This window comes from Gordonia sp. DT219, from assembly GCF_049847065.1.
Taxonomy (GTDB): domain Bacteria; phylum Actinomycetota; class Actinomycetes; order Mycobacteriales; family Mycobacteriaceae; genus Gordonia.
In genome coordinates this window covers 1-57671 of sequence record NZ_JBNCNR010000020.1, presented here as the reverse complement: position 1 = coordinate 57671, position 57671 = coordinate 1, and the positions used below count along the sequence as shown (strand labels likewise).

Genomic DNA, 57671 nt, shown 5'->3' with positions numbered 1-57671 from the left:
GCCGGGCGCGTCGCCGTGCTTCGTGGGCTTCGGATTGTTCCAGGGACGCTTCCAGTCGCCGATCACGATGTCGTCGGCAAGCGGCTCGCCCGTCTCGGGCGTGCTCCACTTCCAGCAGTAGCCGGCCACGATGCGCGCCGAGTATCCGGACTCGAGCATCTGCTCGAGCTTCTGCTCGATCGCCGAGGGAGCCTCGTCGAGCGTGACGTCGAATGCGTCGTCACCTTCCCACACGACGGGGCCGCCGGGCTCGAGGCCGAGGAGCCGCCTGACCCAATGGTCGTAGGCACTGCTTCCGCCACACCGGAACTGCCCGTCGAGGCGCACACATTCGAACTCACAGCCCATCCGGCGTGCGGCGCGTTCGATTTCCTCGACGCTGCCCCGTTCGCTCGGCTTGACCACCTGGTCCTCGTCGAGCAGGAACACCGGGACGCGGGCGGCGTCGATGAGCTCCTCGACCTGTGGGCGACCGGTCCGGTCGAGGGCACGAGTGAACCGGTTGGTGGAAGTTTCGCGAATGCGATGTGCCTCATCGCAGATCAGGACTTCGAGATCGTTGGGTTCGGAATTGATGAAGTTGTTGTAGTACGTGAACATCTTCTGCACACGAGGCGCCCGGGCCCCGGCGATCTTGCGGAGCGTCTTGGTGAACGCCGACGACCCGGTCGCGTGCACCGCGGTCCGGCCCTGCCTCGACAGCTCACCGAGAAGGCTGAGCGCGATGACCGACTTGCCCGATCCCGGACCGCCGACCACCGCCACCACCCGCTTGGTGTTCGATCGGGTCGCGTCCTGCACGGCGCGCATCACCTTCGAGTAGGCGATCTGCTGCTCGTCGAGGAGAACGAACTGCTCGCGACGCTGCACCTCGTCGGCGGCCAAAGCCATCAGTTGCTTACTGGGGCGGACCGCCGAATTGAGGAGTTGATCGGCAGCTTCGGTGCCACTGGCGGCCGAGATCCGCGACTTGAGGAAGGTCAGGAACTCGCTTCGCCGCTGGCCGGTGAACAACCGGCCGGTCTGCGTCTCGGGCATCTCCCAGAGCGTGCGGATCGCCGTGTCGGTGGCGTTGTGCAAGTAGGCAACCCCGGCAAGCTGATCGGTGCTGCCACCGAGGGTGGCGAGGAAGTCGGCGAGGTGCGTGCAGTAGCGGCTGACCTGCTCGACCGGATGCAATCGTTCGGCGACCCCGTCGAGCAGAACCACGTCGTCGGTCCCCGACAACACGTTGGCCTTTGTCCACTGCTTCAGTTCGACGACGACGTACGACGACTCCCCCGTTGCCGGGTGCCGACCACACAAGATGACGTCGGCGCGCTTGCTGGTGAGCGGAAGCCGGTACTCGATGAGCATCTCGACGCGGCCGAGCCCGGCATCCTCGAGATCGCCGACCAGCACCTCGAGGCTCCGCTCCCACGACCGCACCTCACCCGGCGACGGGTGATAGCCGAACTCGTAGTAGTGCTGCTCGGTCAACGTAGGAACGAGAGTCTTGGCGGTGAGCTGCGCGCGCACGCCAGCGACCGAGGCCCGATACAACAAAGCGGCTCCAGGAAGACACGAAGGACTTCCCGCTCGGGTTGGAGCCTTGTCATCGAGACGCGTCTGTCGGGCCGAAGCGGATTACGGAGTAGAGCTTAGCTGCTGCCAACGACAACTGGGTGAGGCCACAAACGAATCGCCGGAAGTCCCTCACGGTTCGAAACACGCGAGGTCGACCACATACCGACGCGGTGAGCGCTAAAGTCTCGCTCCTACGCTGGGATTCGGATAGGTAGGACCACCAAATGCACTTCGCGGACGAGGCGACAACTACCACTGAGCTCACGCCGTTACTGGCGGACATGATCGCCGACGCTACGTGGGCGTTTGTGCTCGCCGGAGTGGACCACACCGCCTGGATCGAGCAGGCAGGTGATGGGCTTGAGGTATGCGTCGAGAGCCGCGACGGCCTCGAGCGTCTGTGTCGGTTCGACGGTCACCAGTGGAGCGAGCTGGCTGACGAAGGACCTGCCACGCGCGCGGCGGCTGAATCCTCTGAAGACAGCGCCTTGTCCCCGGCGTTTCTCTCGCCGCGGCCGTACCGCGTCGACTCGCTGAAGCCGACTGACCACGTGATTCTCTCTGCGGCCGACGAGGAGGGTTACTACGCGGAGCTGTTCCAGATGCATCAGCCCGTCCTTGTGTTCGTTCAAACTCTCCTTGCCACTGGTTGGCGTGTGCGCGTGACGTATTCAATTCCGCCAGCGCACGACGGCCGCGCAGAGATTCTCTTGCGTGCTGATCCGCCCAGAAGCGACCACCTCTACGACAAGCCGATTCAGCGTGCGCTCGGTACGGTTCCCGGTCCGCCCGTCGCGGTCGCGTTGTGGACAGAAGCGGAGCCGGACAGTTGGGACTTTGATCCGAACAGCACCGGGTTCCTCACCAAAGCGAGCACGATCATGGAGCGCTCGCCCGAGACACTCACCGACTATGCATTGGCGGTCGCACCGACGTGGACTTTGGCGGCGGGAGTCGACGAGGTGGTCGGCGTCGGCTCGCAGCCCGTTCGTCCCAGCATCGTCTTTACCCCTCCCCCACCGCCTACCGAAGCCGAGCTCGCCGCTCGGCAGAAGGCGATTCGCAAGTGGGCCGCCGACCATGATTTCTCCCACGAGGTACGGCCGGCGACACCCAAGTCCGTCAAAGCATTTCTCGATTTGGAGGGCCAAGGCTCTGCCGGCTACTACCTCCTCGAATTTCACGATGGCCAGTGTTACGTCGGCCAGTCGATCAGAATCGATCAGCGACTGGCACAGCACCTGCTGAATCATCCTGACACCGCTAGCATCCGGATCAAGGCAGACCCTGCGGCCACCAACGCGCCTGACGTGTTACGCCATCTACTCCACGAAGAAAGCCGTCTCATCCATTCCGCTCAGTGGGCCGGACTGCACGCGCGCACCAAGTCCCAAATGACCGTAATCGTCGGTACAGCGGCGTTGGATGAGATGCTTTCGACGAACGAGCAGGCCGACTGGCTAGCGAAACCATTAGCCGGCAATGCCGACGATCTGCGCTACGGACGAAAACTTGAGCTAACATCAACGGCTTTCGCTGGTTCCGAGAAGAATTTCAACAACGTCGCTCGCCTACTCGGCGACGAGCGTCACCATGCGTTCCGACTGCTCGAGCGGTACCTAAGTCACTGCGTTCCTCTCCCCAATGCAACCGAAGTGCATTACTGGAACATCAGCCCGCCAATGAACGCCTACCGCGGTGATCCTTCCGCTCGTTGGCGCACACTGTGGTGTCTATCGGTCGGCTTTGTCGAGACATTCGTCATACTCAAGGAATTGCAGACTGGCGATATCAGTGGATTCGTTCAGGTCAACGGCACTGAGCTCTACGGAGACACCGACCCAGAAACCGCGTATATCCGCATGAAGCGACAACACCCTGGATGTGAGATCCGTGCTGCAGAATACCGCGACTCCGGTCCAGACAACTTTCTTATCGACTTCCCCAATCTGAAGGTGCTGAACCGTCTTCTTTCAGACTCGCACGTAACCCGAGCCGCAGCCACCGCCGCGCTGCTCTTGATGCGGGTACGACACGCGCCCAAGACGCGGCAACAGACCCACTGCCCCGAGCTGGTGAGCGCAGCGTGGGCGTGTAGGTAGGAAGCCCGGTGTCGGACTGCCAAAGGTGGCAGGTCGACCTGGCCGCTCTGACCGCGATCACACGGAACCGTGTGATCGTCAGACCTGACAGATACAGTCACGAGACCCGATCTGTCACGCCACAGTCGTGGCGCTAGATTAAGTCGGACACATGGTGCGGTCACGGAGGTTGCAGTGCAGGACGAGCGGTGGGTCGAGATCTCGCCATCGCAGTTCGACCATGAGGCGAAGGGCCTCGAGTACGTCAAGCAGCTCCTACCCGATGGCCCACCATTTCGGGCCTGGTCGAACTTCGAGTTCCGCGACAACCGTGGCCGCTGGCATGAGGTCGACCTCCTAGTTCTCGCCAGCGACACCCTGTACCTGATCGAGCTCAAGTACTACAAGGGCGTCCTTCGGGGCAACGACCACGTGTGGCAGCGCGCCGGCAACCGCTCGGAAGATTCGCCGCTTCTGCTTGCCAGACGCAAAGCCCAATACTTCAAGTCGCTACTCAAGGACCGGATCGTCGAGAAGACCGGCGACCGCAACGCAGCGAGCGCCGTGCCCTACGTTCAAGAACTGGTCTTCTTGCACCACCCTGACCTGGTCTGCGAACTGCCTAGCAGCTCACGCATCAACCTCTACGGATTCGACGGCAACGAACGTCGTAGCGGTCTGCCCGGCATCGGCGAACGCTTATTGCAACCAGCCAGGCACGGCGCCGTCAGCGAAGAGAAGTCTCGTGTAATCGCCGCCCTGATGAAAGCGATCGGACTGGTCCCGCGTCGGCAGCGCGAAGTCGGATCGTGGGTCATCGACGAAGAGCCACTCGGAGACGGCGAGGGCTGGCAGGACTGGCCTGCATTCCATCATGTGGACGCCGAGCGGCACGCCCGCATCCGCTTCTACCTGCCGAGGCCAGGCGCCACCACGACAGATCAGCACGCACAGGCCCGCGCAGTCGAGCATGAGTACCGACTACTGGCACGCCTGCGCCGAGATGGTCTGCAAGTGCCCGTCGACGTGGTCAAAGACCCGGAACTCGGAATCGGTCTGGTATTCGCGCAGTCGAAAGACGACGAGCGGCTCGACCTGTGGCTGGCAGACAACCGCAACAGCCTGGCCATCGACCGGCAGCTAGAGCTGATCTCCGAGATCGCCGAGATCATCCAGTACGCGCACCGACATCGCGTCGTCCATCGCACCCTCAACCCCCGCGCCATCACCATCCGTACCCGAGGCAAGAATCTGCTGCCCCAAGTGACCGACTGGGACACCGCCGGGGTGCTACCGGCGAATGCCGAGGCCGGGGTCACTCGCCTCACCGCCGGGGCATTGAGCCTGATGGCCGGCGCGCTGAGCGATCAGGCACGACTCTTCGCTGCGCCGGAAGACCTGAAGTCCACCGATCCGGCTCGTCTCGATGTCTTCGGAGTCGGAGCGCTCGCGTTCTACGTGCTGGCCGGAGCAAAGCAACCAGCCACAGATCGCGGTGAACTGATCGACCGGCTTCGTCGCGACCGCGGACTCGATCTTGCGGCGGAGATGCCGCAGGTGCCCTCCGCTCTGCGTGACTGGGTACTCACCGCCACCAACCCTGTTCCGGCTGACCGCTTCGGCACTATCGCCGAGCTCCTTGAGCAACTCGAGCATGTACGTCGCCAGCTGACGCAACCCGAGGGCGAGTTCGACCCTCTCGAAGCGGGCCCCGGCGATGATCTCGCCGACGGTCGCTTCGAGTACAGGCGACGGCTCGGAGCAGGCTCCACCGCAGTCGGGATCTTGGTGGTCGACCGGCGCGCCGGCAACGCCGAGCGCGTCCTCAAAGTGGCCCGCGACGATGAGGCTGCGACACGGCTGCACGCCGAGGCTCAACTGCTCGGAAAGCTCAACGACCCCCGCATCGTCCAGCTGTCGTCCGAAGAAGTCGTCGGCGGACGCGCAGCTCTGGTCATCCAATACGCCGGGCGCACCACCCTGGCAGAGGAGCTTTCCGCCAAGGGCGGTCGGCTCTCCATCGACCTGCTGGAACGTTGGGGTGCCGACCTCCTGCAAGCCCTCGTTGCGTTGGAACGGGCCGGCGTCATGCACCGCGACCTCAAGCCATCCAATTTGGGGGTTTTCGCGTCCAGCAACCGCGCCGATACGCATCTGATGATGTTCGACTTTTCCATGGCCGGCGTCGACCCGCGCAACATCGAGGCGGGCACTCCGCCCTACTTGGATCCCTTCCTCGGACTCGCCGGACGCCGCCAATACGACACAGCTGCCGAACGATACGGGGCCGCCGTCGTTCTGTTCGAAATGGCCACCGGCCAGGCACCCCGATATGGAACAGATCCGCAAGCAAACCCCGCGGCCATCGATGACGACGTCACAATTAGCGCCGAGATGTTTGATCCGGCGGTCGCGGGCGGACTCACCGCCTTCTTCACCACTGCCCTCTCCCGGGATGCCACCACTCGGCCGGATACCGCCGAAGACATGCTTCGCGCGTGGCGACGCGTGTTCACCGACTTGGACTCGGCGCCCAAACCCGAACCCATTGCCCCAACCAAGATCAGCGCGGCCACCACGCTCCGCGATGCCGGCCTCAGCGCTCGCGCACTGTCCGTTCTTGCGGCAGCACAGGTCACCACGGTGGGCGAGTTGCTCGCGCTCGACTCGACTCGCTTGAACCGGTTGGTGGCCAAGGAAGCCAAGCCAACACGCCGCGAGATCCTCGATCACTACCAACAGTGGGTGAAACGTCTCGACGCGAAAAACACTCGCAGAGCATCGGATTCCGGGCAGGCTCTCCTTGGGTTGGACGAGGCCGTTGCCCAGCTCCTCGCCGCGGTGCGGACGGGACGTTCCAGCACGCGTCGCCATGCCGCGGAACTCCTGCTTGGGACGCGAGACGGACTTGACGCCTTCGCCAGTGGACATGAACTTGCGCAGGCGCTCAACAAGACGCTGCCCCGCGGGCACCAGCTCCTCAAGGAATTGCAGGCCGACTGGGCAGACAACGATGAGACGCGCGTATTGCTCGATGCCATCATCGACCTCGCTGATACGGCGTTGCGTGACTCCGGTGGCGTCGTGGCGGTATCAACCCTTACGGCAGAGATCCGCGGTCGGTTGCCTCAGCCGCCAACGGCACCATCGGATGTCGCCGCGCGGGCCCGCAATGAACGTGCCGCAGCCGGATTACTTCGTGTCGCCTACGACCGTCTGACCGAGCATGAAACTGCCGAAGGCGCAAGGCATATGGTCCGCCGACGACACGGCGGGCGCCTCGCCCTCGTCGCCGAGAACGAGCTACTGCTCGCCGGCGCTGAAGCGGCAGCCAAACGTGCCGATGAACTGGTGGCCATTACCAGCCGCTCACAGGGTGGTGAGGACGGGGTGGTGCCGTCAGCCACCGCAACGCGAGAGCTGACGTCGGCGTTCACTCGCGCGTACCGCACGGCAGCCGGCCCCGAGACGCAAGTTCCAGTACCGAGCGACTCCCGATTGGTGCGGCTGGCGGCTGCCACTTCCAAGCTCACCGCGATGTCGGGCCGTGGCGAACTTCATTCGCGCACCATGGAACCCGCACTCGCGGTCCGCTTGGCACTGGGTGGCCTAGCGCAAACTGAGCAACTCAGCGCGTCAGAGGTCCGAGCGCGCGTCGCCGCCCGCTTTCCCGAGCTCGACAGACTTCCGGGCCGCCCCCATCTCGATCCAATCGTCGAACGCGCCGGGCTCGGTCTGTCCTGGGACGGATCGCACTTCCGATATGAGACGCAGAGCCCACCAAGCCAGACATCGCTCAACACGCGACAGTCCACCCAGCGTGAAAGCGAACCTGACGAAGACACACACGTCTGGTCCGCCCGCGATCTCCGGGTGCAATACGGCGCCGTGGCGACATCACTGCGGGAGAACGGCTTTCTGGTCATCGGCGTTCCGGTATACCGCCCCGGCGATCACACGGAGGTGGCACGTTTCCTTGCCGACGAGCATGGCGGGCAGATCGTCGACGTGACAGACGAAATTGTCGACTCCATGCGGGAATTCGCTGAGACCAAGGGATTGCCCTGGAGCCTGGTCCAGAGCGCCGACGCAGCCGAGCCCGGCACCCGCGACGCGCGTGGCCTACGTGCAGTGCTCGATCAGGTGATGCCGCAGATCCGATCGCGCCTCGACGGACTGGTCTTTGGCGACGCCGCTCGTAACTCCGTGCCATTGGTGCTTACCGAACTATCTCCACTGGCCCGATACGGGTATCTGGACGCGCTGGCAAAGTTGAGCGACCTGTCAGCTCCACGCAAGCGTCCGCTATGGGCGATCGTGCCGCAATTGCGTGGCCAACGGAGCCCAGTGGTCGACGGAAGGCCAATCCAGCTGGGTTCGCCCGGCCAATTCGTTGTGTGGACGCCCCTGGCCGATCGTGCCGAGTCGTCTGATGAATCGAGTGAAAGCAAGGTATGACGGTGGCATTCGAGGCAGCTGAGCTGGTCAAGGCGCTACGCAAGCAGCTGGCCCTGTTGGAAGACGATCTACGTGCCCGTGTCGACGGCGCCGACATCAGCGCTCGACAAGAAGGCGTGGCTGAACTTTGGCGCGCCGAACACGCTGAAGCTCTCGCCGCCGAGCGAACCGCCGCCTCCTGGCAGGCATGGCGCGACGAGCGCGTCACCCAAGCAGGTGTCGCCTGGGTTCTGCTCACTGTCTTTGCGCGCTACTGCGAAGACAACGCTCTTGTCTCAACGGCGTGGATCGGCGGACCCGACACCGACACTCGTCAAGAAGCACTCGACGCCCGCCGCGCCTACTTCGCCAAGCATCCTGAACGCACCGACCGCGAATGGCTCGAAACCATCATCGAGCACTTCGGCAAATGCGACGCCACGAGCGGTCTGGTCGAACACCACTCACCGCTACACCAGGTGGCGCCCTCAGGTGACGCGGCCCGCGCGCTCCTCGAATTCTGGTGGGACAAAGACGATTCCGGGGAACCACACTGGAGCTTCGTCGGCGTCGACACCCGATTCCTCGGCGATGTCTACCAGGACATTTCGGAGTTCGCGAAGAAGACCTACGCACTCCTACAGACCCCGGTGTTCGTCGAAGAGTTCATTCTCGATCAAACCCTCGAACCCGCACTGAACGAACGCCCCCTCGATGGCTTCACCGTCATCGACCCCACCTGCGGCTCCGGACACTTTCTCATTGGAGCCTTTCACCGCCTGCTGGAACGCTGGCAGCGTGAAGCCCCAGCACTCGGCGACCGAGTACTGGTGCAGAAAGCACTCGAATCGGTGTACGGCGTCGACGTCAATCCGTTTGCCGTCGCGATCGCCCGGTTCCGGCTACTCGTCGAAGCGCTCGCAGCCAGCGGCGACAAATCGATCGAGAAGATGATCGACATCGACCTCAACCTCGCGGCCGGCGACTCGCTGCTATGGGGTGCGCGTCAGCAGGCACTTGGTGACGACCTCTGGTCGGCGGGACAACAGCAGATGGCTCTCGTGACCGAAGATGCGGAAGCATTGAAGTCGATCCTGCAGCGCGAACACGACGTGGTGGTGGGTAACCCGCCGTACATCACGGTAAAGGACAAAGCACTCAATAAGACGTACCGCGAACTTTACTCAACATGCCACCGCAAGTATGCATTGACTGTTCCCTTCATGGAAATATTCTTCGATCTCGCGAGGAGCGGAACCGATGGAAAATTCGGATGGGTCGGACAAATAACCTCAAACTCCTTCATGAAGCGCGAGTTCGGTTCCAAACTCATCGAGGAATTCCTCACCACTCGCGACCTTCGGCAGGTCGTCGACACGTCGGGGGCATACATCCCGGGCCACGGAACCCCAACCGTAATCCTAGTGGGACGCAACCGAACACCCGTCGGCGAACGTGTTCGCGCCGTACTTGGTATTCGGGGAGAACCAGGAAGACCCGATGATCCAGCCAAAGGCATCGTCTGGTCCTCGATTGTCGAGCACATTGACGATCCAACCTTCAACGACGCCTGGATCAGCGTTACCGACCTAGATCGCGCCACATTGCGTAAACACCCATGGAGCCTGTCCGGTGGCGGTGCGGTGGAATTGCTCAACGGGATCGACCAAATAGGCGCTCGCGCTGTCGGCGTTGAGGTAGTCCGTATCGGATTCTTCGGAGTTATGGGGGCGGATGATGCGTTTACAATCCCTCTCAACCTTGCACGATCGGAGAGATATATAGGTTCTGGCTTCGTTTCCCTGGTACAGGGAGACGAAGTTCGTGACTATGCTGCCATGCCGGCTTATTCGGCATTCTTCCCGTATTCCGCGGGCCATCAAATACAGAAGCTCGATCATTATGTCCACATGGAAAAACGGTTATGGTCAGTGCGTGCCGAGTTGGGCAATCGAGCAACGTTTGGCAGAGGGACATACTTTAGCGACGGACGTCCCTGGTATGAATGGCACCAAGTTCCCGAGGACAAGGGGACTTCCCCCCTCTCCATCACCTTCGCCGAAGTCGCAACGCACAACCATTTCGTCCTGGACCGCGGCGGGAAGGTGTTCAAGCAGACGGCGCCGGTGATCAAGTTGCCAGCGGGGGCAAGCGAGGACGACCATCTGCGGCTGCTTGGGGTGTTGAACAGCTCGGTGGCGTGCTTCTGGCTCAAACAGAAATGCCATAACAAAGGCAGCGCAGTTGACCAAAGCGGTGCGCGAACGACGTTAGATCCATGGGAAAACTTCTATCAATTCAGCGGCACCACGGTGAAGGACTTTCCGCTACCGTCAGTCTATCCACTGGCACGTGCCCGTACCATGGATGCTCTCGCCTGGGAGCTGTCAGAGTATGCGCCGTCTGCCGTGGCGGAACGAGAAACACCGACAGCTGACGTTCTCGCCGCGGCGCATGATGAGTCGGAACGATTGCGTGCGTTGATGGTCGCCCATCAGGAAGAGTTGGACTGGGAGTGCTACCGGCTGTACGGGCTCATCGATGACGATCTCGCCTATCGGGGTGAGCTTCCCGGGATCGCGCTGGGCGAGCGAGCGTTCGAGATCGCCTTGGCGAGCGCCGTGGCAGGGGGCGAACACACCGCATGGTTCGAGCGACACCGCTCAACACCAGTAACCGAAATCCCTGGACATCTGCCCTCCGACTACCGCGATCTGGTACAGCGGCGTCTCGACGTCATCGAATCGAATCCTGGCATTCGGTTGCTGGAGAAGCCGGAACACAAGCGGCGCTGGGCGATCGAACCGTGGGATAAGCGTGTGACCGAGGCTTTGCGCGATTGGCTGCTGGACCGGGTCGAGGATCGCGAGTTGTGGTTCGAGGATGGGCATCCGACACCACGCAGCGTCGCGCAACTCGCTGACCGGCTCGATCGCGATCAAGACTTTAGGCGCGTGCTGCGGCTGTGGGCGGGTAACCCCGATGTCTCGACCGGCGCCGCTCTGGGCAAGCTGCTCGACGACGAAGGTGTGCCCTATCTGGCGGCATTGCGCTACAAGTCAGCAGGGCTCATCAAACGCGAGGCGTGGGAATACACATGGGAGCTTCAGCGGCGGGAGGACGCCGGCGAGAAGCTCAGCGCCCCGATCCCTGTCCCGCCGAAGTATAAGCCTGCGGACTTCGTGAAGACTTCCTATTGGGCACGACGCGGCAAGCTCGACGTACCCAAGGAACGATTCATCGCCTATCCCGGTGCCGGCCGGGATTCCGACCCCACGATACTGCTGGGTTGGGCCGGCTGGGATCACGCCGAGCAGGCTCTCGCGCTGGCTGGCCTGATCGACGAGCGGATCACCACCGACGGGTGGGATCAATCCAGCGCCGACAAATTGGTTCCCATGCTCGCCGGCCTGGCCGAGCTACTTCCGTGGGTACGGCAATGGCACGGCGAGATCGACCCAGAGTTCGGGGAATCGGTAGCCGACACCGTCGACGAAGTCCTACGTGCGCACAGCACCGAACTGGGTGTCGGCCCAGACGACCTCACCGCGTGGCGGCCACCAGCCCCCACCCGCGGTCGGCGAACACGAACGAAGACGGAGGCAACCTCGTGAGCACCTTGCTGCGCGACGTCATCGACATCCCCGAACGCACCGGCGCCGACGACTACGTCTTACGCCTATCCGACAGCACCGACGACGACACCCACATCCGCCAAACGTTGTCGGACTATGTTCTCACCGAATCACTGCAACAGAACTTCGTCGCGGCCATGGATCTGGTAGCCAACGCAATCGATAACAAGACCTCTCGCGCAGCCTTTCTGACCGGTTCCTTCGGTTCTGGTAAGTCCCACTTCATGGCCGTGCTCTACGCGTTGTTGGGCAATCATCCGGCGGCCCGCACGGCGCAGTACACCAAGCTGACTGGCCACTACGATGAAACGTTGGGTGGTAAGCAAGTCCTGCGGCTCACGTACCACCTGCTGGGCGCAAAAAGTCTCGAGGAGGCCATCTTCCGCGGCTACCTCCGGCAGATCGCACGTTTGCATCCCGACGCACCGCTGCCCGCGGTACACGTCACCGACACCCTCATCGCCGACGCCGAGAAGCTCCGCGAGCGGATGGGAGATCAGGCCTTTCTGGCGGGCCTGACTGGCGGTGCTGAGGGCGCATCCGGCTCGTCGGATGCGTGGGGTGCCGTCCTGGGCGGAGACAGCTGGAGCCTCGACACCTACCGCGCTGCCGTTGCTGCGTCGCCCGAGGGTCCCCAACGCACAGCCCTCGTCTCTGCACTGGTGCGCAGCTACTTCGGCTCGTTCGTAGAACAGGCCGACTATGTCGATCTTGACCGCGGATTGGTTGCCATCACCGATCACGCCAAAAGTCTCGGCTACGACGCAGTGGTTCTTTTCCTCGATGAGCTGGTGCTGTGGCTCGCGTTCTCGGTTCTCGACAGCGAGTTCTTTTCGCGCGAGTCACAGAAGCTGACCAAACTCGTCGAGTCCTCGGGCACCCGTCGCTCGATTCCGGTCGTGTCATTTGTGTCGCGCCAGATGGACCTTCGCAAATGGTTCGCCGATGCCGGGGCGTCCGGCGCCGAGCAGGATGCGCTGGATCGCGCCTTCCACTACCAGAAGGAGCGTTTCCGCGAGATAGCTCTCGGCGACGACAACCTCGCCGAGGTTGCTCATGCCCGCCTCCTCAAGCCCAAAGATGCGGCGGGAGAGGCTCTGCTGGATGAAGCCTTTCGTGCAGTTACCCGCACGCCCGATGTGTGGGACGTGTTGCGCGACTCGATGAACACTTCGGACGACCACAGCGGTGCATCGGAGCGGGAGTTCCGGCTCACCTATCCGTTTTCGCCGGCGTTGGTGGCTACACTGCGAAACCTCTCGTCAGTGATGCAACGTGAGCGCACCGCTCTCAAAGTGATGCAACGAATGCTCGTCGACCGCCGAGACACCCTCACGATCGCCGATCTGATCCCGGTAGGTGATGCATTCGACTACATCGTTGAGGGCAACGTCCCCATCGACTCGCATGCGGCAACGATGTTCACCGCGGCGTCGGATCTCTATCGCACCAAACTGTTGCCGATTCTGATGCGTGCGCACCAGGTGACTGAGGAACAGCTCACCGACGATCCGGTCTCGGTTCCAGCCGGCTTTCGCGCGCACGAACGGATTGCCAAGACCCTGCTACTGTCGGCGGTCGCACCCAAAGTACCAGCTCTACGAGATATCACTGCCTCACGCTTGGCGGCTCTCAACCATGGATCCATCAAATCCAAACTGCGCGGCGGGGAAGTGCGCGTGGTACTCGGAGTGGTGCGAGACTGGGCCAAGGACGTACCCGAGATCACGGTATCCGAGGGTTCCAACCCGATCATTCGGGTGCAGCTCTCCGACGTCGACTACCAGTCGGTGTTGGAACGGATACGCGCCGAGGACAATTCGGGGCGACGCCGTGTCTTGATCCGTAAACTCGTCCACGCGGCGCTGGGGGTGGGAACCCAACAGGACGACCTTGCCGGGGCGGCAACACGCACCGTCATCTGGCGCGGCTCGCGACGTGAGGTCGACGTCGTGTTCGGAAATGTTCGCGATGCGGGGTCGATCCCGGAACAGAATTTTGACAATCGGCCCGGGACATGGAAGCTGATCGTCGACTATCCCTTCGACGAGCAGAACTTTTCTGCAGCCGACGACATTGCCCGCATTGACCGACTGCTGTCCAACGGTGACCGTCACACAATCGCCTGGCTACCAAAGTTCTTCTCCGCCAAAGCTCTCGACGATCTCGCTATGCTGGTCAAATTGGATTGGCTGTTCACCGGCAGTGGCGATCGGTGGCAAGAGAATTCTGACCACCTTTCGGCGTCGGACCGGGCGCAGGCCCGCGGTATCTTGGAGAACCTGCACCGCGGGATCCTCACCTCCTTCGACCTCCTCCTGCGGCAGGCCTACGGCATCGAGGCGGCCGATCCAAAACTGTTCGTCGACGATCCCGCTCACACCGAGGTGTTGATCTCACTGAGCAAGGACTTCAGCCCCAAGTTGCCCGCAGCCGTGTCGCTGCAAGATGCCTTCGACAAAGTAATCGACCAGGCGTTCGGCGCAATCTACCCGGCGCATCCGCAGTTCCCGAACCCCGACGACGAGGTCACCCTCCGTCAATACGAGATTCTCCGGAACTACGTCGAGAAGGCAGCTACCGACAGCTCTGGTCGCGTACCGACACTTCCTGGAGTCGACCGTAAAGCGGTTCAGCGCATCGCCGGACCGCTGAAGGTCGGCAAAGCTACCGAAGATCACTACCTCTTCGGGGAGGACACCTTCGCATTTTGGGCCGGCGAGCTCGATCGTGCAGCAGCCGAATCGGATCGGGTGACCGTCGGACTTCTGCAAAGTAGGATCACCGCTGTCATTCCAGCATGGGGACTGCGTCCAGAGGCACGGGACCTCATCGTTTCAGCGTGGGCGTTGCTGCGTAAACGTGCGTGGTTTGAAGCGGGCTCGCCAGTTGGCAACCTCAAACTTGGGTCGCTGCGTGAGAGCATCGAGATGCGGGCTGAGGAGCTTCCGGACGCAACCGCATGGGAGAAGGCCCGTCTGCACGCAAGCCAGCTCTTTGGTTACACCATGCCCAAGACCTTCCTCACCGGGGCCAACGTCGCCGAGTTCGCCCAGGCGGTGCGGACCAAGGCCGCCGACAATCGCTCCGACCTTCAGAATGTCGCCGACCGGCTCGCCGCGGCGCACAGTGCACTCCAGCTAGAAATCACCAAGACCGATCGAATTTCTGTCGTCCGAGACATCGCTGAGTTCGTCGATCGATTGGGTACGACCAGCGGAAACGTCGCTCTGATCGCGTCTCTGGCAGAGCTGGAACTCCCGGTAGCACCGCAGACCGCAGGCCAGTTGCGTGCCGATGCCGGCCGCGACGCGATGGCGCTGCGGCAGTTCCAATGGCGACTCCTCGAGACAGTGCTGGCGGGCAAGTCAGCATCTGGTGAACGAGGAGACTCCGCGCGCGGCATAGTGCGCCGACTCGACGAACTGATCGCCACTCCGGGACGATCGCTCGCCGACGAAATCGGCAAGGTCGAAAGCAGCGTCGTCGATTGGGTCGTGACCGGCCAGCAGGCCCACCAGAGTGGCGGCGACACTGATAGTGCCGGCATCGGGGACAAGAAGGCGGAACCCGCAACCGCGGAACATGCCGGAGCCGCTGACTCCGCAAGCACCCGCACGGTTGAGATACGCAATGCCGCCGACGTCGACAAACTGGTCGAGTCGCTGCGCGAAGCGTTGTCTCAGTCAGATTCTCCGATCACCGTGCGGTGGTGGTCGCCGTGACTGCTCTCACCGCGACCAAGCCGATCATCACCGCTCGTCTTCAGCAGGCCGTCGACAAGCGCTATCGCAGCGGCGTTCTCGGGCTGCGCGCGTCGGCGACATGGAGCGATAGCGCGTTCAGTCACGACGGCGTGCCAGTGACAGTTGTGGCTTGCCCGTCGACCCTCTCGGTCTGGGAGGCCATTGAATCCCGTCTCGACGATCAGTGGCTGGTGATCCTCACACCCGTCGACGAGAAGGAACTCGGCGACGGAGTACTTGCGCATCTCATCGATAACCGGCTGCTGACGCCCGATCCGTGGGCGGCGCTGCGATCGATGTTCTCAGCCACCACCATCGAACCAGCCCTGTATCGCGTGCCCGATGATCGCGCCCTAGCCCTCGGACTACTCGCCGCCGTCCCGACCACTGCCGTCACTCCCGCGCCGGGCGGTGTCCTCACCCGCGCACATGCCATGTCCGCTTTGGCAAGCGGCGCGCTCCGCATCACCGATGATCCTCACGTCGAGATCGATGGGCTGGCGATCCTCGAATGGAGCCTGCGACACGATGTCGCCGACGACCTCGAACACCTACAGGTAGTAGGCGGTCCACAAGTCACGCTCGCGATCACCGCCTGGCTGGCCGAATCGGCCGGACGCCTCCACCGTGTTGTAGCGGCGCTCCTCGTCGGAGGGCGAATCGGCGATCTGGTACCACTCGGGCTCATCGCCGGACTGGTCGCCACCGACGGCACCGACACGCAACTTGGCCGTGGGCTCTTCCTCGGCCGGTACGGGCTTGGCACGCTATCCACCGCGGACCTAACCGCGTGGGCACGCGACACTTCGAGCCTCGTGGTAGGGCAGCTGGATGGGCCGAGCCGACGAACTGTTTTGGACGCAGCGGCAGCACACGCTGACGCTCTCGGAATTGCCGAGCTCGCACGGTCTTCCGAGCTCCTACCCCAAGGATTGGAAGCCAGGTTCGATGCACTGGCCGACGCCATCGAACGCGCACTGCCCGACCGCGCGCTGAGCCCAACTACAGCAGCCGTCATCGAGGCCGAGGCAGCATGGCAAGGCATCACGCGCCACCTACTCGCTCGCGGCGACGCCTCCATGACAGGCGCCGAGGCAGCAATACGACTGCTGCGCTGGCTCACCAATTACACCCAGCTCGATGGGGATCTCGACGCCCTCACCGACCACCACGTCCGATGTGGCGCCTGGGTCGATTCCGCACTCATCACGGCACGGCGTGGTGTCGATCATCGTGGCGTCGCGACAGCAGTGTCCAAAGTCATCGGTCAGGCAACATCATTGCGGCGCAATGATGATCGACGATTCGCCGCTGCACTTGCGCGCACCGAGCACCCAACCGGGATTTTGGTGGAGAACCTTCTGCGCGACATCGTCGTCCCCCTTGCACGTGACACGCCCACGCTGCTAGTCGTCGTCGACGCGCTATCAATAGCTGCCGCAATCAGTGTCGTCGCGGGAGCACAGCAGGCAGGGTGGAGTGAAGCCGCGGTGGGCAGTTCACCCCAGCGATCGGGCGCGTTGGCGGTCCTACCGACCTTGACCGGGCGCAGCCGATGCTCACTGCTGTGCGGAGAGCTGCGCGCCGGCACCGACGTTGCCGAACGCGCCGGCTTCCTCGACCTGCTGCGCGACACCGGCCTCGAGGCAGCGGCTGGCCGTCGTGATCCCATCTTCCACAAGAAGGCTCTCGATTCTGTGCCCGCCGGGGCGGACCTGGCCACCGACGTCGCCGACGCGATCGCCGATCCGACCGGACGACCATTGGTCGCGGCAGTCCTGAACTACGTCGACGACACCCTGCACCACACCGATCCTGGCGGCACCGACTGGTCGCTGGCAACTATCACCCACCTCGGCGCGCTCCTACGGGCTGCACAACGCGCCGGGCGTGCGGTAGTCATCACGTCCGACCACGGCCATATCATCGAACGCCGCGACTCGGTCAAGCTCAATCGCACCAACCTCTACGGACAGCGCGCCCACGGACAACTCGACGCAGTCGACGACGGGGAGGTGCTCGTCCGCGGGCCACGGGTCCTCACCGACGACTCAGCTGTGGTGCTGGCCGTCGACGAGACCATACGTTATGGCCCGGTCAACGCCGGATATCACGGAGGCGGCACCCCGGCCGAAGCCCTCGTTCCGGTGATCGCCTTGTACACCGGCGACCGTCCACGGGCGCTGGGACCGATCGGCATCGTCGAACCCGCCTGGTGGCATACGCCGGTAGCCATCGAACCCGCCGACTCCGCTGTCGCCAAGGCACCACCGACGACATCGAAGACCGCGACACCCACACTCTTTGATGAGGAAGAACCTTCGGCGCCCGTCACGGAAGTACCTCTTGCACAACGGGTTCTCGCGAGTGGCGTCTTCGCATCGCAGTGGCGGCTCGCCGGACGCATCGTTGTCACGACCGACCAGGTGGAAATGCTTGTGGCCGCGCTGTTGCGAGCTCCTGCCCAGGAACTGACCCTCGCTCAGGCTTCAGGGATTCTCGGCCTCGCCGAAAATCGAGTGACTGGCGCGTTGCTGCAAGTCAAGCGTGTCCTCGACGTCGAAGGCTACGAAGTTCTGGCCCTCGACGGTCCCGTCGTTCGCCTCGACGAGCACATGCTGCGCGAGCAGTTCGGGATCGACCCATGACGTCGGCAGTGTCCCCGCGCCGGCGGCGAGAGATCCTCGACGCTCTGCGCCGCGGAACAGTTCCGGCCAACGGTCTGGACCAACTGGCGGTCGGCCTGGGGCGGTTCGAGTCTGAGCTGGATGCAGAACTGGACGTGGTCGCCGCAGGCGGCGCCATGTTCAAGGCGGTCCGCGGCGACTACGGCTCAGGTAAGACGTTCTTCGCCCGCTGGCTCGCCGACCGCGCGATGAAACGCGGATTCGCGGTCGCCGAGGTTCAGATCAATGAGATCGACACCCCGCTGCACAAACTGGAAACCGTCTACCGGCGCAGCATCGAGTCACTGCACACCGCGTCCATTCCACCCTCGGCATTGCGCCCAATCCTTGACGCCTGGTTATTTACCATCGAAGACGACGCCGCTACCCAAGGCGTGGGCGTCGACGATCTGTTGGAACGACGACTGGCCGCTGTCGCAACGAGCGCTCCGGTCTTTCCGATGGCGATCCGTGCCTACCGAAGGATGATCGCCGACGGCGACAACGATGCCGCGGACGGACTCGTCGCCTGGCTCGGCGGACAGCCCCATGTGGCAGCGGCGGTCAAACGCCGTGCGGGCATCAAAGGCGATCTCGATCACTATCTGGCGCTGGGGTTCCTGCGGGGGCTTCTCGCGATCCTCGCCGATGCCGGCAACGCCGGGTTGCTCCTCGTCCTCGATGAAGTCGAAACCCTCCAACGCGTTCGCTCAGACGCTCGCGCAAAGGCACTGAATGCGCTGCGGCAGTTGGTCGACGAAGTTCACGACGGCCACTTCCCCGGACTGTATCTACTCATCACTGGAACCCCCGCCTTCTTCGAAGGCCGGCAGGGCATCCAACTACTCCCCCCGCTGGCTGATCGGCTTCACACCGACTTCTCCCGCGACCCTCGATTCGACAACCCACGCGCACCGCAGCTTCGATTGACCGGATTCGACGTCGACCGCCTCGTCGAGCTGGGCGGCCGGGTCCGCGAACTGTACTGCAGTGGGATTGATTCGGCCGATCGCATTCGCTCCACCGCCGACGACGCGTTCCTTCGACGTTTCGCCACCGCGGTCGCCGGCGGACTCGGCGGCAAAGTGGGTATTGCGCCCAGACTGTTCCTGCGGAAACTTGTCGATGTCCTCGACGTGATCGACCTGCACCCGGACTTCAATCCGTACGCGGACTACGAAATCACGATCAGCGATAGCGAACTGTCCGACGTGGAGCGCGAAGCACTCTCTGCCGACGACATCGACCTGGATCTGCGATGAGCCTCGACTCTTTTGATCTGCTGCACCCCGGCGTCCAGTATCACCTTGCAAATACGTTGCGATGGGATGGCTTACGGCCAACCCAGGCTGCGGCCGTCCGCCCAATCCTCGCTGGAGAGGACGCCTTGGTGTTGGCGCCCACCGCCGGGGGAAAAACGGAGGCAGCCGCATTCCCGCTCCTCTCTGCGATGGCTGAGCAGGGGTGGCAAGGCGTGTCAGTGCTCTATGTCTGCCCTCTACGGGCACTGCTCAACAACTTGCAGCCGCGACTGGACGCCTATGCTCAGTGGATTGGGCGTGCCGCCGACGTCTGGCATGGTGACGTGGGACCTTCGGCCCGGCAAAGGATTCTGCGCGAACAGCCCGACATCCTACTGACCACCCCAGAATCGCTGGAAGCAATGCTGGTGTCTACCAAGGTCGATCCCCGGGTTCTGTTCGACGGCCTGCGCGCTGTCGTCGTCGACGAGGTGCATGCGTTTGCCGGGGACGATCGCGGATGGCACTTGCTGGCAGTCCTCGAACGTCTGTCACGACTCGCCGGCCGGCCTCTGCAACGCATCGGGCTGTCGGCCACCGTTGGAAACCCCGACGACCTTCTACGATGGCTCCAAGGCGGATTCACCGGACGCCCGAAAACGGTGGTCGCGCCAAAGGTTCTACAGGTTGCCGACGCGCCCGAGATCACCGTCGACCACGTCGGATCGCTACAGAACGCGGCCACTGTCATCGCGTCTCTCCACCACGGCGAGAAGCGACTGGTATTTGTCGATTCGCGTCGCCGCGCCGAAGAACTCGGCGCAGCGTTGCGCGAACGTGGAGTGGATACCTATCTGTCGCACTCGTCACTGTCGGCAGCGGAACGGCGGCGATCCGAAGCTGCGTTCGCCGACTCCCGTGACACGGTCATCGTTGCCACCTCCACCCTTGAACTCGGTGTCGACGTCGGCGACCTCGACCGCGTCATCCAAATCGGCTCGCCACACACAGTCGCGTCATTCTTGCAACGGCTCGGGCGCACCGGTCGACGGCCCGGCAGCATTCGCAACTGCCTGTTCCTCTGCATCGACCACGACCAGCAGCTCCTTGCGCTGGGCATGCTGGCATGTTGGGCACGTGGCTGGGTGGAGCCGGTGATGCCGCCACCATCTCCACGGCACATTGCCGCGCAACAGATGATGGCGCTCTGCCTCCAAGAACATCGCATCGGACGGTCATCGTGGCGCGACTGGTGGGGCACGCTACCGGTGTTCGACGAGACTGCCGACGACATCATGAACTATCTCGCCGCCGAGGGATACTTCGAACGCGATGGCGATTTCCTCCACATCGGGCCTGAAGCTGAACGCCGCTTTGGACGCCGCTACTTCTCTGATCTCACTGCAGTGTTCAGTGCGCCACCGGAGTTCACCGTCCTCGCCGGCCGTAACGAAGTCGGCAGCATCGGCATCGACCTCCTCGTGGAGGAGGTACAAGGGCCGCGAGTGCTGCTCCTCGGTGGACGATCGTGGACGGTGACGCACGTCGACTGGCAACGTCACCGCTGCTTCGTCGAACCCGCAGCCTCTGGTGGCCGGGCGAAGTGGTCAGGATTTGGTAGTCCAGTGTCGTTCGACGTCGCCAGGGGCATGCGTGAGGTCCTTATAGGGATAGACCCTCACGGAGTGACACTGACGCGGCGAGCGGAGACCGCAGTTGCCGAGCTTCGCGAGACTTACCGTGGTCTTGTGGACCCAAACCGTCTCGTGGCGGTGTTGCCCGACGAAGGGACCGGCCGATGGTGGACGTGGGCGGGCACTGCGGCAAACCGCACACTGCAGGCGTCGTTGCCACGCTTGGTCGATCCCCGCCAACGAGTGGACGAGCAATCGCTACGGCTTTTGCCCGGCATCAGCCGCAGTGATCTACTTCGCGAACTTGAAACGATCGAGTGGCGGCAACCCGACGTGTCCGCGATGGCACTTGCAGGTTTGAAGTTTTCCGCGGCGCTCCCGCCCGAACTGGCGGCTCGAACCCTTGGGGAGCGGTTGGGTGACCCTAGTAGTGCGCATACCGCCGCGACCGCCCAGTTGGTGGTGACCCGGCGATCGTGCGATTGACGCGTTCGCACGTCGTTGCGAGCGGGATGCTTCCTTGCCCGCGTCCGTCAACCGTATGAGGTCCGAACGGACCAAATTTTGTGCCATACGCCGCATCGACCGCATTCCCGACGAACCTGTCAGTCTCGCCCGATACAGTGCCTCATCTGATCGACGACAGATGTGAGGACAAGACATGACCAACGTGACCGCAGACGAAGTCGTAGAGGAGTTACGCCTCACTCCGCAGCAGACGCTCGCGCTCCGGACGATGCAGGCCCGAATGCTTCTTGCGGATGTCAACGCCGAGAGCAAGAACGATACTGTCGTCTCGAAGACGGAATACCTCCATAGTTTCGTGAGCGAGTCGTTCCGCACCGCGGTTCCCGATCCCACCGATCCAGCCGAGTGGTTACCTGATGACCTGGCGACGTTCGAAGGTCATACGACTGACGAGCAGGTTGAGATATTCGCAGGACTTGCACCGGTACTCGCCGGCCAAGTGCGTGACCGATCCGCCGCCCTGATCGTTCTCGTTGAACTCCTAACGTTCAGTCCTTGGGATGACGGGAGTAAGTGGGACAAGAAGTCCCGCGTATCAAGCCTCGAGCTTGCGGCGACCGAACTAGCCGGTTTGCGCGATGGCGACTTGAAGACGATGACCGAAGAATTCGAAAGCCTGATGAAGGCGCTTCGCCGCAAGTCGGTCAGGTGGGGCCGCGTTGCTGCCGCGACAGTCGTGGGCGCAGGGATAGGCGTGCTGACCGCTGGGTGGGCGGCCCCGGCGATCGGAGGAGCAATCGGTGGTGCCATGGGCTTAACGGGTGCGGCCGCCACGTCTGCCGGGTTGGCGGCGCTCGGCGGTGGCTCACTCGCAGCCGGAGGTTTCGGGATCGCCGGTGGAACACTACTGCTGTCCGGCGTGGGAGGATTCGCCTTCGCCGGGGCGGCGGCTGCCGGTACTCGATTCAGCCCGCTCGCGTCTCGGACGATCGCTGCAGAAGCGGTCAAACTCGACCTCGTTGCTCGTATGGTGCTCGCGGACGCACCTAATCGCGATGAGAAGATTCGGCGCGTCGTCGAGAGTTTGCAGGAAACAATCAACGATCTCAGTGACCGGACGAAGCTTCTCGTTGACAGGATCGAATCCCTGAAGGCCGAGAAGTCCTCGGCTGATGCCGAGAACACCACCCTCCGGGATCAGATTAAGGCACTGAAAGCTGAGCTGGATGGAATCCGTGCAGCAACAACAACTCTGACTGTTGTACGGGATCGCCTTCCGAAGTCAGTCACAGCATGAGCGACGACCTCGAACTCAATCTCGATACGCAGGCCCGCCGACTCGCCGAACTTGACGATATTGTCAGCGGGGCGCTCGACGACACGAGGTCCGCTACCGAGATGCCGGACAGTCCTCGCCAGCAGTCGTACGAAGAAGTGACGGCCTTCAATACGCAACTGCGACAGCAGCGCGATTGGGATGAAGTCGACCTCGACGCCGCGCTGACCGATGCTCAGCGCCAGGCATGGGACAACTGGCAGACCAAGAACCGTCTCCAGTGGCGGAATTCGGACTACCTGGCGGTGGGCGCCGCGGGCCTCGTCGGACTGTTGTGTTCCTGGTTCGACGCGTCGATCGACAGCGCAATCCGCGATCGACTCAAGAGCCTGACCGACTCATCGCTCGTGGGGCGTTGGGAAAAGGCCGGAAAGCGGTTGCCGATCGACCATATGGGTCCTGGATTCGGTGGACGCGCACACCGCGTGAAGTCAGCGGGCCATGACATGGCACGGCCGATCGAAGCGATCCGACAAGTGATGGACGGGGAGTTTCGCGGAATCCGGTGGGTCGATGGCGTAGCCGTCCCCATATCCGTCGGAGGCTTCAGCGGAAACCTATCACCAGCAGAGGCGGCTCTCCGGCTTGGCCAGCATCTACTCGCCGACGTGGTCACCCCGATGAGTTTGCCGATTCCCGGGATGTCGTTGCTCTATGAAAGTGGCGACAAGGCACTGAGCGAATTCGCCCTTCACGCATACAGCGGGATGAGTCAAGGAACCGGCTGGAATGTTCGCAGCGGCATCGTCACACCTTCTATGGTCGTCATAGTCACAGAGGTGCTCATACGTACGTATGTCCACGCTGACGCCTACACGAAGACCGGCTCAGCCACACTCGACTGGCCACAGCAACGCAGACGCACGGAACTACTACTCGCCGCGCACGGCCTTGTTTCTGCCATTTCCCTCGGCAAGGTAACCGCTCAGATCGCAGCACACGGCGTCGAGGGGAACTACCTACGAGCGCTCCATCCATCTCACATCCGACACGCAAACATCCCCGCACTTCTCAGAACAGGCACGCTTGCCGCCACCGTTGTCGGCGACGCCTATCGCGCGTCACGGATACCGAGTGCGCGTTCGTGGGATGAACTAGTTGTCGCTACCGCCCAACCCTGGCAGCTCGACATTGTCGATCGGTTCGAGGATCTCAGCGGCTCGTCGGAAGGTGGCGATGCAGCGCTCGATATGCTCTGAATTCAGAAACACGAGCGGCTTTGCGCATGATAGTCAGCCGGACTGCTCGATGAATGAGATCAAGTGCCATCGGCATGCATTCGCTACAATTGGACATCGTCGGGTGATACCGCCGCTCGCTCGGTATCAGAGAGTTCGCTACCTGATAATGTGAGCGCATAGTGCGTTCTCGGATCGAAGTCTGCGAATTGGTCGACGCGATCGAGGACATCGGCGACAAGCTTCTTCAAGAAGATCCGAGGCGCAATGCCTACTTGTCCGCCTAACTTGCCGGCGACCGCGCGGGCTAGATCTCGAATATATACGTCGTCGACGACATCTCTCACTCGCGATGGGGCATCTGCGCCGTTCGCGTAAATTTCCCGCACTCGAATCCCAACCTCGACCAGCCGATCAATGTCGAAATTCTGCAGACGAATTTGCGGCGCACGCGGATTATCGAACCGCGCGTCTGTGGTGAAGTCTGTTGCGAGACGCTGAGCGAGTGGTGGAAGATCCTGCACTCCCATCCTACCGTCGAAGAAGGCCGGGGTCCCGGTAATCAGAAGGTACAATCCAGGGTACCGCCCCGAGTCAAGCTCATCCACCCATTGTCTAAGAGCATTGAGCGCTTTGCCGCGACTGTCCGAGCGCATTCGCTGGATCGTCTCGACTTCATCGATAACGAGTAGTAGGCCCTGGTGTCGTGACCCCTTCAGTACTTCGAGCAGACCTTGCAAGAAGCCCATAGCGAGGAAGTGATCGACATCTTGACGCACACCAGCGGCACGCTTTACAGACGCAGCGACGTGCGGTTGACCTCCGAGCCACGCAATGAGTCCGTCCGCGGTGACGGCATCTCCGTTGTCTACCGCGGTCCGGTATGCACGCAGCACCATTGGGTATATCGGTGTAACACTTGCCACGTCGGACAGTCGCCGCTCCAGGAGTGCTTCAATTTCAGCAGCGGCTGGATCGGAATCTGACGACGACGACGTGGTAACGGTCTCCTCGATCTCAAACAACCAGGCGTCGATGACGGACCTGAACGCCGACGGTGGGAACGCAGGGGTACGCAGGGACTCGATAGTCCGCCGGTATACCGTCTCGAGTCTGTGTAGAGGTGTTTCGAGCTCACTGATTTGCACCTCTGCGACGGCAAGGCCCTTCCGCATTGCACGCTGCTGCACCCACCGTGCGAAGAACGTCTTACCCGAGCCGTATTCGCCACGCACCGCTTTGAACATAGAACCGCCAGCCGCCACCGCATCCAATTCTTCATCCACAGTATGGGCGAATCGATCGATTCCCACGGCAAGCAAGTCAAGACTTCCTGAAGGAACGCTGCCTTGACGGAGGGCAGTCAATATCTCCCGGCGCCGTACAGGCGATAGAATAGTCATTCCATTACTCCGAACTGTTCAGATAGTAACCTGACCGCCACGAAAACATCCTCGCCTTCCGAGGATATGACGACCACACCATCAATATTGAAGATCTGCGCCACCCAAGCTGCCAGAGCTCGAGCCTTCGTTGGTTTGACGTCAAAAATATCCGCCATCGTCGATGCAAGCACACGCCCGTTGTTGGCGATCGCACTGCGTAGCAGGGAGGCAATCGACGACCGCTTCAGGGTTCGTCCATATACAACAAACTGAGTTGCAAATAGTTCACTTTCAAGAATCTGATCTACAATGTCGGCGGTGGCGACTGCTGCACGTGCACTATCTGCCAGATCATCGATTGAATTCCGGGCTGCCGATTCTGGCCCGCCAAGGGATTGATCCGAGTTCGGCTGCTCTGGTGCAAGCACGGGTTCTTCGGCTTCGCCATCAACCTCGCCCGACTCCGCCAGGGCGTCCGGCTCTTCGCTCTTAACCTCACCGTTGTCGTGAGCTATCTCCTCCACATCCTCGCGGATGGGTACACGAGCAAGCTGACTGGTGTCCGGCATGGCGGATATTGGGACTATCGACTCGATGTCCCGACTATCAGCCCGGATAAGTTCGAGTTCTTGCCCCTCCTCGACAAACGAATGAGTGTCGTCAACGTCCAAGGTACAATTTACGGATGCTACGTGGTTAAGCCACTCGCAAAGCCTCTCGAACTCTACCCGCCGCCGATGGGTGAATATGACAGTATAGGGGTCACTGGCCTGGGCATTTGCCGGTGACACACCCGCTGCAAGAACTTGAACGCTCCCGTTTATCGTTCGAGTTGCCTCCTTAAACTTGCAGCCGACCACAGATCGTAGTGGGATCTCCGCACCCTGGCCGAAGAGGACTTTCTGCATCGCTCGATTCACTTTTTTGATCGACTGTTCATCGATGATGAAGTCAGCGCCGTATCCGCGAACTACACGCGATCCGGGTGAGGGACGCTCGTTCAATTCGGGGCTCCACACCGTCTTGTCGCAACCGGGCACAACACTTCCATGCCAGCCATTACCATGGCTGTAAACAAGTCAGGGCGCCGAGTTGACGCACCATGCGACACACTCATCCAGCCGCTCGCCCAGTGCCGAATCGAACGGTTGCTCGCATCCGCGAACCGGTCGCTCTGTTGCGGTGCCACCTTCACTCCATCACTGTTCAGAATCACGGCACTCTCCGAGTGATCCACCGCGATCCGTCCACTCCGTTGGGTGAGTCTAGTCCGTTCGTGTGACTCGTAGCCGTGTCGTCGCACAGATAGCGGTTCGACGTACCGAAGCACTTCGCCACCTGGATGTTGGCTGGTTCAACTCCGACCGACAGTTCTCGGACAACTACGTTGAGCACATGATCAACGACCCCGAGGACCACACCGAGGTTGCGCAGGCTCATCATCAGGTTGGTCGGCGCGCGGGCAGCGAGCCGTTCACGAACAACAACAGCGCAGTGGACTGGCGCACCCTTGGCGACTTCTGGTCGTGGGCAGCGTCCGATCTGTTGTCCAATACGCTGCGTGGACAGCTCGCCGAGTACATCGTCGGGATGTGTTGTGTCGACGAACGTGTCCGTCGCGAGTGGGATGCCTTCGATCTCAAGACCGGGGATGGCATCACGGTCGAGGTGAAGTCGGCGGCCTATCTGCAGAGTTGGAGGCCGACTTCTCCCTCGTCGAGGCGCTTCGGAATCGCGGAGACGATCGGATGGGACGCGGACACCAACACCTACGGAACGTCCGCAGTGCGCGCCGCAGACGTGTACGTGTTCTGCGTGCACACCGCAGTCAATCGCGCGACGGCCGATCCGCTTCGGCTCGACCAATGGCAGTTCTACGCCGTCGCCACAGCCACCATCAATCGCGTTCTGGGACAGCAGAAGAGCATTGCGCTCTCGACGCTGCCCTCCACACTCGGCGTTTCCCCGGTGGGCTTTGACGCGCTGGGCGCGGCCGTCAGGTCGGCAGCCGCTCAGCGCTGATCTGACGCAAACACACCTGTGGGAACAGCGGGCGACCCACGGGCGCAATCGTTTCCACTGTCGTCTGAACGAACTACATTCGCCCCGACCCACTGCGGCATCTGTCGTCTGTCCGCAGTTACCGCCCGTCGACGGCACCGATCTTTGTCGGTGCTCCCTGCCAGACTCTGCATTGTTCAGAAATTCCGGCGGCCGACGTCAGCGTCGAAAAGCCGGGCCATGGCTTCGAAAGTATTGGAAAGACCGATGAAACGCATCATCCCCGTACTGGTCGCACTGTTCCTCGTCTTCGCCGGCGCGGGTGTCGCCGCCTCCGCAAGCACCGACGATCCCACGACCGGTGACACGATCACCTACGCCTTCTACTCGGACACCTCGGTCAACGTCAGCGTCGTCTACTTCGACGCCGACGGCGAGCTGCAGACCATCGAGAACGCGAAGCTGTCGAAGTACGACAGCACCGAAGGCTGGTACTACGGCACCGTCACCTTCACCAGCCGTTCGACCTATCAACCGGTCGCCGCCTCGATCCAGACGAACGGCAAGTTCGCCGCGTGCTCGACACGCGTCAACGGCGAGTCGTCCGGGCTGGTAACTGCCACCGGGCGATACACCGTCGCGTCATGCCCGGAATAGCGACCACGATGATCCGGATCGAGACCCGCTCTCCCGAGGAGAGATGATGGCCGCCAAGAGCAAAGACTCCAATAACCTCGTCGTCTTCGCAGTGATCGCGATCGGCGCCGTCGTGTGGTTCGTCATCAAGTTCTGGTACATCATCGTCGGGCTGATCGTTGCGGCCGCGCTCGTATTCCTTGCGGTGCAACTGATGAAGCGCAACAACGCACGACACGAGCGCCTCGCCGCTGAGCGGGCGCAGCTACTCGCGCGCTGCGAGGAAGAGAACCAGCAATACGTCGACGATCCCGAGAAGTACCTCGCGAACCTCGAGCCCGACATCGAGATGCCGTCATCCCAGAAGCGCGCCGAGTCACCACAAGACGACATCCACGACGAAGAGGCCTCAACGGGTCGAGAGACCTTGGAGGAACAGTGACGATCATCCGGGTAAGACGCTGCGCGGCAATCGGAGTGGCGATGGCGGCAGTCGCCACGGCAGCCGTAGCGTGCAGTAGCACGCCAACAGGCACCTCGTCGAGCATCACCTCGACGACTGCCCTCGCCGTCGCGCCGGACACGGTCACCACGACTACCGACGTATCGACCACGGACACACCGACGTCGACCGAGCCGGCGGCACTGCCCGCCACGACGAGCACCGCGGCCGAACCTGCGATCATGCCCAACGTCATGTGCATGAATCTTCAAGCCGCACAGAAAGCCATCCAGCGCGCCGGCGTGTTCTACTCGCGCAGCGAAGACGCGACCGGCGCGGGCCGGTCCCAGATCCTCGACCGGAACTGGAGCGTCGTCGCCCAGACCCCGCCGGGGGGAAACCCGGTCACCGAGGGTCAGGCTCTCCTGTCGGCGGTCAAGATCGGCGAGCCGAATCCCTGCTGAGTGCTGAACATTCCGGCACACGTCGGCGGCGGTCCGGGTCGGCTCATCGAGTTCTCGCACTACACTCCACCCATGCCCACCGACCCGCTCACCCTCGGCCAGCAGCTGGTCGCGGTGCTGGAGGGCGGCCACCGCACCGCGACCTACAAACTCGCGGTGATGGTGGCGTTGCTGGATCTTGCGGTCGAGTCGGTGCCCGACGATCCGGGTGCCGCGGTGGGAATCGATCTCGACGAGCTGACCGAACGGGTGATGGCGCTCTACTGGACACAGTTGCGGCCGCTCGACGAGAAGCAGCACGTCGTCCTGCGCCAGTCCAACGACGGACGCGGCGTCGTCTTCGACCAGCTGACCGCGCTCCGCGATGCGTCGACGACCGCCCGCCTTCGGCAGGTGCCCATCGAGAGCGCCAAACTGGCTGTGCCGAAGGCATATCGGACCGCGCATGCCACCATCAAGAAGAATTTGGTGCGTTACCCGCTGAAACTGCTGCAGCGTATCGGCACCGGACCGTACGACAGCTTCCTCTACGACGACTCCTGGCTCGGCACCGACTCGACGCGCGTCATCGCCGCCCACGGCAATCGGATCGAACTGTTCCCCGGCGTCTGCCATACCCTCGCCCGGCTCGCGCCGCTGGTGAAGCCGGCCTTCCAACTCGCGTGGGTCGACGACGTCCGCCGGATGAACCGGGAGATACTCGGCGACGAACCCGACATCGCCGCACACCTTTTCGGCACCGAGCGTGTCTCCCTCGCGCGCCCGGCCGAGGTACTCGCCGACCACTTCGGCAACGACTGCTTCTACTGCAACGCGACACTGCGCACCGGCCGCCACGACGATCACGTGCTCCCCTGGTCACGGGTCGGGATCGACGGGCTGACCAATCTGGTTCTCGCGTGCCGGTCCTGCAACACCAGCAAGTCCGATCTCCTCCCCGCACCAGCGCACGTCACCCGGGCGCTCGACCGCGGACGTGATGTCCTCGACTCGCTGGCCGAAACCATCCGCTGGCCAAGCCAATTCGATCGGGTCGTCGCCGCATATCACGGCCTCTACGCCACGCAGCCGAGCACCACACCGACCTGGTTCGCCCCGAGACGGATCGAGCCGTTGCAGCGCGGCGACTTCCGCTGGACCGACGCCGAGTTCTGACCACGGCGATCCGGCATCGCCCGGTCAGGGCCTGTGGATGAACGCAGCAGCTCACCCCGTCGGGCGTGCTAGGTTCATTCCCAAGACCGGGCAAAAGGGACAGGTGGGGGCCTCATGGATGTCGATCCCGATGGGTTGCGTGCGTTCGGCGCGCAGGTGAGCGAGACGTCACGCGCGGTGTCCGACGCGCACCTCCCGGACGCGGTGAAGACGGCCGGGCAATGCATCGCAGGGTCGACGACGGAGTACACCGCGGCACTCGTCGGTCAGGGTTACGTCGATCTGGTGGACACGTTTGCCCGCCACCTCGAGGCGATGGGTGCGGCCGTGCGCGGCAGTGCCAACAACTATGTTGCACAAGACACCGAGGTCGCCGCCAGGTTGTCGTCGGTGTGGGAGGCCTGAACACCCGTGCTGCCCACACGTTCTCGCATACAGGGCTGGCATCCGGATCAGCTCACCGTCGCCGCAGACACGGTCAAGGCCGCCGGGGCGTCCATCGAGACCGCTACCGCTCAGAGCGCCGCCCAATGCGCGGCACTGCCCGAATACCGCGGCTGGACCGGCCCCGCGCAAAACGCGGCGGCGCACTCATTCGAGCAGGCCAAGCGCGCGGCGTGTGCGATTGCCGATGCCGCCGAGGCGGTCTCGTCGGCGTTGACCATCGGCGCGCACGACATCGGCTGGGCGCGTCAGGCACTACTCGATCACGTCACCGCCGTCGAGGCCGGCGATCTGTGGGTCAACAACGAGTGGGTCGTCCTGATCCGGCCCAAGGAGTACGCCACCGCCGCCCTTCCCCAACTTCGCAACAAGCGCGATTCGGCGCAGGCCACGACGAACGTGAAGCTACTCGCCGTCGACACGGCCGACGATTCGACGGCGAAAAGCATTCGCACAGCCGCGCAGTCGCACGCCGTCTCGCTTCCCGCCTCGCCCAACCCCTTTCGTCCGCTGCTGTCCGGCTCGGCGCCGCCGCCGGACGAGGTCCCCAACCCCGCCCTCACCGCGGGCATCATGAAGCAGGCACAGACCCGCGACGTCGACGCCGCCACCACCGTCGCCCGCGTCGACACCGACGCCATGCCGAACGGCTCCACCCAGACGGTCTTGATGCAGGACGGCAGCAGAACGGTACGCACCGACCGCACATCGTCGGCCCTCGGCAACGACGGCGTCGTCGAGTCCGGATTCGCCGCCGACGACACCCTCACCTCACACACGGAAACGCAATACGATCCGCAGGGCAATCTGGTGATCCAGGTCAACGAGACCCGCGGCGACCGGTCGGGCACCGTCGCCACCCGCGTCCAGACACCCGCCGGCGGCGCGTACAAGGTCGTAGCCGCCGACGGCGCCAAGAAGGGTTGGTCACTCAATCCGGACGGCACCCGCAAGGAGGAATTGCCCGTGGACGCACCATTTTTCACCCATCCCGACGAAACGCTGCTCGGCGGGACCTTCGATTCGATGGGCACCGCAGCCGAGCGTGGACTCCTCGCCACCGGTCCGGCGGCGACAGAGGCTATCCACTCTGGCATGAAGTTCGGCGGTCCGGCGTTGGTGGTCGCGGTGACCGCGTCCGACATGATCGAGGCGCCCAACGGTTACGAGGCGTGCCGGGCACTGATGAGCGGAGTCATGGGCGGCGTCGGCGGGTACGTGGGCGGAACGGTCGGCGCGGGGCTCGCAAGCCCCACCGGACCCGGCGCTGTCGTCGGCGTCGGCGCCGGAGCAGTCGCGGGCACATGGGTGTTCGGCAAGCTCGGCGACGAACTCGGACAACTGGTATGTCCGAAGTAGCGGCCGAGAGCCGATTGCCGGTCCCAAGCGCATGGCGGCGCGCACAGATAATCGCCGCGTTCGCCGGTGTGTGCGGCACGTCGGTCGCCATCTGGACTCTCGGCGTCGCAGTGGCAGACGCGCCCGACGGCACCCGAGCACACGAAACCTTCTTGTTTGCTTGGGGTTTCGCTATCACCCTGTGCGGCGCGAACTTGTTTGCCCTCATGAGCGCCGATCGCAGACCCATCAGCCGCGCAGCTGCGCGTGCTCAAATCTCCGGCCTGGCACTCGACATCCGCCGACGTTCCCGACTGCAGTTTCCGATAGTGCTCGCAGCGGGAATCGGCTGTCTGGCAATGGCTTATGGAATACACACCGACACGCTCGGAATCAGTGCCGAACCGGGATCCGAAACAGAATTCACCGTGATAGCGCTGGGGTTCGGGGCAGCATGCCTCTGGGGCGCTGCCGCCTCCATCACGCCACGTACAGGGACCGCCCTGATTCTGACGCCGACCACCGTCATCCTGAGACCCGGAACGCGACGCGAATTCAGCACGCCGTGGGAGGCGCTCCTCGAATTGCGACCCACCAGGTCCAGGGGTTCTAGGTTGATCGAAGTGCGATCACTTACCGGGCGCACGACCATCGACGCGATGGCGTCGTGCGTGGGTCCGGCGACCCTGCACGCGCTGCTCATCTACTACTGGACACACCCGGAGGCCCTGGACGAACTCGCCGACCGCCGCAGCCTCGAACGACTCGAGCAGCGCAGATTCGGGCCGTGACCCGCCGTCACTCGACGGCGGCGTCGTCGGACTCCGTACGCAACAGCCCCGGCACCCACTGGCGCGGCAACCGCGGACGTGTCTGTCCCGCAACGGAGATGATGGTGCGATCCTTCGCCGGCCTCCCGTCGAGCCGGTGCGACAGCCACGACACCGCAAGCGGTCCCGAGAGCGGCAGCAACGAGTAGTGCTCGCTGAGCTGATCGCGCACATAGGTCACCGGCACACCCTGGTCGCGGTAGCGCTCCACCTGCCGGTCGACGGCGTCGACACTGATCACCTCGTCGTGGACGGCCTGCACCACGAGCAGCGGGATCTCGGGTTTGTGCATACCGAGTTGCAGGTCGTCGATCATCGCGGCGATGTCGGGTTGGGCGAGCAACTCGGTGAGCGGGATGTCGAGGTAGTCGTTGATGTCGTGATGTCCGTACTGGCGCAACGCATCCACGGTGCCGAGTTCGGCGATCGCATCCAGATCGCGCCGCCCCAGCTCGGTGGCGTGGGCGTCGATGGCCCGTTCCAGCTGCGGGTACACGCGTCGCAGCCCGGCGATCGCCATCACCGGCAGCCCGGAGTGGAAGCCGCCGTTGAGGTTTTCCAGCGCGAGCGCCATGTCGCCGACCGGCGAACCGAGGACGGCGCCGATCAGATTGAGTTCGGGCGCATAGGTCGGCGCCATCTCCGCCGCCCACGAGGTGGCCATGCCGCCACCGGAATACCCCCACATTCCGACGGGGGTGTCGGGCGCGAGGCCGTGGTCGGTGAAGGCGAGCGTGGCCCGCACCCCGTCGAGCGTGCGGTAGCCGGGTTCACGCGGTGCGCCCCACGCACCGAGCATGCCCTCGTGATCGGGGATCGACACCGCCCAGCCCTTCGCCAGCGCGCGACGAACCACCAGGAACTCGAACGGGGCGATCGCCCGCACCGCGCCGGTGCCCTTGCGCAACGCGTACGAGGGGAAGCAGCTGGACGAGACGGCGTCGATGGCGCACTGGAACGACAGCAACTGGAACTGCCCCGGCGGGGCCGGCCGACGCGGCATCACCACGGTGGTGGCGGCCACACCGGCGACCCCGTTGAGATCGGTCGAACGGTACAGCAGCTGCCAGGCCTGGCTGAGATGGTGCGACGCCCAATAGTCCTTGAGCTCCACCTGCCGGGACCGGATGATCTCGCCGGGGCCCAGATCGTCCAGGCCATCGGGAGCGTCGAAGAACGGATCGTCGGTGGGTATCGGCAGCGGATGGTCGGTGCCGGCCGCCTTGACCGCGTTGACGTCATCCTCGTTCGCATGCACGGTGCTCAAGTCAGAGACCATCACACACCTCGCTTTCACAACACATCATTGAGGTCAACGGCCATTCATAGCGCGCAATTCCGATGCTCGCAGCTCTCAGCGTCCGCTCAGACAGCGCCGCGTCGCGCCGCGATCAGGCGCTGAGCTGGGCAAGGACGTCGGCCGTGGTGCCCGTTTCGCCGAGTGCGGGGAAGATCCGGGTGACCGAGTTCTCGTGAGCCTCCAGCCGTGTGTCGGTCATCGCATCGATCGCCAGAGTGACGTGAAACCCGTGTTCGTGGGCCTGCCGTGCGGTCGATTCGACGCCCATGGACGTCGCGACGCCGCAGATGACGACCTGCGTGACGCCGAGTTCCTCGAGGTGTTCGGCCAGGCCGGTGTTGTGGAACGCACCCCACGTGTACTTGGTGACGGTCTTGTCCGAGGGCTGCTGATTGAGCGCGGGCAGCAGATCCGACCATCCGTCGGGCAGGTCCATCTTGCCCGCGGGCTGCCCGCCGGTCTGGTCGGTGCGTCCGGTGGCACGTCCGCCGACGTTGACGAGCACGACGGGCAGGTTGCGGGCACGAAAGGCGTCGGCGAGTGTCACCGCGTTGCCCAGCACCTCGTCGAAGGGATGCACGGCGGGGAGCTGGGCGATCGTCGACTGCAGGTCGATGACGACGAGCGCGGTCTTGGGGTCGATGGTGGTGATGGGCATTGTTTCTCCTCTATCTGTTTTCGGTTGACTGTCAACCGAATCGGTAAGTTCAGTGGCTGTGGCTCCGCGCGCCGAGGGTGGCGACCGTGATGGCGACGAGGGCGATGCTGACGCCGGTCATGATCCAGCCGATGAGGTGCACGCCGCTGTCGGTGACGTCGTCGTGGAAGACGATTCCGGTGATGGCGCTTGCGGCGATCGAGCCGAGGTAACCGAAGGTGCGCAGCAGGCCCGACGCGGTGCCGAGTTGCTCGGCGGGGGCGGCGCGATACAGCGCGGTCTGGTTGCCGGCCGTGGCGAATCCGGTGGCCATGCCGAACAGGACGGTCAGGATGACGACGATCCCGATCCACGACGTGCCGGTGAGCAACAGTGCGCCGAGGGAACCGAGCAGGCAGGTCACCGCGGCGGCGATGACCGGGAGCCGGACCAGGTTGCGGCGCGAGATCGGCGCGATGACCAGGCCGGAGACCAGGGTCATCGGGAGCAGCAGCAGGCCGGCGGCCGATTCGCTGAACCCGCGCACCGATTCGATCCATTGGGTGATGCCGTACAGGACGACGTAGACGCAGAGATTCGCGAGGCCGAAGCGCACATAGGCGCTGCTCAGGCCGATGTTGGAGACGAGCATCCGCAGGTCGAGGAACGGTGCGGCCGCGCGCAGCTCCCAGACGCCCAGCGCCGGCCACAGCACCACCGAGACCGCGAGAACCCACCAACGCGTCGTGGGGAGCCCGAACAGGAACATCAGCAGCGCGAGCATGGCCAACACGAAGCCGGCGACGCCGATCACGTCGAGATCGGAGGCGATGGCGCGTGCGGAGGCGCGCTGCCGCCCGGGTTCCTCCGGCCGGCCGCGCCGATCCGGCTCAACCCAGAGGAGGGTGGCCACCAGGGCGATCGCCGCGACCGGGATGTTGACGAAAAACACTGCCCGCCAACCCAAGACGCCGACCAGGAGCCCGCCGATCGGCAGCCCCAGCGACGCGGTGGCGATGCCGGAGATCATCAGACCGCCCAGCACCCCGCCCGGCGGCTGGTCCATCCCGGCGTCGTTGGCCCGCCGTCGGATGAGCAGCATCGCGGTCGGATACGCGCACGAGGTGCCCAGGCCGAGCAGAATGCGGCTGACCAGCAGCATCACCAGGTCGTTCCCGAAGCCGCCGATGATGCCGCCGATGCCGACCAGCATGATGCCGCCGAGAAAGATCCGGCGCGGACCGAACACCTCGGCGGCCTTACCGGCGGTGGGCTGGCCGATCGCGCTCGCCAGGTAGAGGGCGGCGACCAGGGTCGCGGTCTGGCCGACGGGGACGCCGATGCCGTGGGCGATCGGCACCAGCGCCGTCGCGAGCAGCGAGCTGTTGATGGGGTTGAGGGCCGACCCGATGAACAGTGGTGTGGTGAACCGCCAGGAGAACGGGTGCCCGCGATATGCGGTCGCGCCGACGGTGGTCGTTTCCGTTGAGGGCATGGACACTCCTTTCGCACATCGTTGCGCGGGGGCACCGCTCGGATGTCATGGTGACCGAACGTGAAGCAGGTCAACAGAATTGGGGCTAGAACAGTTGCGCCAGGCGCTCCAGCAAGGGAGCGGCGGCGGCGAGGGTGGCGACCTCGTCGTCGGTGAAGGAATTCGCGAGGGCGGTCGCCATCTTCTCGGTCACCGAGTCGCGGCCCGAATGGACGACGTCGCGGCCGGCGTCGGTGACGGTCAACAGACTCCGACGCTTGTCGGCGGGGTCGGGATCACGCGAGACCAGGCGGAGCCGTTCGAGTGCGGCGACCGTCGCGCCCATCGACTGCGGGGTGATCCGCGTCGAGCGCGCCAGTTCGGCGATCGCCGTCGGCCCGGTGCGGTCGATCTGCGACAGCGCCGACAGCTCCGGTGCGCTCAGTTCGTTGTCGGCGAAGGTCTCTCGGGTCCGCCGCTTGATCATGCTCACGGCCACCCGCACGGCGGTCGCGGTCGATCGGTTCAGGCTTTCCCGTTCACTCACAATATGAAGGCTAGGCTTCCAATCGGCTGATTGCAAGCCTGGGCTTCTAATCTGCCGGTGCAGCTACTCCGGACACTGTGTCATCTGCTCAGTACGCCGCACCCGGCCCACTCGGCGCGATGCCGTGATGCCGCGCGGCGACGTCGGGGTGGGCGCGCAGCCGCGCCTTCCACGCATTCTCGCCGTAGGTGGTGAAGATCGGGTTGTTCGGGTCGGCTTCCACGCCGGGCCCGGAGTGGGCGACGTCGAGGACGGGGATCTGCGCGTCGAGCCTCGGATTCAGGAAGAACGGCACCGAGATTCGGTCGGTGCCCGCCGGTGGGCTGAGCACCCGGTGCAGGGTGGCGCGCAGGACGCCGCCGGTCGCCACCTCGAGCAGCTCGCCGATGTTGACGATGAAGGCGTACGGGATCGGGGTGGCGTCGATCCACTCGTCGGCACCGGCCTGCACCTGCAGGCCGGCCGAACCCGGCTCGGCCAGCAGCAGCGTGAGCACGCCCGAATCCTTGTGCGCACCAACACCTTGGGTCTGCGCGTCATCACCGGGATAGCGCACCAGTTTGGTCAGCGTCTCCGGCTGCTCGAAGGCGGCCTCGAAGACATCGGGGCGGGCGCCGAGCGCGATCGCCCAGTGCTGCAACAGCCGCATCCCGACGCCGGTCAGCGTGTCGCTCCAGTCGGTGAAGATCTCCCGGAAGCCTGCCGGCGACGACGGCCACAGGTTGGGGCCCTGCAGGTTCCAGAACCCTTCGGCGCCGGCGATCGGATCGCGGTCGGGGCCGAGGTCGATCTGTTCACGCCAGTCGGTGCGGCCGTTGGTCAGTTCCCCACCGACCCGGGTGTAGCCGCGGAACTGCGGGCTGCGCAGTTGGCTCACCTCGTCCTTGACCGCATCGGGCTGGGCGAAGAACTCCCGTGCGGTGGCCAGCGCGCGGTCGAAGAGCGCGTCGTCGACGCCGTGGCCGGTCAGGTAGAAGAAACCGACGTCGCGGCCGGCGGCGAGGAGTTCGGCGTGCAGCCGGTCGGGATCGGTCTCGGCCAGCGACAGATCGATCACGGGGAGCGAAGCATCAACCATCACCCCATTTTGGACCTGCACGATCGGCCGCCGGCGCGCGGGTCACCGGCTCACCGGGCCGCCGCGGATCGGTGCCGGATCAGCGTCGCAACGCCTTGGCGGACAACCAGTTCCCGAAGAACTGCGCGGCCTGCACGATGACGATGATCGCCGCCACCGCGATCCAGGTGACCCACCAGTTGAACCGCTGATAGCCGTACTGGATCGCGAAGTTGCCGAGCCCACCACCGCCGACCGAGCCGGCCACCGCCGTCATGTCGACGATGGTGATGAAGATGAACGTGTACCCGAGGATGAGCGGCCCCAGCGCCTCGGGCAGCAGCACGCGGAAGATGATGCGCAGCGGCCCGGCACCGAGCGCGGTCGCCGCCTCCACCACGCCGGGATCGATCGACACCAGGTTCTGTTCGACGATCCGCGAGATCCCGAAGGTGGCGGCGATGGCCAGCGCGAAGATCGCCGCGCCGGTCCCGATCGTCGTACCCACCACCTTCACCGTCAACGGGCCGACGGCGACGATGAAGATGATGAACGGGATCGGGCGGACGAAGTTCACCACGACGTTGAGGATCTGATAGACCCAGACGTTTTCCAGGATGCCGCCGCGGCGCGTCGTGTACAGCGCCACCCCGAGCAGCAGGCCGAGGATTCCGCCGATCACCAGCGTGGCGACGACCATCTGCAGCGTCTGCCACACCGACTCCCAGAAGATGGGTCCGAGTGTGTCCCAGTTGATGTTCACCGCAGTACCTCCGCATCGGGTGTCGACGCCTGCAATCGGCTGATCGCGGTGGCGATGGCCTCGTCGGAGCCCTTGAGCAGCAACGTGATGTTGCCGACCGATCTGCCCTGCAACGCCGAGATGCCGCCGTAGACGAACTCGAATCCGAGGTCGGTGGTACGGGCCACCTCGGCGAGGATGTCGCCGACCTCGGTGTGCTCACCGATCGGCACCGAGATGAATTGGCCGTTGTACCGCTCACGAAGCGTCGCAGCGTCTTCGGCGCTGGGCCGCCCGTGCAGCGAGTCCTCGACGATCCGGCGGGTCAGGTCGTCGCGCGGGTGCGCGAAGACGTCGTACACCTCGCCCTCCTCGACGAGGGTGCCCCGATCGAGCACGGCCACGCGGTGGGCGATCTTGCGCACCACATCCATCTCGTGGGTGATGACGACGACGGTGATGCCCAGTTCGTCATTGACGCGCTGCAGGAGCCGGAGCACCTCGTTGGTGGTCTGCGGGTCGAGCGCGGAGGTGGCCTCGTCGGCGAGGAGGACCAGCGGGTCGGCGGCCAGCGCACGGGCGATCCCGACCCGCTGCTTCTGCCCGCCGGAGAGCTGACTCGGATACGACCATGCCTTCTCGGCCAGCCCCACGAAGTGCAGGAGCTCGGCAATACGGTTGCGGCGCTTGTCCTTCGGATATCCGGCGATCTCGAGTGCGAAGTCGATGTTGGAGTAGACGGTGCGCGAGTTCATCAGGTTGAACTGCTGGAAGACCATCGACACCCGGGTGCGGAGCTTGCGGATGCGTTTGCCCTTGAGTGTCGCGAGGTCGACGCCCTCGACGAAGACCTGCCCGGACGTGGGCCGCTCGAGGGCGTTGATCAGCCGGACCGCGGTGCTCTTGCCTGCACCGGATCCGCCGATAATGGCATAGATCTCGCCGGCGTCGATGTGCAGGCTGATGCCGGCGAGCGCGTCGAGGGTGTCCTTGGAACCCTCGACCGGGTAGGTCTTGGTGACGTTCCGTAGCTCGATGATCGGTTCGCGGTGGGTCATCGCAATTGCCCTTCCAGCCGGTCCAGGATCTGCTCGAGGTCGGCGCGCGGCCGACTGACGATGACGGCGGTGTTCTTCGACTGCTTCACCAGCGCGGCGGTGACCTCCGGGTCATGGAAGGCCTCGACCACCTTGCCGAATGCCGCATTGTCCGCGTCGTCCGGGCGCGCCACGATGATGTTGATGTACGGCTCGGCCGCAGCGCTCTTCGGGTCGTCCTGGTAGATCGCCGACGCCGGGTCGAGGCCGGCGTCCTGCGCGAAGTTGTTGTTGATCACCGCCGCGTCGACCGACGGCAGCGAGGCCACCGTCTGCTGCGCGGCCACCGGCACCACGTTGACGCGCGACCCGGACAGCACGTCGGCGGGCGTCGACTTGATGTTGCCGCCGCCGCGCAGATCCACCAGCCCGGCCGCCTTCAAGACCAGCAGGGCGCGGGCCTGATTGGTGGCATCGTTGGGGATGGCGACGGTGCCGCCGTCGGGGATGTCCTGGATGGAATGATGCCGTTTGGAGTAGACGGCCAGCGGCACGATGTAGGTGGAGCCGACCGGCACGAGGTGGTTGCCGGTGGACACGTTGTAGTCGGCCAGGAACTGCAGATGCTGAAAGAGGTTGAGGTCCACCTGTTTCTGGGCGAGTGCGGGGTTGACCTGGTTGCCGTCGGAGAAGTTGACGGTCTTGATGGTGACGCCGCGGTCCTTGGCCTTGCGCACGAAGATCGGCCAGTAGTCCTGCGACGCCTCGGTGGTGCCGATCGTCACCGAGTCGCCGTCGTCGCTGCGCAGCAGACCCGAGTTCCCGAAGAGGGTGAAGCCCAGGCCGACGACGACAACGAGCACCACCACGATCCCGGCGACCAACAGGCTCTTGTCGCGTTTGGGCTTCGGCGGAAGCCAATGAAGATCTGCGTGATCGTCCACCGTGCCCGACCCATCTTCTGCAGTCACCAACTGATCATCCGCGATCGCACCGGTACCGGGAAACCCACCCTGCTTCCGGGCGTGGTTCGCCCAGGTCGACGGTTTTTCGCACGCTGAGTGAAACCTGCCTGCCGGCCGCGCGTCCGTGATCGGCAAATCCGCTCCGCGCCGCCCCCGACGGTGCCATCCTCGGAACCGTAGGCGCCCCCACCGTCGGCAGTACGCGGGGCCACCATGAGGAGGACCGATGCTCAGCACCATGCAGGATGTTCCGCTGTCGATCGCGCAGATCTTGCGCCACGGCAGCACCGTCTACGGCGACGCCGAGGTGGTGACGTGGACCGGTGACGGCTCCCGCCGCCGTACCTATGCCGAGGTGGGGCGGCGCTGCGCGGCGCTGGCCCATGCGTTGCGCGGGCTCGGCGTCACCGGCGATCAGCGGGTGGGCACGTTCATGTGGAACACCGCCGAACATCTCGAGGCGTATCTGGCGGTGCCGGCGATGGGCGCGGTGCTGCACACCCTCAACATCCGGCTGTTCCCCGAGCAACTGGTGTTCGTCGCCAATCATGGCGCAGACCACGTCATCATCGTCGACCCGACGGTGCTCCCCCTGCTCAATCCGCAGTTGCAGCAACTGAGTACCGTCCGGCACGTGATCGTCACCGGCGACTCCACCGACGGCGTCGACGCCCCGGACGGCGTGCAGGTGCACTCCTACGAGCAGCTCATCGCCGAGCAGCCCACCGAGTACGACTGGCCCGACGTCGACGAACGGTCGGCGGCCGCCATGTGTTACACCTCCGGCACCACCGGCGACCCGAAAGGTGTTGTCTATTCGCACCGTTCGATCTACCTGCACTCCATGCAGGTGTGCATGACCGACGGCCCGGCGATGAAGCAGGGTGACCGGGCGCTGGCCGTGGTCCCGCAGTTCCACGCCATGGCGTGGGGAATGCCGTACGCGGCGTTCATGATCGGGGCGTCGCTCATCATGCCCGACCGCTTCTTGCAGCCCGAACCGCTCGCCGCACTGATCGCCGCCGAACGCCCGACGATGGCGGCGGCCGTCCCCACGATCTGGCTGGGCCTGCACCAATATCTCGAACAGCATCCACAAGACATCTCGAGTATGCGCGAGGTGCTCATCGGCGGTTCCGCAGTGCCGCCGTCACTCATGCACATCTTCGAAGAGCAGCACGGCATCGACGTGCTGCACGCGTGGGGAATGACCGAGACCTCGCCGCTCGGATCGGTGGCCCGCCCGCCCGCCGGCACCGAAGGCGAGCAGCGCTGGCGCTACCGCTACACCCAGGGCCGGTTCCCGGCGTCGGTGCAGGCCCGGCTCGTCGACGACGACGGCGAGGTGGTGGCCAACGACGGCACCAGCATCGGCGAGCTGGAAGTGCGCGGACCGTGGATCACCGGCTCCTACTACGGAATCGACGCACCCGAGAAGTTCGATGACGGCTGGCTGCGCACCGGCGACGTCGGCTCCATCACCCCCGACGGCTACCTGACGCTCACCGACCGCACCAAGGACATCATCAAATCCGGCGGCGAGTGGATCTCATCGGTGGACCTGGAGAACGCCGTGATGGGGCACCCCGACGTCATCGAGGCCGCGGTCATCGGCGTGCCGGATGCGAAATGGGACGAACGGCCACTCGTCGCGGTGGTGCTGCGGGAGGGGTCCGACGCCACTCCGGAATCGTTGCGAGAGTTCTTGTCCGACAAGGTCGCCAAGTGGCAGCTACCCGAGAACTGGACGGTCATCAACGAGGTACCCAAGACCAGTGTCGGCAAGTTCGACAAGAAGCGCCTGCGTTCGCAATTCCACGACGGTGGGCTCGCGGTGACGCGGTTGTGAGCTGTGGTCGCCGTAAGATGACATTCGGAAGGGACTAAAACCGGGACGGCGGCGGCAGGGTCGAGTCGTGGCCTCATCGGCAGGGCCGGCGGTCGACCCGGCCTCGACACGGGTAGGGACAATGGCGGACTACGCGGCGATCATTGAGCGCGCCGCACCCGGCTGGTCGATTTTCATTCCGGAACTGAACCGGCACACATGGGCTGCAGACGTCCGCGAGGTCGAGGAGATGGCCCGAGATCTCGTACAGGTGATGACCGATGAGCCGGTGGACGACATTTCGGTGGCGATCAAACTCCCCCGATGATCTTGCCCGGCAATATCGACGGCGGGCATGTTCGTGGCGTCGAGACGAGCCCCGGCAGGGCGTCCTCTTCGTCTGACGCGTAGCGGGGCATCGGGCTGCTCCGAAAGCACGCGCCAGGTTCGGCTGCGCACCCACCGCGGACCGTCCCCCGGTTCCACCCCACGAGAAGCTCGTCAAGAACCGGCGTTCAGTGAACCATCTACCTGCACAAATGCTCGTGCCGCACCCCCGAAGACCCCCTGGATAGCGTTCTCCCGTCAGTTGAAAACCCAACCAAGGAGAGCAAGATGAACGGGTCGGAATACTACGAACTCCCGCGGGTTGTGCCCACGCCGCTGGGACGGAACATCGAACGGATTCGGGTCTCATGCGTCGGCGTGGCAGCCGTCTACCTCGTGGTGGTCTGGGTGACCGAGATCTGGAAGGCATGGTCCGCGCACGGCGTGTTTGCAGCGATCGCCTACTCCCTCGCGATCAGTGTGGTCCTCGCGATCGTCGCAGTTGTCATCGGCGTGGTCGGTTTCCTCGGGAAGTTCTCTGTTGCCGTTTGCATCCTGCTGCTCGCACTCATCCTGTGGGTGGCCAACGCCGAGGTGACGGTCGAGTTGGCTGTACCGCTGGTTCTGGTGACGGCCGCTGCCGTCGCATCCTCGTGGCGGAAGGACGAGCAGAACTACCGGCCGATCGAACCCGACCTGCTGGCACGCCGGGTCATCGGGGAACCGGCAAGCGGACTCGGCGACGCCGTCGAGAAGTTCGGCGTCGGGAATGTCACCAAGGGAATCCAGGGCGAACAGCTCACCTCCGACGGCTTCGACCGCCGCAGCGACCTGTTGCCCGACGCCCAGATGATCAACACCCTGGAATTTCCGGGCTCGGAGGTCGCCGACGTCGACCACGCCATCGTGCTCGGGGACAGAGTCGCGCTCGTCGATTCCAAGTACTGGCGCGGAGGCAACTACCAGTGGGCCGACGGAACCCTCATCACCTCGGGCCGCGGGCACGAATTGCAGAGCCACGAGATTCATTTCGGAGTCGCCGCGGCACGGCTCGCGGAAATGCTCGGGGCCGAAGGCAAGCAGGTGCGGGCATGGGTGGTCATCCATTCTCACGACGGCCGGCCGGTGACCGTCGACATCCCGCTGACCAGTGGCTGCCCCACCCTGGTTGGCGGCGAACACTGGGTCGAGGACATCGCCTCGTGGCTGTCGGAGGATCGTGCCGCAATCGACGACACGTTCCGCGCAATGCAGTGCGACACGATGAAGGCTGTTCTCCAGTTCAAGAAGTAGCGTTCACGGCCGGAAGCGCGGTGTCGCTGCGGTTGCCACGCGGCAGGCGTGCCGGACATATGGCGCGCCTGCCGCGCTGGGCCCCGGCGCCGAAACTCTGCCTTTGCCAAACCACAGCCAGGGGCGTATGTTCTGACTAAGACGATCAACAGTCAGCCTGGTGGTCGGAGTTCCGAGAGGACAAGTCATGAACACAGCCGTCATCGTCGACGCCGTCCGTACACCGATCGCCAAGGGCAAGCTCGGCGGCGCCTACGCCGATCTGCACCCCGTCGACCTCCACGCCCACGTCCTGACAGACCTGGTGGCGCGCAACGATATCGATCCAGCCGTCGTCGACGACGTGATCAGCGGGGCCGTCGGGCAGGTCGGCGAGCAGTCCGGCAACACCGCGCGGTGGGCGCTGCTCGGGGCGGGATTCCCCGAATCCGTGCCGGGCGTCACCGTCGACCGGCAGTGCGGCTCGAGCCAGCAGGCCATCCACTTCGCCGCGCAGGGCGTGATAGCCGGCGCCTACGACGTCGTGATCGCCTCCGGCGTCGAATCCATGAGCCACGTCCCGATCGGGTCCCAGTCGGAGAGCAAGGACTTCCTCGGCACCAAGGTGGCGGCGCGATACCCCGACGGCCTTGTGCCGCAAGGCATCAGTGCCGAGCTGATCGCGAATCGCTGGGACCTCTCCCGCATTCAGCTCGACGAGTTCGCGGCGACGTCGCACCAGCGTGCGGCCCGCGCGTGGAAGGACGGGCTGTTCGACTCCCAGATCACCCCGGTCACCGATCTGCACGTCGACGAGACCGTCCGCGGTGACTCCAGCGTCGACACTCTCGCCGGGTTGCGCCTCGCGTTCCGCAACGAGTTCTGGGAACAGCGCTACCCCGAGCTCGACTGGCGCGTCACCGCCGGCAACAGTTCGCCGGTCAACGACGGGTCGGCCGCGGTACTCATCACCAGCGACGCCGCCGCGCAGCGCCTCGGTCTTGCACCGCGGGCCCGCATCCACTCCTTCGCCGTCGCCGGCGACGACCCGATCTACATGCTCACCGGGATCATTCCCGCCACCCAAAAGGTCCTCGCGAGAGCAGGTCTGGGCATCGACGACATCGATGCGTTCGAGGTGAACGAGGCGTTCGCGTCGGTGGTGCTGGCCTGGCTGCACGAGACCGGCGCCGACCCCGCCAAGGTCAACATCAACGGCGGTGCCATCGCCATCGGTCATCCGCTCGGCGCGTCCGGCGCCCGCCTGGCGACCACCCTGCTCAACAATCTCGAGCAGTCCGGCGGTCGCTACGGCCTGCAGGTGATGTGCGAAGCCGGCGGACTGGCCAACGCCACCATCATCGAACGGCTCTGATCCGACTCGCCGTCGACGGAGGCGTGTGGCTCCTGTTCACTGGTGGGACGAAAGCGGTTGCGGTCCTTGTGGATTGATTCCACAAGACCTGACAATCGAACGAATCTTCTGCTACACTGGACCCATCGCAAGATCATCCAGGGGGGATTCCATGATCGACGACACCACAGCTACGCCATCACTGTCTGCAGATGCATTCGCGTGTCTCATCAAACAACTCGACGACCGCACGTTTCGCGCGGACATCGGTTCGCGGGAGGCGTTCGCGGCGATGCAGCAACTGATCATCTTGCGCAACAAGGTCGATCACCTCGCCGCGACGTTGACCGGCGAGTTCGACCGTCTCAAGGTGACCGCGCCCCAAGGCCGGTCGGTGCGACAACTGTTGATCACCATGGGAATCGCGCCCGCCGTCGCCGGGCGGCTAGTCCGCATCGGCACCACGAAGGAGCTCGACGGACTACGCATCCACACCGTCGACGGTGCGATATCCCTCGACCACGCCGACGCCATTGTTCTCGGACTCACCCATATCGACTCCCGCGCCGGTGAACCCGTCACCCCCGAAGAGCGCCGCGACCACACCCGCTCATTGGTGTCGCAGGCGTTGTCCGGGATGAGTCCCGCCGAAATCGGCAAGCATGCACGCCAACTCGGCAACCTTGTTGCCGACGACACCGGCGGCGCACCCGCCGCCGAAGACAAGACGATCAACGAACTCGGCTACCACAAGACCAGCGACGGACGCCTCGACGTGCGCGCCAATCTCGACGCCGTCGCCGGGGAGAAGCTGCACAGTCTCGTCGAAACACTGTCCGCGCCAAAGCCGCAGCCCGACGGGTCACACGACCCGCGTCCGGTCGAACGTAGACGCGCCGATGCTCTCGAAACGGTCCTCGAACTCGCTGAACGAGGTCTTGCTGATGAGACCGTGTCGTGCAAGCCGACCGGCGGCGTCCTGCTGACCATTCCTGCTGGTGCCCCACAGCTGTCCGCGCTCGAGTTCATGGGATCGGTCACGCCCGCCACGGCGAGAACGTTGGGTTGTGATGCCGCGATCACCGTCGCCATCATCGACGGCGAGGAAGTGCCGTTGAACGTGGGACGGGAGAAGCGGTTGTTCACGCCGTCACAGCGAAAAGCGTTGCTGCTGCGCGACAAATGTTGCATCAAATGCGGTGCGCCCGCCTCGCGCACGCAGGCGCACCACCTCGTCAGTTGGGTTGATGGTGGCCCCACCGACCTCGACAACGGGTGCCTGCTGTGCACCGCGTGCCACCACGATGTACACGACCTTGGCTGGGATGTGGTGATGGGATTCGACCGGCACCCATGGTTGGTCCCACCAGCCTCCGTCGACCCCCGGCGACGACCACTTCCGGCCTACAACCGACGCACCTTGCACCTCAACGACGCCGCCTGACACCAACAGCCCTGAAACAGGCTTCGCCACAATAACTTCCTGACCCTGCACCCCGGCTTGCCGGGACCGCAACCGTTCCTTGAGAACTTCATATCAGTGCTTGCGGTGAGAGCACTTTCAGCATCGAGTTGGTCCACCGGAGCTGGCGCAGCGTCTCGGGATGGCACTGCGACGCCAACTCGAGCAGGTCGGCGTTCTTGGTTGCCTGGGCGCCTTGGGCGAGCAGTTCCCAGTCGATCGACACCCCGGCGGCTCGCTGGTGCAGGCGGCGAAGATCGACGAGGAGCAGCAGCGACGGCTCCGGTCGTCTCGCGACGAGGTCACTGAATCGTTCGGCGAATTCACCGGCACGTGCTGCGGTGCGCGGCCGGGCGGACAGGTCGATGTTCATGTCGGCTGCCGCCTCGGCGATCCGGCGGACATGCTCGCGCGACCATCCGGCGACATCTCCTGCAACGTAGTAGATCTCGTGATCGGCCTTGTGTCGACGAGACACCGCGTCGAGGTCACGGGCGAGGTGCAATTCGCTCCGGTGCAGCTCGCGGAGGACCACACCGAGCTTGTTCATGACGCATCTCCACCGGTGTTGACGGTTTCCCCAGGGCGTTCAGCCTCCGGTGGACACCGTCTCAGTGCCGCAGCCGCGGTCTTGAACAGCGGCTGCTTGGATGCCGGATCCCAGTCGGTGATGGTGAGTTCGTTCGCGGCACGGTCGGTGGGGTGATCGTCGGGCTCATCCCAGTAGCCGTAATGGAACGGCACGAACAGCACGCCCCGCCGCATGTCGGTGATGCGAGCAACGGCATGCACCACCCCGCGCGGGGTGGTGATCTCCACGCGGTCGCCGTCGGTGACGTGGTGGTCGGCGGCATCCTCGGACGACATCTCCACCCACACATCTGGTGCGGCACCGTCCAATTGCGGTGTGCGGCCGGTTTTGGTGCGGGTATGGAACTGGTAGATGATGCGTCCGGTGATGAGTGCGAACGGATAGTCGTCCGACGGGCATTCGTGCGGCGGCAGGTACTCGGCGGCCTTGATGATCGCCCTCGCATCAGGGTTGAGCGCCCGGTATTCGGTGGGCTCGACCGGGGCGCCGGTCACCAGATCCTTGCCATATGCCTCGCAGTAATCGGGCGCACTCCAGAACCGGCCGTCGGTGTAGAGACGTTCGGTGCCTTCGGGAGTATCTGCGGTACATGGCCATTGGATGCCGCCGCGCTCGCGCAGCGCGTCGTAGCTCATGCCTGTGTAGTCGCACGGCCGACCGGCACTGCACGCCTGCCACGCGCGGAACGCCGACTCGGCGTCGGTCCACGGCGGCAGCGGTTGACCGTCCTTGTCGCGGAAGTCCATTCGGCGCGCGTAGTCGAGAAAGATGTCGAGATCCGAGCGCGCCTGCCCTGGCGGGTCCACGGCCTTCTCCGAGAGGTGCACGGTGCGATCGGCGTTGGTGAAGGTGCCGGTCTTCTCGCCCCACGCGGCGGCCGGCAGGACAACATCGGCGAACTCGGCCGTCTCCGTGCGAAAGATGTCCTGCACCACCAGGAACAACCGGTGCTGGGCGAGAACCGAACGGATGCGGGTCAATTCGGGTAGCGACACCGCCGGGTTGGTTGCCGAGACCCACAGCATCTTGAGCGAGCCCTGCTCGGCGTAGCGGAACATCTGCATCGCGTGCGTCGGTGGACCGTAGTGCGGGATCTGCGACGGATCGACGTTCCACAGCTCGGCGAGCTCCTTGATGTGGGAGTCGTTGGCCCAGTTGCGGAATCCGGCGAGATCGCCGTCGGCGCCGCATTCCCGGGTGTTCTGCGCGGTGGGTTGGCCGTTCATCTGCAGCACGCCGCAACCCGGCCGGCCCAGCATGCCCCGGACGAGATGCAGGTTGTTCACCTGCACCGACGCTGCTGTCGCCTGATGTGACTGGTAAAAGCCCTGCAGCACAGTCGACATCAATCGCTGCGCGCCGCCCAGCAGCTGTGCGGCCGCGCGGAGTTCGCCGGCATCGACACCACAGATCTCGGCGGCCCGCTCCACCGGATAGTCGGCGAGCTGCTTCTCCAGTTCGGCGAAACCGACGGTGTGCGCGTCGATGTAGTCGCGGTCGATCCAGCCGTGCGCCACGATCTCGTGCAGCAGACCGTTCATCAACGCCACATTCGTCCCCGGCAGCGGCGCCAGATGGATCGCGGCGTGCCGCGCCACCGGAGTCGGCCGCGGATCGACGCACAGCAGCGACGGCGGATCGCTGCCGGCGAGGCGGTCGAGGATGCGCATCCACGACACCGACTGCGTCTCGGCGATGTTGTGGCCGAACAGGGCGATCACGTCGGCATGGTCGATGTCGGCGAGCGTGCCGGGCTGCCCGTCGGAGGCGAACGACTCCTTGAGCGCCTCGGCGGCAGTGGCGGTACACAGCCGGGTGTTGCCGTCGATGTGGTTGGTGCCGATCCCCGCGCGGGCGATCACGCCCAGCGTGTAGTACTCCTCGAGGAACAGTTGCCCGGACGTGTAGAAGCCGATGGAACCGGGCCCGTAGCTCTGCAGAAGCCGGCGGCTGTGATCGACCACGCGACCCATCGCGGTCTCCCAGTCGGTCTCGACCAGTCGCCCGCCGGACCGGATCAGCGGCCGCGTCAGCCGGTCGTCCGAGGCGGTGGCCTGCCATCCGTACCGATCCTTGACGTCGAGGCGCCCGTGGTTGATCCGGTCGCCGGTCGATCCGCGCACACCGACGATCTGCTCACCGCGCACTGCGAGGTCGAGGCCGTCACCGTTGGAGTGCAGCACCGACGCTGTCGGCACCCACCGCTCGACGTCGGACTCGCCGATCCCGTCGGCCAGCTGTACGTCGGCGCGAGTGGGCCAGGGGTCGCCGGGTCCGTATGGTGTCCGCTCACCCCACAGACCGTCGGGCAGTGTCATCGGTGCCACCTTCCGAGATATGTGAATACCGCGTGTGCGTACCCCGGATTGCCGCGAGGCAATCTTCGACCCCCCAACCTTCGAACCCCCGGCGGCGCCGATCAGGCGCGGTTGTCGGCCTCGGGCGCGGATCCGGAGAGATCGAGCCGCAGCAGCGCTCCCTGAGGCGGCCCGGCCACATAGAGGAACCCGTCGTGCTCGACGACTCCGGTGGCCATCGCGAAATCGCCTCGGACCGAACGGATATCGTGCACCGTTTCACAGTGTTCGGTGATGGCCCGCACCCAGATGGCCTCGCGCGGGCCGGGGATGAGCGCGTCGGGCAGACGCCAGATGGCCCGGCGCACCCAGCCCGGTAGTCGGCCGGCGCGGTCGAGGGCAGCACTGCGCGGGTTGGTGAAGGCCACCCAGGCCAGTCCGTCCCGGAAGATCGACAGGTTGTCGGGGAACCCGGGCAGGTTGGCGGTCAGCGTCGTCGTCGCACCGTCGGCGAGGCGCACGCGGCTGATGCGATAGCCCCCGGTTTCGACCATGATCAGCGCGTCCTGCGACGGCGCCAGTGTCAGCCCATTCGGAAAATCCAGCTCGGTGTGGATCACCGTGACCGTCCCGTCCGGGTCACGCCGCAGGAGCCGCCCGGACGGCCGGTGTTCGAGGAACGCGCCCATGTAGTGCTCGAAGCCGAACCGCGTGGACGATTCGGTGAACCAGATCGCGCCGTCCGGGGCGAGCGCCGCATTCGAACAGAACCGCAGCGGCACACCGTCGACGCGTTCGACGAGGGCGTCCACGCTCCCGGTGGCCGGGTCGACGCGCAGCAGCCCCCGATGCGAGTCGCACACGATCAATCCGTCGTCATATGCGAGCAACCCGAGTGGCCGGCCGCCGGTGTCGGCGACCACCTCCGTCCGCAGCGTCGTCGGATCGACGCGCACGATGGCCCCGCCCTCGAGCCCGCAATAGAGTTGACCATCGGCGCCGACGACCACGTCCTCGGGTGCCCGTCCCGGCAGCGGAATCAGCCGAGCCGGCGGAAACGGCCGCGTCGGCGCGGGCAACGCGCCCGCCGCCGGAACGACACGCCGACGCGGTTCCAGGCGGGGTTTCGGCAGCTCCATCCATCGACGATATCCGAGCACCGCCCCCGCGCTGAACACTTCGCAGGACGGCACGGACCTTCACTATCTAGGCTGAGGAAATGCCTGATCCTGCACCCGACGGCCGCAGGCCGTCTCTCGTGCGCTGGGCGCACGAGCACGTCGTCGACCGTCATCTGCGGGCGCTGGGGCTGTTGATAGGCCGCAAACCACCGCTCACGCAAGAGTCGATCACCGTCGTCGATCAGCCGATGCTCAAGCGGGCGATCACTGCCTCCGCGCTCGGAAACACGATGGAGTGGTTCGATTTCGGGGTATACGGCTACCTCGCCGCTACCCTCGGCAAGGTCTTCTACCCCGACGCCTCGTCCAGCGTGCAGTTACTCGCCACCTTCGGGACCTTCGCCGCGGCATTTCTGGTGCGGCCGCTCGGCGGGTTCTTCTTCGGCCCGCTCGGCGATCGCATCGGCCGGCAGAAGGTGCTGGCGACGACCATGATCATGATGGCAACGGGCACGTTCGCGGTCGGCCTGATCCCCTCCTACGGGGTGATCGGTATCTGGGCGCCGATCCTGTTGCTGGTGGCCCGCATGGTGCAGGGTTTCTCCACCGGCGGCGAATACGGCGGGGCGACCACGTTCATCGCCGAGTATTCGCCGGACCGCCGCCGCGGATTCCTCGGCAGCTGGCTCGACTTCGGAACGTTCATCGGCTACTCGCTCGGATCATTGGTCGTCACGATCCTCAACGCCGCACTCGGCGACGACGTCATGCTCTCGTGGGGCTGGCGGATCCCGTTCTTCATCGCCGGCCCGATGGGACTGATCGGGCTCTATCTGCGGTTGCGCCTGGAAGACACCCCCGCCTATCGCAAACAGCTCGACGAGCACGACGCGAAGGTCAAGCAGACCGAGAGTGCCGGACGTGAGATCGGCGCGATCTTCGTCCGATTCTGGCGGCCGCTGCTGGTGTGTGTCGGGGTGGTGATTCTCTACAACGTCACCAACTACATGGTCACCGCATATCTGCCGACCTATTTCACCGACGTCATCGGACGCAGTCAGCTCAGCTCGGACCTCTTGGTGCTGCTGGCGATGCTCGTGGTGGTGACACTGATCCTGGCACTGGGCCGGGTCAGCGACTACATCGGCCGGCGTCCCGTCTTCGCCATCGGCGCGGTCATCCAGATCATCGTTGCCGTCCCGTGCTTCATCCTGCTCGGGATGGACGCGATCTGGGCGCCGATCGTGGCGTGTGTGGTCTTGGGCGCGATCCTCGCGTGCTTCGCCGCGCCCACCGCCTCGACTCTGCCTGCCCTGTTCCCGACGTCGGTGCGTTACGGTGCGCTCTCCATCGGGTTCAACATCGCGGTGTCGTTGTTCGGCGGCACCACCCCATTGATCACCTCGGCCCTGGTCAGTCTCACCGGCAATCGACTGGTACCCGGCTTCTATCTGATCGCCAGCGGCGTGGTGGGTCTGGTCGCGATCTGGTTTCTCCGTGAATCCGCACGTCAGCCGCTGCGTGGTTCGCCGCCACAGGTCGATTCGGACGCCGAGGCCGCGCGCACCTACACCGCCGCCCGAAAGTCGGCCGCCGCGTCGAATTCCTGATGTCCGACACGCTGCCGGCCGGGCACGGATATCGTGCATTCGCCACATACCGGATAGTTCCACCGAGGCGCTCGCACTCCACTGCTCGACGGAGAAGTATGTGGTTCGATCGTGGGGTACCTCATACCTGTCACTCAGCTGCTGTTTAGGGTGACTAAGGGTGTCCGGTTGCCAACACCGAATTCTGTTGGGCAATGCACAACGTCTGAACACCCGCCGGAAGGGGAAGGTTTGACCATCTCGCCCGAGAGTGACGCCACGAGCGCGGCGCCCGACGCCGGACCCGCGCTGCGCGCCGACCACGTCTACAAGGTGTTCGGCCGGCGACCCGGCGAGGCAATCAAACGCCTGCGTGACGGCGCCGACGCCGACGACGTCAAAGAGTTCGGTACCGCAGCCGTCATCGACGCCACCTTCGACGTGGCGCCCGGGGAGATCTTCGTGGTGATGGGCCTGTCCGGGTCGGGCAAGTCGACCTTGATCCGCACACTCAACGGCCTGTGGAAGCCGACGGCCGGCTCGGTCTTCGTCGGCGACATCGACCTCACCACCGTCGGCGACAAGCAACTCCGTCAGATCCGCCGCGACTCGATCTCGATGGTGTTCCAGCATTTCGCGCTGCTGCCGCACCGGTCGGTTCGCGACAATGCGGCGTATGCGTTGCGCGAAAAGGGCGTATCCAAATCCGAACGTCTCGAACGCGCCGATCACTGGCTCGAGGTCGTCGGCCTGAAGGGCTGGGGCGACCGCTATCCCTCCCAGCTCTCCGGCGGCATGCAACAGCGTGTCGGGCTCGCTCGCGCGCTGGCCGCCGAAAGCCCGATCCTGTTGATGGACGAGGCATTCTCGGCTCTCGATCCACTGATTCGCCGCGAAATGCAAGACCAGCTCATCGAATTGCAGTCCAGCCTCGGCAAGACGATCGTGTTCATCACCCACGACCTCAACGAAGCCATGTACGTCGGTGATCGGATTGCGGTCATGCGGTCGGGCCGGATCGTCCAAATCGGTACCGCGGAGCAGATTCTCACCGACCCGGCCACCGATTACGTCGCCAAGTTCACCGCCGAGGTCGACCGCACCCGCGTGTTGACCGCCGGCTCGGTGATGGAGCCCGCCGCCGCAGTCGTGCCCGTCACCGCCGGTCCACGCGGCGCGATCAACGAGATGCGGCAGAAGCAGGTCGGCGGGGTGCTGGTGACCGAACGCGGCCGACTCCTCGGCTACGTCGTCGACGAGGAGGCCGTCGCCGCGGTCAACGCCGACGTCGGGGACCTGCGAACGCTGGTGCGCACCGAAACCCTCGTCCAGGTGAACGAATCCACACCGGTCGCCGAACTGTTCGCGCCATCCGCCGAATCGCCGGTCCCGTTGGTGGTCACCGATGACGACGGCCGGTTACGCGGCGTCATCCCGCGGGTCGGTCTGCTGGCCGCGCTCGTCCCGCGCGGGGAGGAAAACGCATGAGTTTCATGAACCCGCGCATTCACGTCGGCGATGCGATCGAGGACGCCTTCAACTGGCTGACCCAGCACGCCGGCTGGCTGTTCGACGCCATCAAGACGGTGATCACCGGACTCTACGACGCCTTCAACACCGTGCTGTCGTCTCCGCCGTACTACGTGATGATCGCGATCTTCGCGGTGCTGGCGCTGCTGGCCGCCGGCCTGCGGCGAGGCTGGAAGTTGGCCGTGTTCACGGTGATCGGCTTCTATTTCATCCGCGCGTTCGACCAATGGGTCAACGCGATGAACACCATTGCGCTGGTACTGGTCTCGGTGATCATCGCCCTGATCATCGCCCTGCCCATCGGCATTCTCGCCGCGCGTAGCCGGGTGGTGTCCTCGATTGTGCGGCCCATCCTCGACCTGATGCAGGCCCTGCCCGGCCTGGTCTACCTGGTGCCGGTGATCATCGTGTTCGGTATCGGCCCGACCCCGGGCGTCGTCTCCACGTTGGTGTTCGCGATGCCGCCGGGAATCCGGTTGACCGAGTTGGCCATCCGAGGGGTGGATCCCGAAGTCGTCGAGGCCGGACAGGCATTCGGCTCCAGCCCGCGGCGCATCCTCACCCAGATCCAGATCCCGCTGGCGATGAAGACGATCATGGCCGGCGTCAACCAGGTCATCATGCTCGCGCTGTCGATGGTGGTCATCGCCGGATTCGCCGGAGCCGGCGGATTGGGCGGCCAGGTCAACGAGGCACTGCAGACCCTCAATCTCTCACTCGGGGCCGAAGCCGGTCTCGCCGTGGTCATCATCGCCGTCTACCTCGATCGACTCAGCGCGGCGATCGGCGACCGCGGACGCGTCGGGAAGCTCTGAAAGACCCAATGAAGTAGTGAAAGAGGGTAAGTACAGATGAGAAATATCAGAAGTAGGCTCGGGGCGGTCGCGGCCGCCGTCACGGTCGGTGCGCTCGCACTCAGCGGTTGCGGAGCATCGAACTCCAACTCCGACAGCGGCTCCGGCGGCGGTGCGAGCTCCACCAACGACATCGCCTCGAAGTACGCCAATTGCTCTCTGACCGACGGTAGGGCACCCGCGGGCGGTCTCGGCGCCGGTGACGACAAGAACATCACCATCGGCGCGTTCAGCGGTTGGGACGAGTCGGCGGCCACCGCGTATCTGATGAAGGACGTGCTGCAGAAGAACGGCTACACCGTCGACATCAAGACACTCGACGCCGCAGCCGGATTCACCGCCGCATCAAAGGGCGACGTGGACGTGCTCACCGACGTCTGGCTGCCCAAGACGCACAAGACCTACATCGATCGCTACGGCAACCAGCTCGAGCCACTCAGCTGCTGGTATGACAGCGCGAAACTGACCATCGCCGTGAATAACTCGTCGCCGGCCCAGTCGATCGGCGACCTCAAGACGATGGCCTCTCAGTTCAACAACACGCTCGTGGGCATCGAACCGGGCGCCGGTGAGACCGGGATCGTCAAGAACGATGTGATCCCGCAGTACGGGCTGCAGGGCCTCAATTTCACCACGTCCTCGACGGCGGCGATGCTCGCCTCGATCCGCAAGGCCGAGGCCGACGGCTCCAACGTGGCCGTCACCCTGTGGAAGCCGCATTGGGCCTACTCGGCGTTCAAGATTCGTGACCTCGCCGACCCGAAGGGAGCCCTCGGCGGTAAGGAAGGCATCTGGAGTTGGGCGACCAAGGGCTTCTCCGAGAAGGCTCCCAAGGCGGCTCAGCTGTTCAAGAACCTGGTTCTCCCCGACGCCGATCTCTCGGAGCTCGAGAACCTGATGACCCAGAAGTACGCGGGCAACAACCCCGACGGCGCGGTGACCGAGTGGCTCAACAACCACCCCGAGTTCGCCAACCAGATCGCGGCCGGCCAGCTCAAGTAACCATCGGTTCCCGACACCGACGATCGTGCCCCCGGCCCCACGGCCGGGGGCACGTTTGCGCTGACTTTCCATCCGTCCGGTGTCGCCCGAGTCGGACCGGGAGTGTCGTATCCGTGGCATACCGTAGGCCTCAAGGGGGACCACTCCCTGGCCGACCGGAGGGAGAAATGATGCGCACCAACGACTTCGATACATCCGTCGATGATGGCTGGCAGAACTTCGAGGCAGTGCTCGCCGCGCACCTGCGCGACTTCGCCGACGGTGCGACCGCCTGGATCGCACAGGACCCGACCATCCACGAGGGCCTGCACGGCCGGGTCGACTTCGCGTTCACCGGCGCGCACCGAGTGCGGGCAACGCTACACCCGGCGACGCTGGATCCGACCGTCGAGCACTACCTGCTCCAGGTCGAGCAACTACGCGCGCTCGGATGGCGGCGCCTGGCCGGGGGCACCTACATCGCCGAACGCGGCCGGGCCCGAGCCGACGAGATCGCGAGCATCGCGGCCGGCACGTTCCGGCACGTGTGGGACGCAGTGCACCCGACGTTTCTGGTGACGTCGTTTCTGCCGAGCCTGACGCACGTCAAAGTGCCTTTTGTAGATGCTTGTCATCTCACTCACGATGGCGTTACGCACTACCAGTGAGGTGAACTATGAGCAGCTATCGGAACGCGAAGGATCGCCGGTCGTCGTCGAGGTATGGTCCGACCTGCGCCGCCCATGCTCCGCCCATCGCCAGTTGCTGGAACAAGTAGCGGGACCGCGCGGATCAGCCGGCGGACGCGCCGACCGGAGCCCTGCCGCGGCCCACTCCGGTGAGTTCGCTGGCCGCCCGGTTACTGGCGATCTCGCTGTGATGGGCGACGGCCCAGCCGGCCATCGCCATGACCGCGTTCATCAGGGACCGGCCGAGATCCGTCAGCTCGTACTCCACCCGCGGGGGGATCTCGGGGTATGCGGTCCGGGTGATCAGCCCATCACGTTCGAGGAGCTTGAGCGTCTGGGTCAGCATCCGCTGTGAGATCCCCGGGATGCTCGCCTGCAGTTCGGAGTAACGCAGCGGCCCGCCGTCGAGCGTGCTGACGATCAGCATCGTCCACTTGTCGCCGATCCGGTCGAGCACCTCGCGGATGAACGCACTCTCCTCCGGCCATGCCTGGCACGGCCCGCTGACCCTCGTCGGTCTCGCCATCTCGTCGCCTTCCCTTCATCCACCACAATACTAACCCCGCATCGGGTTACCGCACGAATAGTCGGTAATGATTCGCGCTGAACTCGCGGTGCCGGCTCGGCCCGCGACCACCGAAAGGAAGCTGGGTTCGCGCGGCCCGCAGCTGGTTCGTGCGGCCCGCAGCTGGTTCCCGCGGACCGTGCTCGCGCGGCTGGTCGACCAGCCGCGCGAGCACGTTAGAACCGCGCGAACCCGTGACCATTCCGCGTGGCGCGGTATGGAAGGGTCGTCGCCATGGATCCGTGGACCGCCGCCACTTTGGCGACCGCCGAGAAATGTTGGACCGCGATGGTCGGCGTGATCGAGGATCTCGCCGATCCCGACGTCCACCGGCGGCTTCCGGTCGCCGGCTCGAACTCCCCGTATGCCGTGGCGCACCATTGCGTGGAAATGACGCGATGGTGGCTCGGCACACTCGGCTGTGGCCTCGACTTGCCCAGAGATCGGGCCTCCGAATTCAGCGCGACCGGAACCGTCGACGACCTTCTCGTCCGCATCGAGGCGACCCGTGCCGACATGGAGAGGTGGTCCGTGCAGATGGTGCGTGACGGCATTGCCTGCCGGGATGCCCAGGGCACCACCGCCGACGTGGATCTCGCCACCGTGACGCCGCAATGGGTGCTGCTGCACGTCGTCCATGAACTCGCGCAGCATCTCGGGCAGATGCAGATCCCCCGGGACATACTGCTGACGTAGCGCAGAAATGCCCCGCAACCTGCTGGTTGCGGGGCATTTCTGTGAAGTGTTGTTCGGCGGTGTCCTACTCTC

43 protein-coding genes (1 of these 43 running past the window's edge) are annotated in these 57671 nt (G+C 64.5%); 28 read left to right on the top strand and 15 right to left on the bottom strand.

The features are described 5' to 3' along the window. A protein-coding gene (locus tag ACPXB3_RS18210) for a DNA/RNA helicase domain-containing protein (protein ID WP_425728933.1) crosses the window boundary here: on the bottom strand, positions 1–1479 show its 5' portion. 318 nt of this gene lie to the left of the window's left edge; 1479 of the gene's 1797 nt are visible here — the first part of the coding sequence; its start codon is at positions 1477–1479; the stop codon falls past the left edge of the window. Between the two features lie 311 nt (positions 1480–1790). On the opposite strand from ACPXB3_RS18210, the gene ACPXB3_RS18205 reads away from it, so the two are divergent. The 9 genes from ACPXB3_RS18205 (at position 1791) to ACPXB3_RS18165 (ending at position 24009) form a co-directional block, all read left to right on the top strand. Next, positions 1791–3668, top strand: a complete 1878-nt coding sequence (locus ACPXB3_RS18205; RefSeq protein WP_425728931.1) for a GIY-YIG nuclease family protein — start codon at positions 1791–1793, stop codon at positions 3666–3668. Between the two features lie 174 nt (positions 3669–3842). Then, a complete protein-coding gene (pglW, locus tag ACPXB3_RS18200) occupies positions 3843–8105 on the top strand; it encodes a BREX system serine/threonine kinase PglW (RefSeq protein WP_425728929.1) in 4263 nt (1420 codons plus the stop codon). After that, entirely contained in the window at positions 8102–11698 is a 3597-nt protein-coding gene (pglX, locus tag ACPXB3_RS18195; RefSeq protein WP_425728927.1) for a BREX-2 system adenine-specific DNA-methyltransferase PglX, read from the top strand. The genes pglW and pglX overlap by 4 nt, the downstream gene beginning before the upstream one ends. Continuing rightward, positions 11695–15444: a DUF6079 family protein gene (locus ACPXB3_RS18190; protein ID WP_425728925.1), complete on the top strand. Its 3750-nt coding sequence runs from the start codon at positions 11695–11697 to the stop codon at positions 15442–15444. The genes pglX and ACPXB3_RS18190 overlap by 4 nt, the downstream gene beginning before the upstream one ends. Then, the gene (gene pglZ / locus ACPXB3_RS18185) at positions 15441–18113 is read left to right on the top strand and encodes a BREX-2 system phosphatase PglZ (protein ID WP_425728923.1); all 2673 of its coding nucleotides are present in this window, start codon (positions 15441–15443) and stop codon (positions 18111–18113) included. The genes ACPXB3_RS18190 and pglZ overlap by 4 nt, the downstream gene beginning before the upstream one ends. Next, positions 18110–19393 (top strand): BREX system ATP-binding protein BrxD, encoded by a 1284-nt coding sequence (gene brxD, locus ACPXB3_RS18180; protein ID WP_425728921.1) that lies wholly within the window; start codon positions 18110–18112, stop codon positions 19391–19393. Before pglZ ends, brxD (ACPXB3_RS18180) begins: the two co-directional genes overlap by 4 nt. Next, positions 19390–21492 (top strand): DEAD/DEAH box helicase, encoded by a 2103-nt coding sequence (locus ACPXB3_RS18175; protein ID WP_425728919.1) that lies wholly within the window; start codon positions 19390–19392, stop codon positions 21490–21492. Before brxD (ACPXB3_RS18180) ends, ACPXB3_RS18175 begins: the two co-directional genes overlap by 4 nt. A 175-nt stretch (positions 21493–21667) precedes the next feature. Continuing rightward, positions 21668–22771: a hypothetical protein gene (locus tag ACPXB3_RS18170; protein ID WP_425728917.1), complete on the top strand. Its 1104-nt coding sequence runs from the start codon at positions 21668–21670 to the stop codon at positions 22769–22771. After that, on the top strand, positions 22768–24009 hold the full coding sequence (locus ACPXB3_RS18165; RefSeq protein WP_425728915.1) for a hypothetical protein: 1242 nt from the start codon (positions 22768–22770) through the stop codon (positions 24007–24009). The genes ACPXB3_RS18170 and ACPXB3_RS18165 overlap by 4 nt, the downstream gene beginning before the upstream one ends. 83 nt (positions 24010–24092) lie before the next feature. Here ACPXB3_RS18165 and brxD (ACPXB3_RS18160) read toward each other — a convergent pair whose 3' ends face one another. Further along, positions 24093–25391 (bottom strand): BREX system ATP-binding protein BrxD, encoded by a 1299-nt coding sequence (gene brxD, locus ACPXB3_RS18160; RefSeq protein ID WP_425728913.1) that lies wholly within the window; start codon positions 25389–25391, stop codon positions 24093–24095. Then, the gene (locus ACPXB3_RS18155; protein WP_425728911.1) at positions 25388–26377 is read right to left on the bottom strand and encodes a hypothetical protein; all 990 of its coding nucleotides are present in this window, start codon (positions 26375–26377) and stop codon (positions 25388–25390) included. Before ACPXB3_RS18155 ends, brxD (ACPXB3_RS18160) begins: the two co-directional genes overlap by 4 nt. Before the next feature lie 391 nt (positions 26378–26768). Between ACPXB3_RS18155 and ACPXB3_RS18150 the strand changes: the two genes are divergently transcribed. The 8 genes from ACPXB3_RS18150 to ACPXB3_RS18115 all read left to right on the top strand — a co-directional run bounded on the left by ACPXB3_RS18150 (position 26769) and on the right by ACPXB3_RS18115 (position 32644). After that, entirely contained in the window at positions 26769–27395 is a 627-nt protein-coding gene (locus tag ACPXB3_RS18150) for a hypothetical protein (RefSeq protein WP_425728909.1), read from the top strand. 246 nt (positions 27396–27641) lie between these two features. Continuing rightward, the gene (locus tag ACPXB3_RS18145; RefSeq protein WP_425728908.1) at positions 27642–28031 is read left to right on the top strand and encodes a hypothetical protein; all 390 of its coding nucleotides are present in this window, start codon (positions 27642–27644) and stop codon (positions 28029–28031) included. Between the two features lie 46 nt (positions 28032–28077). Continuing rightward, entirely contained in the window at positions 28078–28452 is a 375-nt protein-coding gene (locus tag ACPXB3_RS18140) for a hypothetical protein (RefSeq protein WP_425728906.1), read from the top strand. A gap of 41 nt (positions 28453–28493) precedes the next feature. After that, positions 28494–28916, top strand: a complete 423-nt coding sequence (locus ACPXB3_RS18135) for a PASTA domain-containing protein (RefSeq protein ID WP_425728904.1) — start codon at positions 28494–28496, stop codon at positions 28914–28916. A 72-nt stretch (positions 28917–28988) separates the two neighbouring features. Continuing rightward, positions 28989–30071 (top strand): HNH endonuclease, encoded by a 1083-nt coding sequence (locus tag ACPXB3_RS18130; protein WP_425728902.1) that lies wholly within the window; start codon positions 28989–28991, stop codon positions 30069–30071. A gap of 114 nt (positions 30072–30185) precedes the next feature. Continuing rightward, positions 30186–30476, top strand: a complete 291-nt coding sequence (locus ACPXB3_RS18125; RefSeq protein ID WP_425728900.1) for a hypothetical protein — start codon at positions 30186–30188, stop codon at positions 30474–30476. Positions 30477–30482: 6 nt separating this feature from the next. Further along, positions 30483–31874, top strand: a complete 1392-nt coding sequence (locus ACPXB3_RS18120; protein WP_425728898.1) for a hypothetical protein — start codon at positions 30483–30485, stop codon at positions 31872–31874. A 602-nt stretch (positions 31875–32476) separates the two neighbouring features. Next, positions 32477–32644, top strand: coding sequence for a hypothetical protein (locus tag ACPXB3_RS18115; protein ID WP_425728896.1), 168 nt, complete (start codon positions 32477–32479; stop codon positions 32642–32644). 7 nt (positions 32645–32651) lie between these two features. Here ACPXB3_RS18115 and ACPXB3_RS18110 read toward each other — a convergent pair whose 3' ends face one another. The 8 genes from ACPXB3_RS18110 to ACPXB3_RS18075 all read right to left on the bottom strand — a co-directional run bounded on the left by ACPXB3_RS18110 (position 32652) and on the right by ACPXB3_RS18075 (position 40364). Further along, a complete protein-coding gene (locus ACPXB3_RS18110) occupies positions 32652–33962 on the bottom strand; it encodes a lipase family protein (RefSeq protein ID WP_425728894.1) in 1311 nt (436 codons plus the stop codon). Positions 33963–34074: 112 nt separating this feature from the next. After that, positions 34075–34641, bottom strand: coding sequence for an isochorismatase family protein (locus ACPXB3_RS18105; protein WP_425728892.1), 567 nt, complete (start codon positions 34639–34641; stop codon positions 34075–34077). A 49-nt stretch (positions 34642–34690) separates the two neighbouring features. Next, on the bottom strand, positions 34691–36115 hold the full coding sequence (locus ACPXB3_RS18100) for an MFS transporter (protein ID WP_425728890.1): 1425 nt from the start codon (positions 36113–36115) through the stop codon (positions 34691–34693). 85 nt (positions 36116–36200) lie between these two features. Further along, positions 36201–36641: a MarR family winged helix-turn-helix transcriptional regulator gene (locus ACPXB3_RS18095; RefSeq protein WP_425728888.1), complete on the bottom strand. Its 441-nt coding sequence runs from the start codon at positions 36639–36641 to the stop codon at positions 36201–36203. A gap of 88 nt (positions 36642–36729) precedes the next feature. Next, positions 36730–37719: an isopenicillin N synthase family dioxygenase gene (locus ACPXB3_RS18090; protein ID WP_425728886.1), complete on the bottom strand. Its 990-nt coding sequence runs from the start codon at positions 37717–37719 to the stop codon at positions 36730–36732. Between the two features lie 79 nt (positions 37720–37798). Then, complete coding sequence (locus ACPXB3_RS18085) at positions 37799–38461, bottom strand: methionine ABC transporter permease (protein ID WP_425706823.1); 663 nt, start codon at positions 38459–38461, stop codon at positions 37799–37801. Continuing rightward, positions 38458–39498, bottom strand: coding sequence for a methionine ABC transporter ATP-binding protein (locus tag ACPXB3_RS18080; RefSeq protein WP_425728884.1), 1041 nt, complete (start codon positions 39496–39498; stop codon positions 38458–38460). The genes ACPXB3_RS18085 and ACPXB3_RS18080 overlap by 4 nt, the downstream gene beginning before the upstream one ends. Continuing rightward, positions 39495–40364, bottom strand: a complete 870-nt coding sequence (locus ACPXB3_RS18075) for a MetQ/NlpA family ABC transporter substrate-binding protein (RefSeq protein WP_425706844.1) — start codon at positions 40362–40364, stop codon at positions 39495–39497. Before ACPXB3_RS18075 ends, ACPXB3_RS18080 begins: the two co-directional genes overlap by 4 nt. Positions 40365–40668: 304 nt before the next feature. Here ACPXB3_RS18075 and ACPXB3_RS18070 point away from each other — a divergent pair, with 304 nt between their 5' ends. From ACPXB3_RS18070 to ACPXB3_RS18050, 5 genes are all read left to right on the top strand, one after another. Next, positions 40669–42291 carry a long-chain fatty acid--CoA ligase gene (locus tag ACPXB3_RS18070; RefSeq protein ID WP_425728882.1) on the top strand — a complete coding sequence of 541 codons (1623 nt, stop codon included), beginning with the start codon at positions 40669–40671 and terminating at the stop codon, positions 42289–42291. 121 nt (positions 42292–42412) lie between these two features. After that, positions 42413–42598, top strand: coding sequence for a hypothetical protein (locus tag ACPXB3_RS18065; RefSeq protein ID WP_425706820.1), 186 nt, complete (start codon positions 42413–42415; stop codon positions 42596–42598). 287 nt (positions 42599–42885) lie between these two features. Then, positions 42886–43890, top strand: a complete 1005-nt coding sequence (locus tag ACPXB3_RS18060) for a hypothetical protein (RefSeq protein ID WP_425728880.1) — start codon at positions 42886–42888, stop codon at positions 43888–43890. A gap of 187 nt (positions 43891–44077) precedes the next feature. Further along, complete coding sequence (locus ACPXB3_RS18055; protein ID WP_425728878.1) at positions 44078–45244, top strand: thiolase family protein; 1167 nt, start codon at positions 44078–44080, stop codon at positions 45242–45244. 151 nt (positions 45245–45395) lie between these two features. Further along, entirely contained in the window at positions 45396–46667 is a 1272-nt protein-coding gene (locus ACPXB3_RS18050) for a DUF222 domain-containing protein (protein ID WP_425728876.1), read from the top strand. 88 nt (positions 46668–46755) lie between these two features. Here ACPXB3_RS18050 and ACPXB3_RS18045 read toward each other — a convergent pair whose 3' ends face one another. The 3 genes from ACPXB3_RS18045 to ACPXB3_RS18035 form a co-directional block, all read right to left on the bottom strand. Beyond that, a complete protein-coding gene (locus tag ACPXB3_RS18045) occupies positions 46756–47235 on the bottom strand; it encodes a hypothetical protein (protein ID WP_425728874.1) in 480 nt (159 codons plus the stop codon). Beyond that, positions 47232–49595 carry a molybdopterin oxidoreductase family protein gene (locus ACPXB3_RS18040; protein ID WP_425706815.1) on the bottom strand — a complete coding sequence of 788 codons (2364 nt, stop codon included), beginning with the start codon at positions 49593–49595 and terminating at the stop codon, positions 47232–47234. Before ACPXB3_RS18040 ends, ACPXB3_RS18045 begins: the two co-directional genes overlap by 4 nt. A gap of 101 nt (positions 49596–49696) precedes the next feature. Further along, a complete protein-coding gene (locus ACPXB3_RS18035) occupies positions 49697–50713 on the bottom strand; it encodes an SMP-30/gluconolactonase/LRE family protein (protein WP_425706814.1) in 1017 nt (338 codons plus the stop codon). Between the two features lie 80 nt (positions 50714–50793). On the opposite strand from ACPXB3_RS18035, the gene ACPXB3_RS18030 reads away from it, so the two are divergent. The 5 genes from ACPXB3_RS18030 to ACPXB3_RS18010 all read left to right on the top strand — a co-directional run bounded on the left by ACPXB3_RS18030 (position 50794) and on the right by ACPXB3_RS18010 (position 56317). Continuing rightward, on the top strand, positions 50794–52305 hold the full coding sequence (locus ACPXB3_RS18030) for an MFS transporter (protein WP_425706813.1): 1512 nt from the start codon (positions 50794–50796) through the stop codon (positions 52303–52305). 231 nt (positions 52306–52536) lie between these two features. Continuing rightward, entirely contained in the window at positions 52537–53772 is a 1236-nt protein-coding gene (locus tag ACPXB3_RS18025) for a quaternary amine ABC transporter ATP-binding protein (protein ID WP_425706812.1), read from the top strand. Continuing rightward, positions 53769–54629, top strand: coding sequence for an ABC transporter permease (locus tag ACPXB3_RS18020; protein WP_425706811.1), 861 nt, complete (start codon positions 53769–53771; stop codon positions 54627–54629). The genes ACPXB3_RS18025 and ACPXB3_RS18020 overlap by 4 nt, the downstream gene beginning before the upstream one ends. A 36-nt stretch (positions 54630–54665) precedes the next feature. Beyond that, positions 54666–55670: a glycine betaine ABC transporter substrate-binding protein gene (locus ACPXB3_RS18015; protein ID WP_425706810.1), complete on the top strand. Its 1005-nt coding sequence runs from the start codon at positions 54666–54668 to the stop codon at positions 55668–55670. Positions 55671–55840: 170 nt separating this feature from the next. Then, the gene (locus tag ACPXB3_RS18010; protein ID WP_425728872.1) at positions 55841–56317 is read left to right on the top strand and encodes a TY-Chap domain-containing protein; all 477 of its coding nucleotides are present in this window, start codon (positions 55841–55843) and stop codon (positions 56315–56317) included. A gap of 124 nt (positions 56318–56441) precedes the next feature. Here the strand turns inward: ACPXB3_RS18010 and ACPXB3_RS18005 are convergent, their stop codons facing one another. Continuing rightward, positions 56442–56864 (bottom strand): winged helix-turn-helix transcriptional regulator, encoded by a 423-nt coding sequence (locus tag ACPXB3_RS18005; RefSeq protein WP_425706808.1) that lies wholly within the window; start codon positions 56862–56864, stop codon positions 56442–56444. A gap of 273 nt (positions 56865–57137) precedes the next feature. On the opposite strand from ACPXB3_RS18005, the gene ACPXB3_RS18000 reads away from it, so the two are divergent. Continuing rightward, positions 57138–57599 (top strand): DUF664 domain-containing protein, encoded by a 462-nt coding sequence (locus tag ACPXB3_RS18000; protein ID WP_425728870.1) that lies wholly within the window; start codon positions 57138–57140, stop codon positions 57597–57599. The last annotated feature ends 72 nt before the right edge of the window (positions 57600–57671 follow it).

Coding starts and splice junctions, on each gene's coding strand:
- ACPXB3_RS18205 (WP_425728931.1), top strand. CDS start 1,791: ATGCACTTCGCGGACGAGGCGACAACTACCACTGAGCTCACGCCGTTA.
- pglX (WP_425728927.1), top strand. CDS start 8,102: ATGACGGTGGCATTCGAGGCAGCTGAGCTGGTCAAGGCGCTACGCAAG.
- brxD (WP_425728921.1), top strand. CDS start 18,110: ATGACGTCGGCAGTGTCCCCGCGCCGGCGGCGAGAGATCCTCGACGCT.
- ACPXB3_RS18175 (WP_425728919.1), top strand. CDS start 19,390: ATGAGCCTCGACTCTTTTGATCTGCTGCACCCCGGCGTCCAGTATCAC.
- ACPXB3_RS18170 (WP_425728917.1), top strand. CDS start 21,668: ATGACCAACGTGACCGCAGACGAAGTCGTAGAGGAGTTACGCCTCACT.
- ACPXB3_RS18165 (WP_425728915.1), top strand. CDS start 22,768: ATGAGCGACGACCTCGAACTCAATCTCGATACGCAGGCCCGCCGACTC.
- brxD (WP_425728913.1), bottom strand. CDS start 25,391: ATGACTATTCTATCGCCTGTACGGCGCCGGGAGATATTGACTGCCCTC.
- ACPXB3_RS18150 (WP_425728909.1), top strand. CDS start 26,769: ATGATCAACGACCCCGAGGACCACACCGAGGTTGCGCAGGCTCATCAT.
- ACPXB3_RS18145 (WP_425728908.1), top strand. CDS start 27,642: ATGAAACGCATCATCCCCGTACTGGTCGCACTGTTCCTCGTCTTCGCC.
- ACPXB3_RS18140 (WP_425728906.1), top strand. CDS start 28,078: ATGGCCGCCAAGAGCAAAGACTCCAATAACCTCGTCGTCTTCGCAGTG.
- ACPXB3_RS18135 (WP_425728904.1), top strand. CDS start 28,494: ATGGCGGCAGTCGCCACGGCAGCCGTAGCGTGCAGTAGCACGCCAACA.
- ACPXB3_RS18130 (WP_425728902.1), top strand. CDS start 28,989: ATGCCCACCGACCCGCTCACCCTCGGCCAGCAGCTGGTCGCGGTGCTG.
- ACPXB3_RS18125 (WP_425728900.1), top strand. CDS start 30,186: ATGGATGTCGATCCCGATGGGTTGCGTGCGTTCGGCGCGCAGGTGAGC.
- ACPXB3_RS18110 (WP_425728894.1), bottom strand. CDS start 33,962: ATGGTCTCTGACTTGAGCACCGTGCATGCGAACGAGGATGACGTCAAC.
- ACPXB3_RS18105 (WP_425728892.1), bottom strand. CDS start 34,641: ATGCCCATCACCACCATCGACCCCAAGACCGCGCTCGTCGTCATCGAC.
- ACPXB3_RS18100 (WP_425728890.1), bottom strand. CDS start 36,115: ATGCCCTCAACGGAAACGACCACCGTCGGCGCGACCGCATATCGCGGG.
- ACPXB3_RS18090 (WP_425728886.1), bottom strand. CDS start 37,719: ATGGTTGATGCTTCGCTCCCCGTGATCGATCTGTCGCTGGCCGAGACC.
- ACPXB3_RS18080 (WP_425728884.1), bottom strand. CDS start 39,498: ATGACCCACCGCGAACCGATCATCGAGCTACGGAACGTCACCAAGACC.
- ACPXB3_RS18070 (WP_425728882.1), top strand. CDS start 40,669: ATGCTCAGCACCATGCAGGATGTTCCGCTGTCGATCGCGCAGATCTTG.
- ACPXB3_RS18065 (WP_425706820.1), top strand. CDS start 42,413: ATGGCGGACTACGCGGCGATCATTGAGCGCGCCGCACCCGGCTGGTCG.
- ACPXB3_RS18060 (WP_425728880.1), top strand. CDS start 42,886: ATGAACGGGTCGGAATACTACGAACTCCCGCGGGTTGTGCCCACGCCG.
- ACPXB3_RS18055 (WP_425728878.1), top strand. CDS start 44,078: ATGAACACAGCCGTCATCGTCGACGCCGTCCGTACACCGATCGCCAAG.
- ACPXB3_RS18050 (WP_425728876.1), top strand. CDS start 45,396: ATGATCGACGACACCACAGCTACGCCATCACTGTCTGCAGATGCATTC.
- ACPXB3_RS18045 (WP_425728874.1), bottom strand. CDS start 47,235: ATGAACAAGCTCGGTGTGGTCCTCCGCGAGCTGCACCGGAGCGAATTG.
- ACPXB3_RS18040 (WP_425706815.1), bottom strand. CDS start 49,595: ATGACACTGCCCGACGGTCTGTGGGGTGAGCGGACACCATACGGACCC.
- ACPXB3_RS18035 (WP_425706814.1), bottom strand. CDS start 50,713: ATGGAGCTGCCGAAACCCCGCCTGGAACCGCGTCGGCGTGTCGTTCCG.
- ACPXB3_RS18030 (WP_425706813.1), top strand. CDS start 50,794: ATGCCTGATCCTGCACCCGACGGCCGCAGGCCGTCTCTCGTGCGCTGG.
- ACPXB3_RS18020 (WP_425706811.1), top strand. CDS start 53,769: ATGAGTTTCATGAACCCGCGCATTCACGTCGGCGATGCGATCGAGGAC.
- ACPXB3_RS18015 (WP_425706810.1), top strand. CDS start 54,666: ATGAGAAATATCAGAAGTAGGCTCGGGGCGGTCGCGGCCGCCGTCACG.
- ACPXB3_RS18010 (WP_425728872.1), top strand. CDS start 55,841: ATGCGCACCAACGACTTCGATACATCCGTCGATGATGGCTGGCAGAAC.
- ACPXB3_RS18005 (WP_425706808.1), bottom strand. CDS start 56,864: ATGGCGAGACCGACGAGGGTCAGCGGGCCGTGCCAGGCATGGCCGGAG.
- ACPXB3_RS18000 (WP_425728870.1), top strand. CDS start 57,138: ATGGATCCGTGGACCGCCGCCACTTTGGCGACCGCCGAGAAATGTTGG.